Origin of the sequence: Streptomyces fulvorobeus (assembly GCF_013167895.1) — a bacterium.
Classification (GTDB): Bacteria; Actinomycetota; Actinomycetes; order Streptomycetales; family Streptomycetaceae; genus Streptomyces; species Streptomyces fulvorobeus.
The window spans coordinates 1,934,996-1,992,666 of the sequence record NZ_BLWC01000001.1 but is presented as its reverse complement, the minus strand read 5'-3'; the positions used below and the strand labels follow the sequence as shown (position 1 = coordinate 1,992,666).

The window sequence follows — 57,671 nt, the reverse complement described above, 5'->3', positions numbered from 1 at the left end:
GGGGCGCGGCGGCGCTCGCGCTCGGGGCACCGGGGCTGTGGGTCGTCGCGGGAGTGGTGGCCTGCTTCTGTGTGGCCGTGGGCTTCCTCGCCCGGGCCCGGTCGGCGACGGCCGGGACCACTCGGGGCACCGGGGCGCAGGGACGACGGCTGCGGGCCACCGGGGTCGCCGCTGTACTGCTGGCCTCGGCCGCGGGGGCCGCGGCTGCCGGGTTGCACGGTGCCCAGGTCAGGCAGGGGCCGCTCCCCGGCCTGGCGGACGCCTACAGCCAGGTCACGGTGGAGGCCACGGTCACCTCCGATCCGCGGCAGACACGGCCGGGTGTGCGGGGTGACCACAGCACGCCTGTCTCCCTGCTGCTGGACGCCCAGGTCGAGCGGCTGACCAGCACCGACGGGACGGTCACCCGACTGCGTACACCGGTACTCGTCATGGTCTCACCCGGTGAGGAGGCGGCGAGCTGGCGAGCTCTGCTGCCCTCCACCCGTCTGTACCTGAGAGGCGGACTCGCGCCTCCGCAGCACGAAGGGGGACGTATCGCCGCCGTCCTGCGCACCGACGCGGACGACCCACCCCGGATCATCGAGGGCCCCAACCTCCTCCAGCGCACGGCGGGGAGACTGCGCGCGGGGCTGCGAGAGGCGTCCGCGGGGCTGGACGCGGACGCGAGGGCGCTGCTGCCGGGGCTGGTCGTCGGCGACACCTCGCGGGTCACCCCCGAGCTGCACGACGCCTTCAAGGCCACCGACCTCACGCACCTGCTGGCTGTGTCGGGAGCCAACCTCTCGATTCTCCTCTTCCTGCTCATCGGACCACCCGGCACCGCCCTGCGGACCGAACGCCGGGGTCTGGCACCCCGTCTGGGAATCTCCCTGCGCACGACCGCACTGATCGGAGGCGGGCTGACGCTCGCCTTCATCGTGGTCTGCCGTCCCGAACCGAGTGTCCTTCGCGCGGCGGCCTGCGGACTGATCACCCTGGTCGCGATCGGGACGGGCCGCCGCCGTTCCCTGATCCCCGCTCTGGCCGCCGCCGTGCTGCTGCTGGTGCTCTACGACCCGTGGCTGGCCCGCAGCTACGGATTCCTGCTCTCCGTCCTGGCCACCGGCGCGCTCCTCACCCTCGCGCCCCGGTGGAGCGCCGCGCTGCGCAGCCGACGAGTGCCCTACCGGATCGCCGAAGTGGTCGCCGCGGCGGCAGCCGCGCAGGCGGTGTGCGCACCCGTGGTGGTCGTCCTGGCCTCACGGGTGAGTCTGGTGGCGATTCCCTGCAACCTGCTCGCGGAGTTCGCGGTGGCACCCGCGACGGTGCTCGGGTTCGCGGCGCTCGCCGTCGCCCCGGTCGCCATGCCCGTGGCCGAACTGCTGGCGGTGGTCGCGGGATGGCCGGTCGGGTCGATCGCCTCCGTCGCCCGCACCGGGGCGGGGCTGCCCGGGGCGCAGATCGACTGGCCGGGCGGGTGGCGGGGTGCGGCGCTGCTGGCCGCCCTCACGGTGCTGCTCGTGCTCCTCGCCCGCCGTCTGGCCCGGCTGCCCTGGATTTGCGCGATCGCCGCCCTGCTCCTGGTCCTCGCGGTGCTCCGGCCGGTGCCGCTCACCCGGATCATGACCGGGTGGCCGCCGCCCCACTGGGCGTTCGCGCTCTGCGATGTGGGGCAGGGGGACGCCATGGTCCTGGCGGCCGGCGACCGTACGGGCGTGGTCGTCGACACGGGCCCCGAACCCCGGCTCGTTGACCGCTGCCTGCGCGATCTCGGGGTCACCCGGGTGCCGTTGCTGCTGCTCACCCATTTTCACGCCGACCACGTCAGGGGTCTGCCCGGCGTGCTGCGCGGCCGGGCGGTGGGGGCGATCCAGACGACGAGCCTGGACGAGCCGCCGGAACAGGCGGCATTCGTACGGAGAACCGCGGCGGCGGCCCGAGTCCCCCTGGTGCGTACGGTCCCGGGGGAGCACCGCAGGATCGGCCCGCTCGACTGGCGGATCATCTGGCCGCAGGAGGACGTTCGGAGGGGCGGGCGGGGCGCCGTGCCCCGTTTCGTGACGGAGGAGCCGAACGACTCCAGCGTCACCCTCCTCGTCCGGTCGGGAGAGCTGACCTTGCTGCTCCTCGGTGATCTGGAACCACCCGCCCAGCGAGGGCTGTTGCGCAGCTATCCGGACCTGCCCCGGGTGGATGTCCTGAAAGTGGCCCACCACGGATCGGCGTACCAGGACGCGGCCTTGCTGCGGGGCGCGCGGCCGAGGTTCGCCCTCATCTCCTGCGGTACGGACAACCCGTACGGTCATCCGTCGGCGCGTACGGTCGAGGCGCTGACGCGTGGGGGCGCGCGAGTGCTGCGTACCGACACGGACGGTTCCGTCGCGGTCACGGGGGCGGGCGCGGCGCTCACAGCGGTGGGTAGTTCATGAGGGGCCCGCAGCGCATGACCGGGCGGCAGTGCGTGAGCGGGCGGTCTGTCGCCCGCGCGGGACCGAGGGCGCTGGCGCGGGAGCGCGCAGCCGGGACAGACTCTCGGCATGAATGCGGATGCCTCGCCGACGACCACCGTTCCCGCGTACGCCGACCTCTCCGCGGACGCCCGGGCCGATGCCTACCTGGAGCGCATCGGAGCCGCCCGCCCGGAGCGCGCCGACGCGGCGGCCCTGCGCGAGCTCCAGCTCCGCCATCTGACAGCGGTCCCCTTCGAGAACCTGTCGGTCCACTACGGCGAGGACATCGTCCTGGAGGAGGGCGCCCTCTTCGACAAGGTGGTGGGGGCCCGCCGCGGTGGCTTCTGTTACGAGCTGAACGGCGCCTTCGCCTTCCTGCTGCGCGCCCTCGGCTTCCGTGTCACGCTGCTCCAGGCCCGGGTCTTCGGCGACGGCGGACAGCTCGGCATCCCGTACGACCACATGGCGCTGCGCGTCGAGACCGACGACGACACAGGCCCCTGGCTGGCCGATGTGGGATTCGGGGAGCACGCGCTGTGGCCCCTCGCGCTCGATGACCGGGCCGAGCAGCAGGACCCGGGCGGTGCCTTCCGGTTCCGGGAGGCGCCGCAGGGCGATGTGGACCTGCTGCGGGGCGGCTGCCGGGAGTTCCGTCTCGACCTGCGGCCGAGGTCGCTGGCCGAGTTCCGGGTGGGCGCCTGGTATCACCGCACTTCGCCCGACTCGCACTTCCTGCGGTCCGTCGTCTGTTCCCGGGTCACGGACGACGGCCGGATCACGCTCAGCGGCCGGAAGCTGGTCAGGACGGTGGAAGGTGAGCGCCACGAGACGCCGCTGGAGACCGATGCCGAGGTGCTGGCCGCCTACCGCGACCACTTCGGGCTGCTGCTCGACCGCCTCCCCGAAGTGGCGACCCCGCGTGGGCGGACCGGCGGAGCGAATGCATGATCGTCGGCGGGTGATGGCCCTCGGGGGAGGCACGTCCTTGCGAGTACGCCATGTTCGGCCGTTGGCTGAGCGCCGAGGGCGGCAGGAGCCGTTCGGGGACTGCGCGTGGCGGGGCCTTCGCCGAGCCTTCCGCGCACCGCCGCCCCCGCCTGCCGTCCCACGCCGGGGTGCGGAGTCCGCCGGGTCGTGGACCCCGTCAGCGAACCGGTACGGCAGGCGGAATGCGGCGTCACCGACAGCCGGGTCCGCAAGGTCCTCGGCGGGACCCGGCACATCGGGCCGGACATCCGGATCGTCGTCCGTCCCCGAGGGCTGACACCCCTACGGCTGTTCCAGCCATCCGTCGAACTCGGCGGCGAAGGCGTCGAGGGCCGCGGAGTCGAGCCGTCCGGCAGGGTCCTCCACGACGACCAGCCACTGGGCGTCCTCGGCGTCGTCCTCGCCGGCCAGGGCGTCGCGTACGAGCTGGGGCTCCTCGGTGACACCGAAGCGGTCCGAGAGCTCCCCCGCCACCTCCTCCGCCGTATCGCGGTCCGCCAGTACCAGTACATGTCTCACATCGCTCACCTGGCCATTCTCGGGTACGCGCGGGGACGGGCCCGACAGCCGGCAGAACCGGCTGTCGGTGGGGCGTGGGATGCTGGATCGCGATGGCCACCAGAAGGAATTCCACCGACGACCCGCTCGCTCCCATCACCCTCGCGGTGGGCCAGGAGGACCTCCTCCTCGACCGTGCCGTGCAGCAGGTGGTGGCGGCGGCCCGCGCCTCCGACGCCGACACGGACGTGCGGGATCTCAGCTCCGACCAGTTGCAGCCCGGCACTCTCGCCGAACTGACCAGCCCTTCGCTCTTCGCCGAGCGCAAGGTGGTGATCGTGCGCAACGCACACGATCTCTCCGCCGACACGGTCAAGGACGTCAAGGCGTACGCGAACGCTCCCGCCGAGGAGATCACCTTCGTCCTTCTGCACGCGGGCGGGGCCAAGGGCAAGGGGCTGTTGGACGCGGTCCGCAAGGCGGGTGCGCGCGAGGTCGCCTGCCCCAGGACCACCAAGCCGGCCGAGCGGCTCTCCTTCGTACGGTCGGAGTTCCGCGCACTGGGGCGCTCCGCGACCCCCGAGGCGTGCCAGGCCCTGGTGGACTCCATCGGCAGCGAACTGCGGGAGCTGGCGAGCGCGGTCTCCCAGCTGGTGGCCGACGTCGAGGGCACCATCGACGAGGCGGTCGTCGGGCGCTACTACACGGGGCGCGCGGAAGCCTCGTCCTTCGCGGTCGCGGACCGTGCGGTCGAGGGCCGGGCGGCTGAGGCCCTGGAGGCCCTGCGCTGGTCGCTGTCGACCGGCGTCGCGCCCGTCCTGATCACCAGCGCCCTCGCCCAGGGGGTGCGTGCGATCGGGAAGCTCTCGTCGGCGCGGGGCGGGCGCCCCGCGGATCTGGCCCGCGAGCTGGGGATGCCGCCGTGGAAGATCGACCGGGTGCGCCAGCAGATGCGGGGCTGGACCCCGGACGGCGTATCGGACGCGCTGCGCGCGGTCGCGGCGGCGGACGCGGGGGTGAAAGGCGGCGGGGACGACCCGGAGTACGCCCTGGAGAAGGCCGTGGTCGCGGTTGCGCGGGCGGCGCGGGCAGGGCGGTAGCGCCTGGGGCCCGGGGTCGCCGCTTTCCCCTCAGGCGGCGGGCGGGCTTGAAGTGGCCGGTCTCGGGCCGGAGGTGTGACGTGCTCGGTGTGCATGCTCGGTGCGCATACCGAAAGCCCCGGTCCGCGCCCTGGGGAGGGCGGTGCCGGGGCTTTCGGTTGACGCTGTGGTGCGCCGCACCCGCGTGGCGAACGCAGGTTCGGTGTGCGGCGCGGGGTGCCGGTCAGGAGCGGGAGAGAGGGCCCGCTGAGTCCGTTCCGGCGATCACATCAGTGCTCAGCCCTGAAGGGCGGCAACCTTGAGCGCGAGCGCCGACTTCTTGTTGGCGGCAGCGTTCTTGTGGATGACGTTCTTCGAGACAGCCTTGTCCAGCTGACGCGACGCCTCACGGACGGCCACAGTGGCCTTCTCGACGTCGCCGGAAGCGGCAGCCTCACGGGCCTTGCGGATCGAGGTCTTGAGCGAGGACTTGACGGCCTTGTTGCGCAGGCGCGCCTTCTCGTTCGTCTTGTTCCGCTTGATCTGGGACTTGATGTTCGCCACGAGATAGAGCCTTTTCAGGTTCGTTGGATCTTCTATGTGCGCCACGCGCTTCTGAGGGCCACGAGGCACAGCTGCCCACGGTACCAGCCGCCGTCCTACCGGCCCAAACCGGTCCCTGCCCCGCAGCCGTGGGACGATGGAGCTTACGTATCGATCCGACCGACCCGACATCGACCCGAGACACGGCGTTCGGCGTCTCAAGAATCAGGACCCTGCGTGCCCGCGACTCCTACCCACGTGCCCGAGCCGAGCCGTACCGACCCGGCGCTGATCCGCAACTTCTGCATCATCGCTCACATCGACCACGGCAAGTCGACGCTTGCCGACCGGATGCTTCAGCTGACCGGTGTGGTCGACGTGCGGCAGATGCGTGCTCAGTACCTCGACCGGATGGACATCGAGCGCGAGCGCGGCATCACCATCAAGTCCCAGGCGGTCCGTCTGCCGTGGGCACCCACCTTGGGTGAGGACCAGGGCACCACCCACGTCCTCAACATGATCGACACGCCGGGCCACGTGGACTTCACGTACGAGGTCTCCCGTTCGCTCGCCGCCTGCGAGGGCACGGTCCTGCTGGTGGACGCGGCGCAGGGCATCGAGGCCCAGACACTCGCCAACCTCTACCTCGCGATGGAGAACGACCTCACCATCATCCCGGTGCTCAACAAGATCGACCTGCCGGCCGCGCAGCCCGAGAAGTTCTCCGAGGAGCTGGCCAACCTCATCGGCTGCCAGCCGGAGGACGTCCTCAGGGTCTCCGCCAAGACCGGGATCGGCGTGGACGCACTGCTCAACCGGGTGGTCCGGGACGTCCCGGCCCCCGTGGGCAAGGCGGACGAGGCCGCTCGCGCGATGATCTTCGACTCGGTCTACGACCCGTACCGCGGGGTCGTCACCTATGTCCGTGTCATCGACGGTCAGCTCAACAAGCGCGAGCGCATCAGGATGATGTCCACGGGCGCCACCCACGAACTGCTGGAGATCGGTGTCTCCTCGCCGGAGATGACCCCGGCCGACGGCATCGGCGTGGGCGAGGTCGGCTACATCATCACCGGTGTGAAGGACGTCCGGCAGTCCAAGGTCGGTGACACCATCACCTCCCTGCACAACGGGGCCACCGAGGCGCTGGGCGGCTACAAGGATCCGAAGCCGATGGTGTTCTCGGGTCTGTACCCGCTGGACGGCTCGGACTACCCCGACCTGCGCGAGGCCCTCGACAAGCTCCAGCTCAACGACGCCGCTTTGGTGTACGAGCCGGAGACCTCAGCGGCGCTCGGCTTCGGCTTCCGTGTCGGCTTCCTCGGACTGCTCCACCTCGACGTGGTCCGTGAGCGCCTGGAGCGCGAATTCGGTCTGGAGCTCATCGCCACCGCCCGAACGTGGTCTACCGCGTGGAGATGGAGGACGGCACCGAGCACATCGTCACCAACCCGAGCGAGTTCCCCGAGGGCAAGATCGACGCGGTGCACGAGCCCGTCGTCCGCGCCACGGTGCTCGCGCCCAGCGAGTTCATCGGCGCGATCATGGAGCTCTGCCAGCAGCGCCGCGGAACCCTGCTCGGCATGGACTACCTCTCCGAGGACCGGGTCGAGATCCGCTACACCCTGCCGCTCGCCGAGATCGTCTTCGACTTCTTCGACCAGCTGAAGTCCAAGACCCGCGGCTACGCCTCGCTCGACTACGAGCCCACGGGGGAGCAGTCCGCCCAGCTCGTCAAGGTCGACATCCTGCTGCACGGCGACAAGGTCGACGCGTTCTCCGCGGTGACGCACAAGGACAAGGCGTACGCGTACGGCGTCCGGCTCGTCGCCAAGCTGCAGAAGCTCATTCCGCGGCAGAACTTCGAGGTGCCCATCCAGGCCGCCATCGGCTCCCGGGTGATCGCCCGGGAGACCGTCCGCGCCATCCGCAAGGACGTCCTCGCCAAGTGTTACGGCGGTGACATCTCCCGTAAGCGGAAGCTGCTGGAGAAGCAGAAGGAAGGCAAGAAGCGCATGAAGATGGTCGGCAACGTGGAAGTTCCGCAGGACGCCTTCATCTCCGTGCTGTCGACGGACGAGTCCGCCGGCGAGAGCAAGGCCAAGAAGTAGCCCTCCCGTACCGAGGAGTAGCTTTCCGGGCCCCCGTGCCGCAGCACCCTGCGGCACGGGGGCCCGTTCGTTACCAAAGCGGCGGCCTGTTGCCCCTTACGCGGGGGGCGCGTGCGCTCTACCCTGATCACGGCCCGTCGGGTTACTCGCCAGTTAAACAAGCGTGACCGAGCGGGACCGCGCGGCAGGAACGCAGCAGGAAAACTCATTGAAGCAACGTGGAAGCACCGTAGAAGCACCGCAGGTACAGAGCAGGACAGAAGCAGGCATCTTAAGCAGGATCAAGTAACCGGTCGTAGCAATGCCGCAGGCCCGGAGGACGTCGTGAGCGACACAAAGACCCTGATCGATAACCGACCGCCCTCCGTGGCGAATCTCTTCGTCGACCGCGTGGCCGCCACGCCGGACGCGGAGGCGTACCGCTACCCGGTGCCCGCCGCCTCCGGCCAGGGCCCCGACGGCTGGAAGTCGCTCAGCTGGGCGCAGGCCGCCGGACGGGTGTACGCCATCTCCGCCGGGCTGATCGCGCTGGGTGTCCAGCCCGAGGAGCGGGTGGCGCTCGCCTCCTCCACCCGGGTCGAGTGGGTCCTCGCCGACCTCGGGGTCATGTGCGCGGGTGCGGCCACCACCACGATCTACCCCTCCACGAACGCCGAGGAGTCGGCCTTCATCCTGACCGACTCCGAGAGCCGCTTCCTGATCGCCGAGGACGCGGTCCAGCTGGCGAAGGCGCGGGAGCGCCGGTCGGAGCTGACGGACCTCGCCCACGTCGTGGTCATCGACCCGGCGGGCGTCGAGCCCGCCGCCGACGACCCCGAGGGCTGGGTGCTCACGCTCGCGGAGCTGGAGGCCCAGGGCGCCGCGTACCTGGAGAAGCACCCGGACGCGGTCACGGACCGGGTCTCGGCGATCACCCCCGACCAGCTGGCGACCCTGATCTACACCTCGGGCACCACCGGCCGGCCCAAGGGCGTACGGCTGCCGCACGACAACTGGTCGTACATGGCCAAGGCGACCGTCACCGCCGTGGAGCTGTCCACGGACGACGTCCAGTACCTCTGGCTGCCGCTCGCCCACGTCTTCGGCAAGGTCCTCACCTCCGGCCAGATCGAGGTCGGCCACGTCACCGCCATCGACGGCCGGGTCGACAAGATCATCGAGAACCTTCCGGTGGTCCGGCCGACGTACATGGCCGCCGTTCCCCGGATCTTCGAGAAGGTCTACAACGGGGTCGCCGCCAAGGCACGGGCCGGTGGCGGCGCCAAGTACAAGATCTTCCTGTGGGCCGCGGGGGTCGCCCGCGAGTACGCCAGGGTGTCGCAGGACAACTTCCGCCGCACCGGCAGGGCATCGGTTCCCTTCGCGCTCGGCGCCAGGCACAAGGTGGCCGACACCCTGGTCTTCGCCAAGATCCGCGAGGCGTTCGGCGGGCGGCTCCGGGCCTGTGTCTCCGGCTCCGCGGCGCTCGCCCCCGACATCGGCTTCTTCTTCGCGGGCGCCGGCATCCACATCCTGGAGGGCTACGGGCTCACCGAGACGAGCGCCGCCTCCTTCGTCAACCCGGGCGAGGCGTACCGCACCGGCACGGTGGGCAAGCCGCTCCCCGGCACCGAGGTCCGCATCGCCGACGACGGCGAGATCCTGCTTCGCGGCCCCGGTCTCATGGAGGGCTACCACCGGCTGCCCGAGAAGACCGCCGAGGTGCTGGAGTCCGACGGCTGGTTCCACACGGGTGACATCGGTGAGCTCTCGGTGGACGGCTACCTGCGGATCACCGACCGCAAGAAGGACCTGATCAAGACCTCGGGCGGCAAGTACATCGCCCCGGCGGAGGTCGAGGGCCGGTTCAAGGCCGTGTGCCCGTTCGTCTCCAACATCCTGGTGCACGGCGCGGACCGCAACTTCTGCACCGCCCTGATCGCCCTCGACGAGCCGACCCTGCTGGGCTGGGCGGCCGACAACGGCCTGGGCGGCAGGTCGTACGCGCAGGTCGTGGCGGCGCCGCAGACGGTTGAGCTCATCGACGGCTATGTGCAGCGCCTCAACGAGGGCCTCCAGCGCTGGCAGGCCATCAAGAAGTTCCGGCTGCTGCCGCGTGACCTCGACATCGAGCACGGCGAGCTGACCCCGAGCCTGAAGCTGAAGCGGCCGGTCGTCGAGCGCGAGTACAAGCAGCTCATCGAGGACATGTACGCGGGGTCCCGCGAGGCGTGACGCGCGGGCGGGATCGCGCACGGGCGGGGACGGCCTGAGCGGTACGCGTACGGGGACGGGACCGGTGGGAGTTTCACCCACCGGTCCCGTCCCCGTTTCCCTGTGCTCATCCGCTGTTCGTCCGCGCCCGCTTCCTTGCCCACTTCGGTAACTCGGTGCTTATGCGCGCGGCCGGTCTGTCACTCTGTCGTGTGTCGTCGGCCGCATCTCGTGAGACCCGGTAGGAGCCGCACCGTGGGGCCAATTCCCTTGCAGCGGGACACAGTTCACCGTCCCACCACCGCCGTCTCCGGCCGGCGGGACGATCCGCCCCCGGTGGTCCGTACGAGCCTGCCCGGAGTCGCCCTCACGCCCTCCGCGGCCCGCGGCTTCGTCCGCGCCGCCCTCGCGGAGTGGACCGGGCTCGGCGTACCCGCCGCCGCGGGGTTCAGCGACCGGCTGGCGGACGACGCGGTGACCGTGGCCAACGAGCTGGTCACCAACGCGGTCGTGCACGCGGGGACGACCGTCGAACTGCTCCTGCGCCTCGAAGAGGCGTCCGGGAGCGAGACGGCGGCCCTCGTGACGGAGGTCACCGACCACCACCCCGCGCGCGCCGTACGCGGAGAGGGCTCCGGGACCGGACAGGCGCCCGTTCCCGATCCCACGGAGTACGGCCGCGGCCTGCACCTCGTCGCCACGCTCGCCGAGTCCTGGGGCGTCACCTACCGCACCGGCCTCAAGACCGTCTGGGCCCGCCTCCGCCTCGACGGCTGGAGCGGGGCGGCCGGTCCCTCGGAGGAGGCTGTGGTCCAGCACGGGCTGCGTGCCGCCGAGATCCTGGCCCCCGCGTCCCGGCGCATCGAGCGCGACGACGCCGACTGGGACAGCAGGGCCGCGCTCTCCTTCCTCGCCGAGGCGTCCGATCTGCTGGCGGGCCAGCTCGACGAGGACCTGGTGGCCGCCATAGCGGGGCAGCTGCTCGTGCCGAGGCTCGCCGACTGGTGCGCGATCTGGCTGGAGAGCGAGGGCTCCGGGGCCGGCGCGGTCCCCCGGCTGGCCCGCGTCTGGCACAGCGACGAGAGCGACACCGAACAGCTGCGCACGGTGCTGGAGAAGGAGCCGCCCAGCCTGCCCGGCAGCACGGGCACGGGCCCCGTACCCGTGCCGTGGCCGGGGGTAGGCGCCGGCCGCCAGGACCCCTGCCCGATACCGGCCGAGCACGGGGAGGCGCCGGACGGCGGGGCGGCCCCGCTGGCCGGGGGCCGCGACGGGGCCGCGCTCGCCTACCGCGTCACCGCCGGCGGCCGCACGCTCGGCACCGTGCTCGTCGGCCGGGAGGGCGTCGCCCGGGTGCCCGACGAGGTGGCCTCGCTGATCGAGGACTTCGTACGCCGGGTCGGCCTCGCGGTCGGAGCCGCCCGCGCCTACACGCGCCAGGCCACCATCAGCCGCATCCTCCAGCGCGGACTGCTGCCCAGCAAGGTCGCCGACATCCCCGGTGTGAGCAGCGCCCTGGTGTACGAACCGGGGGACGACGGCGTCGTGGGCGGGGACTTCTACGACATCTTCGCGTGCCCCGGCGACCGCTGGTGCTTCGTCCTCGGGGACGTCCAGGGCAGCGGCCCCGAGGCCGCGGTCGTCACCGGCCTCGCCCGCCCCTGGCTGCGGCTGCTCTCCCGCGAGGGCTTCGGCGTCGGCGAGGTCCTGGACCGGCTCAACCGGCTCCTCCTCGACGACGCGATGGAAGCGGCCGAGGCCGCAGCCCTGATGGTCGCGGCGGCGGGCGGGCAGCAGATCCTCGACGGCTCGCAGTCCCGGTTCCTCTCCCTCCTGTACGGGGAGGTCGTGCCGCTCCCGGGCGGCGGGGTGCGCTGCACCGTCGCCAGCGCGGGGCATCCGCTGCCCCTGCTGCTGGGTCCGGACGGTTCCGTACGGATCGCCGCGGAGCCGCAGGTGCTCCTCGGCGTCGTGGAGGACGTCGCCTACGAGAGCCAGACCTTCGATCTGGCACCGGGTGAAAGCCTGCTCTGCGTCACGGACGGGGTGACCGAGCGGCGCTCCGGGCCCGCCATGTTCGACGACGGGGACGGCCTCGCGCGGGCCCTGGAAGGCTGCGCGGGGCTCTCCGCCGAGGGCATCGCGGACCGGATCAAGCGGGCCGTCCACGACTTCGCCGAGCGGCCGCCCGACGACGACCTCGCCCTCCTGGTGCTCCGGGCCGACTGAGACGCGGGTGTGCGGGGCGAGTCCTGCGGCGAGCGACAATGGGCGGTATGCCTTCCGTACTGCCCGATGGTGAGCCCGTGCCCGAGGACGGGGCGCTGCCCGGCCACGCCCTGGACGGCGCCGCCGACCGACCGCTCGGCTTCTACCTGCACGTCCCGTACTGCGCGACCCGCTGCGGGTACTGCGACTTCAACACCTACACCGCCACCGAGCTGCGCGGCACCGGCGGTGCGCTCGCCTCCCGGGACAACTACGCGGCCCATCTGACCGAGGAGGTCCGCCAGGCGCGCAAGGTGCTCGGCGACGACCCGCGTCCGGTCCGCACGGTCTTCGTCGGGGGCGGCACGCCCACGCTGCTGCCCGCCGCCGATCTCGTACGGATGCTGGGGACGATCCGTGACGAGTTCGGGCTCGCGGACGACGCCGAGGTGACGACGGAGGCGAATCCGGAGTCCGTCGGTCCGGCGTATCTGGAGGCGCTGCGGGAAGGCGGCTTCAACCGGGTCTCCTTCGGCATGCAGAGCGCGAAGCAGCACGTGCTCAGGATCCTCGACCGCACGCATACGCCCGGCCGGCCCGAGGCATGCGTCGCCGAGGCCCGGGAGGCGGGCTTCGACCACGTCAACCTCGACCTGATCTACGGCACGCCCGGGGAGTCGGACGACGACTGGCGGGCCACGCTGGACGCGGCGATCGGCGCCGGGCCGGACCACGTGTCGGCGTACGCGCTGATCGTCGAGGAGGGCACCCAGCTGGCCCGGCGCATCCGGCGCGGGGAGATCCCGATGACCGACGACGACGCGCACGCCGACCGCTACCTGATCGCGGACGAGGCGATGGCCGCGGCGGGGTTCTCCTGGTACGAGGTGTCGAACTGGTCCCGTACGCCGCAGGGCCGGTGCCTGCACAACGAGCTCTACTGGCGCGGGGCCGACTGGTGGGGCGCGGGGCCCGGTGCGCACAGCCATGTGGGCGGGGTGCGCTGGTGGAACGTGAAGCACCCCGGGGCGTACGCGCAGGCCCTGGCCGAAGGGCGGTCGCCCGGGGCGGGGCGCGAGGTCCTGTCGGCGGAGGACCGGCGGGTGGAGCGCATCCTGCTGGAACTGCGGCTGGTGGACGGCTGCCCGCTGTCGCTGCTGGCGCCCGCGGGGCTGGCGGCGGCGGAGCGGGCCGTGGGGGACGGGCGGCTGGAGGCGGAGGCGTTCGCCTCGGGGCGGGCGGTGCTCACCCTGCGGGGGCGGTTGCTGGCGGATGCGGTGGTCCGGGACCTGGTGGACTGAGCGCCTGCGGCGCGCTGCTCCGGGGCTCCGCCCCGGGCCCCGGTCCTCAACGCCGGCCGGGCTGAAACGCCTGCCCTCTAACGCCGGGGCGGGACACGGTGCGGAAAGTCGAGCCCGTCCGGCGATTGAGGACACCTTCGCGCCAGGCCGGGCGGTCCTACTCCGGTGCCGTGACGAAGTCGATCAGTTCTTCCACCCGGCCCAGCAGCTCCGGCTCCAGGTCCCGGTAGGAGCGCACCGTCGACAGGATGCGCTGCCAGGCCGCGCCCGTGTTCTCCGGCCAGGACAGCGCGCGGCAGACGCCCGTCTTCCAGTCCTGGCCGTGCGGGACCCTCGGCCAGGACGGGATGCCCACCGAGGACGGTTTCACCGCTTCCCAGACGTCGATGTAGGGGTGGCCCACCACCAGGACGTCGCCGTCCGAGACCTGAGCGGCGATGCGGGACTCCTTCGAGCCCGGGACCAGATGGTCGACCAGGACGCCCAGCCTCGCGTCCGGGCCGGGGGAGAAGTCGCGGACGATCGCGGGCAGGTCGTCGATGCCCTCCAGGTACTCGACCACCACGCCCTCGATCCGCAGGTCGTCGCCCCACACCCGCTCGACCAGCTCCGCGTCGTGGCGGCCCTCCACGTAGATCCGGCCCGCCCGCGCCACCCGCGCGCGTGCCCCGGGCACCGCCAGCGAACCGGACGCCGTACGGGCGGGGCGGGCGGGCGTGGCGGATGCGGGGCGGACCAGCGTGACCACCCGGCCCTCCAGCAGGAAGCCGCGCGGCTCCATCGGGAACACCCGGTGCCTGCCGAAGCGGTCCTCCAGGGTCACCGTCGGCCCCTGGGCCGTCTTCTCGCAGCGGATCACCGCCCCGCAGAAACCGGTGGTTGCGTCCTCGACGACCAGATCGGGCTCGGCGGGGACCTCGGGGACCGGTACGGACTTCTTCCACGGCGGGGTCAGGTCCGGCTGGTAGCTGCGCATCGGAGAACGATACGGCGGAGTACGGTCACGACACGCCGAAACGCGCCGCCAGCCGGTCACGCTGCGCCCGCACGAACGCGGCGTCCACGACCGCCCCGTGCCCCGGTACGTACACCGCCTCCTCACCCCCCAGCGCGAGCAGCCGGTCCAGGGCGGCCGGCCAGCGGGACGGGACGGCGTCGCTGCCCGCCTGCGGCTCCCCGGACTGCTCGACCAGGTCCCCGCAGAACACCACGGCGGGCGAGCCGGGCACCAGCACCGCCAGGTCGTGACCGCTGTGACCCGGCCCGACGTCGGCCAGGAGCACCTGGAGCCCGCCGCCCAGATCCAGGGTCCACTCCCCGCACACCTCGTGCCGCGGCGCGACCAGCACGTCCACGGCCTCCGCCGCCTCGTGCTCGGGCACCCCGTGGCGCACCGCCGAGCTGTGCAGCTCCTCCCTCCCGTTCCGGAGCAGAGCCGCCAGACCGACCGCACCGAACACCTCGGCCCCCGCGAACGCCGCGGTGCCCAGGACATGGTCGAAGTGCGGGTGGCTGAGTGCGATATGCGTCACCCTCCGGCCCAGGAGACGCTGCGTCTGGGAGCGCAGCTCCGCGCCCTCACGCAGCGAGGAACCGGTGTCGAAGAGCAGCGCACGGTCCGCTCCCGCCACCAGCGCGGCCGTCGCGTCCCATACCGGAAGCCTTCGCCGGCCCACACCGTTGCCCAACCGCTCCCAGCCGAGCCCTTCCCAAGAGACGTCCATACAACGACGCTATCGGCAACGACCAGCGCGGTCTCGCGGTGGCGCGGCCGGTCGCCCTTGCCCGGGGGCCACCGCGCCCCCGTACACTGACCGTGGGGAATGCTGGCACTCGAACCCACAGAGTGCCAGGACGGACCGGGATTCACAGCTGGAGGTGTGCGCGATGCTCAGCGAACGCAGACTCGAAGTGCTGCGCGCCATCGTCCAGGACTACGTCGGCACAGAGGAGCCGGTCGGCTCCAAGGCGCTGACCGAGCGGCACAACCTCGGGGTCTCCCCGGCCACGGTCCGCAACGACATGGCGGTGCTGGAGGACGAGGGCTTCATCGCCCAGCCCCACACCAGCGCGGGGCGTATCCCCACGGACAAGGGATACCGGCTCTTCGTCGACCGGCTCGCGGGCGTCAAGCCCCTGTCGTCGCCGGAGCGCCGGGCCATCCAGAACTTCCTCGACGGCGCGGTCGACCTCGACGACGTCGTGGGCCGCACCGTGCGGCTGCTCGCGCAGCTGACCCGGCAGGTCGCCGTGGTGCAGTACCCCTCGCTGACCCGTTCGACGGTGCGGCACGTGGAACTGCTCCTGCTGGCCCCCGCCCGGCTGATGCTGGTGCTGATCACGGATACCGGCCGGGTCGAACAGCGTATGATCGACTGCCCCGCGCCGTTCGGCGAGACATCTCTGGCGGACCTGCGGGCGCGGCTCAACAGCCGGGTCGTGGGGCGCCGTTTCGCGGATGTCCCGCAGCTGGTGCAGGACTTGCCGGAGTCGTTCGAGGGCGAGGACAGGGGCACCGTGTCCACGGTCCTCTCGATCCTCCTCGAAACTCTGGTGGAGGAGACGGAGGAGCGGCTGATGATCGGCGGCACCTCCAACCTCACCCGCTTCGGGCACGACTTCCCGGTGATGATCCGGCCGGTGCTGGAGGCACTGGAGGAGCAGGTCGTGCTGCTGAAGCTGCTCGGCGAGGCCAAGGACTCGGGCATGACCGTACGTATCGGTCACGAGAACGCCCACGAGGGCCTCAACTCCACGTCCGTGGTCGCGGTCGGCTACGGTTCGGGCGACGAGGCAGTCGCCAAACTCGGCGTGGTCGGACCGACCCGCATGGACTACCCCGGAACGATGGGAGCGGTACGCGCAGTGGCACGTTACGTCGGACAGATCCTGGCGGAGTCGTAAGTGGCCACGGACTACTACGCCGTACTCGGCGTGCGCCGCGACGCATCTCAGGACGAGATCAAGAAGGCATTCCGCAGGCTCGCCCGCGAGCTGCACCCGGATGTCAACCCGGACCCGAAGACCCAGGAGCGGTTCAAGGAGATCAACGCCGCCTACGAGGTGCTGTCGGACCCGCAGAAGAAGCAGGTCTACGACCTCGGCGGCGACCCGCTGTCCGCCTCGGGCGGCGGTGGCGCGGGCGGATTCGGACAGGGCGGCTTCGGCAACTTCTCCGACATCATGGACGCCTTCTTCGGCACGGCGTCCCAGCGCGGGCCGCGCTCGCGGACCCGGCGCGGCCAGGACGCCATGATCCGGCTGGAGATCGACCTCTCCGAGGCGGCCTTCGGCACGACCAAGGACATCCAGGTCGACACGGCGGTCGTCTGTACGACGTGCAGCGGCGAGGGCGCAGCCCCCGGCACCTCCGCGCAGACCTGTGACATGTGCCGCGGCCGTGGTGAGGTCTCGCAGGTCACCCGGTCCTTCCTCGGCCAGGTCATGACCTCGCGGCCCTGCCCGCAGTGCCAGGGCTTCGGTACGGTCGTGCCGACCCCCTGCCCCGAATGCGCCGGGGACGGCCGTATCCGCTCGCGGCGCACGCTCACGGTGAAGATCCCGGCAGGTGTCGACAACGGCACCCGCATCCAGCTCGCGGGCGAGGGCGAGGTCGGCCCCGGCGGTGGTCCGGCCGGTGACCTGTACGTCGAGATCCACGAGCTGGCGCACGCCGTGTTCCAGCGGCGCGGCGACGACCTGCACTGCACGGTCACCATCCCGATGACGGCGGCGGCCCTCGGCACCCAGGTGCCGCTGGAGACCCTGGACGGCATGGAGGAGGTCGACATCAGGCCGGGCACCCAGTCCGGTCAGTCGGTCCCGCTGCACGGCCGGGGCATCACGCACCTGCGGGGCGGCGGGCGAGGGGACCTCATCGTGCACGTCGAGGTCATGACCCCGTCGAAGCTGGACGCGGAGCAGGAGCGGGTTCTGCGCGAGCTCGCGAAGCTCCGCGGGGAGGAAAGGCCCACCGGGCAGTTCCAGCCAGGACAGCAAGGGCTGTTCTCCCGGCTCAAGGACGCGTTCAACGGTCGCTGACCGTCCGCGCCGCACCGCTTGTGGCCATACCCCGCACCGCCCGTCGGTCTCGTACCGGCGGGCGGTGCGGCGTCTGGTCCGGCCTGCGGCGGGACACCGTCCGCGCCGCTCCCTGGCTGATTCGGCGCGGTGCGGCGGACGTGGCACGATGCGGTCATGTCCTCCGCGTTGACCGATCTCTGCCGGTATCCGATCGTGCAGGCCCCCATGGCGGGCGGAGTGTCGGGCCCCGAGCTCGTCGGCGCTGTCGCCGAAGCCGGCGGACTCGGCTTCCTCGCCGCCGGGTACAAGACCGCGGACGGCATGTACAACGAGATCAAGCAGGTGCGCGGACTGACAGGCCGGCCCTTCGGCGTCAACCTCTTCATGCCGCGGACCGGCCATGCCGACCCCAGCGCCGTCGAGGTGTACCGGCACCAGCTCGCCGGTGAGGCCCTCTGGTACGGCACTGCGCTCGGCGAGGTGGACCACGGCGGGGACGACGGCTACGAGGCCAAGACCGCGATCCTCCTGGAGGACCCGGTCCCGGTCGTCTCCTTCACCTTCGGCTGCCCTTCCCGCCAGACGCTCGAAGCCTTCGCCCAGGCGGGCACGTACACCGTGGTGACGGTCACATCCGCCGAGGAGGCGCGGGCCGCGCAGCGGGCGGGCGCCGCCGCCGTCTGCGCCCAGGGGGTGGAGGCCGGCGGCCACCGGTCCACGCACCGCGACGACCCGCGGGCCGACGACACCGGCATCGGGCTGCTGTCCCTCCTCGCCCAGGTGCGTGAGAGCGTGCGACTGCCGCTCATCGCGTCGGGCGGGCTGATGCGCGGCTCCCAGATCGCCGCCGCCTTCGCGGTGGGGGCCGACGCGGCGCAGCTCGGCACCGCCTTCCTGGCCACCCCCGAGTCGGGGGCGCACCCGCTGCACAAGCAGGCACTGACCAGCCCGTTGTTCGTACGGACCGCGATGACCCGGGCGTTCTCCGGGCGCCCGGCCCGCGGTCTCGTCAACCGCTTCGTGACCGAGCACGGACCCTACGCCCCGGCCGCCTACCCCGAGGTGCACCAGCTGACGAGCCCTCTGCGCAGGGCCGCCGCGAAGGCCGGCGACGCCCAGGGCATGGCCCTGTGGGCGGGCCAGGGGCACCGGATGGCACGCGAGCTGCCCGCCGGGGAACTGATCGACCTGCTCGCCGCCGAACTGGAGGCCGCCCGCGCGGCCCTGAGTGTGAGGAGTGCCGAGTGACGGCACCGGTCTTCGTCGTCGAACAGCTGCCCGCAGGGCCCGAGTTCGTCCTGGACGGCCCCGAGGGACGGCACGCCGTCTCCGTGAAGCGGCTGCACGCGGGTGAGGACGTCGTCCTGACCGACGGGCGGGGCCGCTGGGCGCAAGGGGTCGTGCGAGCCGCCGAGGGCAAGGACCGGCTGCTGGTCACCGGCGTGGAGCCGGTGCGCGAGGAAGCGCTGCCCAGCCCCCGTATCACCGTCGTCCAGGCCCTCCCCAAGGGCGACCGCGGGGAGGTCGCCGTCGAGACCATGACGGAGACGGGCGTCGACGCGATCGTGCCGTGGCAGGCTTCGCGCTGCATCACCCAGTGGAAGGGGGAGCGCGGCCTCAAGTCGCTGGCCAAGTGGCGGGGTACGGCCCGCGAGGCGGGGAAGCAGTCCCGCCGGGTGCGCTTCCCCGAGGTGACCGAGGCGATGACGACGAAGCAGGTGGCCGTCCTGCTGGCCGCCACCGACTTCGCGGGCGTCCTGCACGAGGACCGGGCGCACGACAGCGAGCCGCTCGCCACCGCCGTACTGCCCGCCGGTGGGGAGATCGTGCTGGTCGTCGGCCCGGAGGGCGGCGTCTCCCCGGACGAACTCGCGGCCTTCGCGCAGGCCGGCGCCCGTCCGTACCGGCTCGGGCACAGCGTGCTGCGCACCTCCACGGCGGGGACGGCCGCGGCTGCCCTCCTGCTGGGGCGCACGGGCCGCTGGGGGTAGGGGGTTCAGTCGGCGGGCCGGTGGGCGGAGGACTTCGCCGGTTCCGCGGGACCGTCCCGGATACCATGCCCACGTACTGATCACCAGCGATCCGACCACCAGCGACCGAGGAGGCCGTGCCATGGCGGGAGAGCCGCAGCCCGACTGCCTGTTCTGCAAGATCGTCTCAGGAGACATCCCGGCGACCATCGTCCGCGAGAGCGCCACGACCGTCGCCTTCCGCGACATCAACCCGCAGGCGCCGACGCACGTCCTGGTCATCCCGAAGGCCCACTACCCGGACGCCGCCTCGCTCGCCGCAGCCGAGCCGGAGACCGCGGCCGACGTGCTGCGCGAGGCCGGTCTCGTCGCCGCCGACGAGAAGGTCACCGGGAGCGGCTACCGCATCGTCCTGAACACGGGGTCCGGCGCGGGACAGACCGTCTTCCACGCGCACGCCCACGTCCTCGGCGGACGCGGGCTCCAGTGGCCCCCCGGATAGCGGACGGCCCCCACTGATGTCCGTACGCGAACTGGTCGTCCTCGGCACCGCCAGCCAGGTCCCCACCCGGCACCGCAACCACAACGGCTATCTGCTGCGGTGGGACGGCGGGGGCATCCTCTTCGATCCCGGCGAGGGCACCCAGCGCCAGATGCTGCGGGCCGGCGTCGCCGCGCACGACATCGACCGGATCTGCGTCACGCACTTCCACGGGGACCACTCGCTGGGACTGGCCGGGGTGATCCAGCGCATCAACCTCGACCAGGTCCCGCACCCCGTCACCGCGCACTACCCGGCGAGCGGACAGCACTTCTTCGAGCGGCTGCGGTACGCCACCGCCTACCGCGAGACCGTACGGCTGACCGAAGCCCCCGTCGCCGCCGACGGCCCGATCGCCACCACCGACGCCTACACCCTGGACAGCCACCGGCTCTCCCACCCCGTCGACTCCTACGGCTACCGGCTGACCGAGCCGGACGGGCGGCGCATGCTTCCCGGGAAGCTCGCCGAACACGGCATCAGGGGCCCGGACGTCGGCCGCATCCAGCGCGAGGGCTCCCTCGGCGGGGTCCCGCTCGACGCCGTGTCCGAACGCCGACGTGGACAGCGGTTCGCGTTCGTCATGGACACCAGACTGTGCGACGGCGTGTACGCGCTCGCCGAGGGCTGCGACCTGCTCGTCATCGAGTCGACCTTCCTCGACGAGGACGAACGGCTCGCCACCGACCACGGCCACCTGACCGCCGGGCAGGCCGCCCGGGTGGCGGCGGAAGCGGGCGTACGGCACCTGGTGCTGACCCACTTCTCGCAGCGGTACGACGATCCCGGCCTCTTCGAGACCCAGGCCAGAGCCGCCGGTTTCACGGGCGCACTGACCGTCGCCCAGGACCTCATGCGGGTCCCCGTGCCCACCAGGCACCTCTGAAATCCCCTCAGTACCACCGTTCGTGAGCGAGACACCGTGCACATCCCCAAGGCAGAACTCCACCTCCACATCGAAGGCACCCTCGAACCCGAGCTGGCCTTCGCACTCGCCGGACGCAACGGGGTGACGCTGCCCTTCGCCGACACCGAAGAGCTGCGCACCGCCTACCTCTTCGACGACCTCCAGACCTTCCTCGACCTCTACTACGCGCTGATGGCCGTGTTGCGCACCGAGGAGGACTTCGAGGACCTCGCCAACGCCTACCTCACCCGCGCCGCGGCCCAGGGCGTCCGGCACGCGGAGATCTTCTTCGACCCGCAGGCGCACACCGCCCGGGGCATCCCGATCGGCACCGTCGTCGAAGGACTCGGCCGGGCACTGGACCGGTCCGAGGAGACCCACGGCGTCTCCACCCAGCTGATCATGTGCTTCCTGCGCGACCTGTCGGCCGAGTCGGCACTGGAGACCCTGGAGGCGGCGAAGCCGTATCTGCACCGGATCAGCGGAGTCGGCCTCGACTCCGCCGAGCTCGGCCACCCGCCGGCGAAGTTCCGCGAGGCGTACGAGGCGGCCGGCGCCCTCGGACTGCGCAAGGTCGCCCACGCGGGCGAGGAGGGCCCGCCCGCCTACATCACCGAGGCCCTCGACGTCCTCGGGGCCGAGCGCATCGATCACGGGCTGCGCTGCATGGAGGACCCGGAACTGGTGAAGAGGCTGGCAGCCGACCGCGTACCGCTCACGCTCTGCCCGCTGTCCAACGTACGGCTGCGCGCCATCGACATCCTGGAGGAGCACCCCCTGCGGGCCATGATGGACGCCGGGCTGCTCTGCACGGTGAACTCCGACGACCCGGCCTACTTCGGCGGATACGTCGGAGACACCTTCCACGCGGTCCACGAGGCGCTCGGCCTGGACCACGAGCACCTGCGCACCCTGGCCCGCAACTCCTTCGACGCGGCCTTCCTCGACCACGACGAGGAGCGCAGGGAGCGCTACCTCTCCGAGGTCGAGGCGTACGTGTTCGACTGAGCGCGCGGTCTGGGAGGTCGGTGGCAGCGGGTGTTCGCGCGGGCCAGGGCGCGTGTCCGCGGGGTGCGCTCACCGGATGCCCCTGCGGATCGGGCAGACTGGCCGGATCTCGACTGTTCCGATCTCGTACGACCGGGAGCGCGCGGTGAGCACAGGCAGCCCAGGCATCGATCCGCTCGTCGGCCTGCGGGTCCCGCAGGACCCGGCATGCGACGTCTTCCTGACCGGTACGGTCTTCCTCGACATCATCTTCACCGGCCTGGACAGCGCACCCGTGCGCGGTACGGAGTCCTGGGCGCGAGGCATGGGATCGAGCCCCGGCGGCATCGCCAACATGGCCACCGCGCTCGCCCGGCTCGGCCTGCGCACCTCGATGGCCGCGGCCTTCGGGGACGACCACTACGGGGAGTACTGCCGGGACGCGCTCGAACAGGGCGAGGGCATCGACCTGTCGATGTCGTACACCGTGCCCGGCTGGCACTCGCCCGTCACCGTCTCCATGGCGTACGAGGGCGAACGGACCATGGTCTCGCACGGCCACGAGGCCCCCGCCCCCGCGGCGGGCACCGTCCCCGGCCTGACGTTCCCGCACTGCCCGCCGCGCGCCCGCGCCGCCGTCGCCTCCCTCGTCCCGGGCCGCAGCGAACCCTGGGTGGGTACGGCGGCACGCAACGGCGCCCAGATCTTCGCGGACGTCGGCTGGGACGAGACCGGACGCTGGGACCTGGACGCCCTGCCCGGACTGGAACACTGCGCGGCCTTCCTCCCCAACGCCGAGGAGGCCATGCGCTACACCCGGACCGACTGCCCCCGCTCGGCGGCGCACGCCCTCGCCGAACGGGTGCCGCTCGCCGTGGTCACCCTCGGGGCGGAAGGCGCCTACGCGGTGGACGGGACGACCGGTGCGGGCGCTGAGGTACCCGCCATCGAGGTGGAGGCACTCGACCCGACCGGGGCGGGAGACGTCTTCGTCGCCGGATTCGTCACCGGGACCCTGGCCGGCTGGCCGCTCGCCGACCGCCTGGCGTTCGCCGGCCTGACCGCCGCGCTCTCCGTCCAGGAGTTCGGCGGCTCACTGTCCGCGCCGGGCTGGGCGGAGATCGCCGCCTGGTGGCAGCAGGTGCGCACCCACGCGGGCCAGGACCCGGCGGCCCTGGAGCGGTACGCCTTCCTGGAGGAGCTGCTGCCGGCCACGAGCCGTTCCTGGCCGCTGCGCCGTGCCGTGCCGACGATCGGGTTCCGGCAGTAGCGCGGGGGTACACGGACCTCGAAATTCCTTCTGACTTGTCAGTGGGTAGTCGTAGGCTTGGTGCTCCAGAGGTTGTCGAGCAGCGAGAACCCTGCAACGGGAGGTATGCGCAGGCCCGAGGGCCGGCCCATGACTCAGACACCCACACAGCCGCAGGCGCGTGCCCAGATCAGGATTCCCGCCGCACACCCCATGGTGATGCTCCTGGGATCGGGCGACTCGCTGCTGCGCGTGATCGAAACGGCGTTCCCGGCAGTCGACATCCATGTCCGGGGCAACCAAATCAGCGCTGTCGGGGACGCACCGGACGTCATCCTGATCCAGCGACTGTTCGACGAGATGGTGCTGGTGCTCCGCACCGGTCTGCCGATGACGGAGGACGCAGTGGAACGCTCGATCGCCATGCTCAGGGCGAGCGACAACGGCGACGGGGACGGTTCCGAGACCCCCGCCGACGTCCTCACCCAGAACATCCTTTCCAGCCGCGGTCGCACCATCCGCCCCAAGACCCTCAACCAGAAGCGGTACGTCGACGCGATCGACAAGCACACGATCGTCTTCGGCATCGGCCCCGCGGGCACCGGCAAGACCTATCTCGCCATGGCGAAGGCGGTCCAGGCGCTCCAGTCCAAGCAGGTCAGCCGGATCATCCTGACCCGGCCCGCCGTCGAGGCGGGAGAGCGGCTCGGCTTCCTGCCCGGCACGCTCTTCGACAAGATCGACCCGTACCTGCGTCCGCTCTACGACGCACTGCACGACATGCTCGACCCCGACTCGATCCCGCGCCTGATGGCGGCGGGCACGATCGAGGTGGCGCCCCTGGCGTACATGCGCGGGAGAACGCTGAACGACGCCTTCATCATTCTCGACGAGGCGCAGAACACCAGCGCCGAGCAGATGAAGATGTTCCTGACCCGGCTCGGCTTCGAATCGAAGATCGTCGTCACGGGTGACGTCACCCAGGTCGACCTCCCGAGCGGCACGAAGAGCGGTCTGCGGCAGGTCCAGGACATCCTGGAAGGCGTCCGGGACGTGCACTTCTCCCGGCTCACCTCCCAGGACGTCGTCCGGCACAAGCTGGTCGGCCGTATCGTCGACGCGTACGAGAAGTACGACAGCCAAGAACGCCCCAACGGGAAGTAGTCACAGCGCACCATGTCGATCGACGTCAACAACGAGTCCGGAACCGAGGTCGACGAGCAGGCGATCCTCGACATCGCCCGCTACGCACTGGCACGGATGCGCATCCACGCGCTCTCCGAGCTCTCGGTGATCGTCGTGGACAGCGACGCCATGGAGCAGCTCCACATGCAGTGGATGGACCTTCCCGGCCCGACGGATGTCATGTCCTTCCCGATGGACGAGCTGCGGCCGCCGGTCAAGGACGACGAGGAGCCCCCGCAGGGGCTGCTCGGTGACATCGTCCTGTGCCCCGAGGTCGCGAAGCGGCAGGGCGAGGAGGCCGAGACGGGGCACTCCATGGACGAGGAGCTCCAGCTCCTCACCGTCCACGGGGTGCTGCACCTCCTCGGCTACGACCACGAGGAGCCGGACGAGAAGGCCGAGATGTTCGGCCTCCAGGCGGCGATCGTGGACGGCTGGCGCGGTGAGCGCGGGATGGCGGGTCCGTCCCCGGCCCCCACCGTCTCGTGAGCGTGCCCCTGGTCTCCGGCGCCGTCCTGCTGGTCGTCCTCGGATGGCTCGCGGCCTGCGCCGAGGCCGGCATCGCCCGCACGTCGAGCTTCCGGGCCGCCGAGGCGGTCCGCGCCGCGCGCCGCGGCAGCGCGAAACTGGAGCAGGTCGCGGCCGACCCGACCCGCTACCTCAACGTCGCCCTGCTGGTGCGGGTGGCCTGCGAGATGTCGGCCGGCGTGCTCGTCACGTACGCCTGCCTGCGGGAGTTCCCGGAGACCTGGGAGGCGCTGGCCGTGGCGATGGGTGTCATGGTCCTCGTCTCGTACGTCGCCATCGGCGTCTCCCCGCGCACCATCGGACGCCAGCACCCGCTGAACACGGCGACGGCGGCGGCGTACGTGCTGCTGCCGCTGGCCAGGATCATGGGCCCGATCCCGCAACTGCTGATCCTGCTGGGCAACGCGCTGACGCCGGGCAAGGGGTTCCGCAAGGGACCGTTCGCCAGTGAGGCCGAACTGCGCGCGATGGTCGACCTGGCCGAGCAGGAGTCGCTGATCGAGGACGACGAGCGCCGCATGGTGCACTCGGTCTTCGAGCTCGGTGACACGCTGGTGCGCGAGGTGATGGTGCCGCGTACGGACCTGGTCTGCATAGAGCGGCACAAGACGATCCGTCAGGCGCTCACGCTCGCACTGCGCTCGGGGTTCTCGCGCATACCGGTGACCGGCGAGAACGAGGACGACGTCGTCGGCGTCGTGTACCTGAAGGACCTGGTCCGCAAGACGCACGTCAACCGCGAGTCGGAGGCCGATCCGGTCTCCACGGCGATGCGGCCCGCCGCGTTCGTGCCGGACACGAAGAACGCCGGAGACCTGCTGCGCGAGATGCAGCAGGACCGCAGCCACGTCGCGGTCGTCATCGACGAGTACGGCGGCACGGCGGGCATCGTCACCATCGAGGACATCCTGGAGGAGATCGTCGGCGAGATCACCGACGAGTACGACCGGGAGCTGCCGCCGGTCCAGGAGCTGGAGAACGGCCGCTTCCGGGTCACGGCCAGGCTCGACATCGGTGACCTCGGCGAGCTGTTCGGCCTCGACGAGTACGACGACGAGGACGTGGAGACGGTCGGCGGCCTCCTGGCCAAGGCGCTCGGCCGGGTCCCGATCGCGGGTGCCTCCTCCGTGGTGGAGCTGCCCGACGGCCGAAGCCTCCGGCTGACCGCCGAGTCCCCGGCGGGCCGCCGGAACAAGATCGTCACGGTGCTCGCGGAACCCGAGAGGGCCGAGGCCCGGTGACCCCGCAGGAGTTGAGGGCGTTCTGCCTGGGGTTCAACGCGAGCGTGGAGGAGTTCCCGTTCGGCCCTGAGGCGTCGGTCTTCAAGGTGCTCGGCAAGATGTTCGCGCTCAGTGTGCTGGACGCGCGCCCGCTGACGGTGAATCTGAAGTGCGACCCGGACGACGCGATCCGGCTCCGCGAGGAGCACGCGGCGATCGTCCCCGGATGGCACATGAACAAGCGCCACTGGAACACCGTGACGGTCCCGGACCTTCCCGACGCGAGGCTCCGCGAGCTGATCGAGGACTCCTACGACCTGGTCGTGGCGGGCCTGCCACGGGCGCAACGGCTCCGCCTGGACCGTCCCTGACCGGCCCGTCCCCTGTCATGGCCCTGGCCTATGCTCGGGCCATGACCGAGAGCACCGACCCCCAGAGCCCCGGGCCCGCCGCCGAGGACCGCAAACTCATCACGCTGGCCCGTTCCGCCCGGGCGCGCAACGGGGTGCCCGAGGGCGCCGCTGTCCGTGACGAGACAGGGCGTACGTACGTCGCGGGCACCGTCGACCTCGCCTCGCTGAAGCTCAGCGCACTGCGGACCGCGGTCGCGATGGCCGTGGCGAGCGGCGCGAACTCCCTGGAGGCCGCGGCCGTGGTCACCGAGGCCGGCACCGCCGCGGAAGCGGACCGTGCGGCGGTACGCGACCTGGGCGGCCCGGGGACCCCGGTCCTGCTGGCGGGCCCCGACGGCGCGCTGCGGCTCACCACCCCGGCGGGCTGACTCCCGTCCGCCGCCCGGCCCGCGACGGCCTTCCTCGCCGTTCCCCGCAGACCCGCGGGTGGCCGCCGAAACGGGTACGGGCCGGGTGGACACGGGCCCGCCCCTGGCTGCCGGACGTCTCCTCAGGCGTCCGCGACGAGGTCCGCGGCGGCCCGTTGTACGCCGCAGCCGTCGCGATCGGGGAGAATGGGCGCCATGAGCGCTCGTACCCCTGAGAACAACGCCCCCCACCGGGCCGGCTTCGCCTGCTTCGTCGGCCGCCCCAACGCGGGCAAGTCCACCCTCACGAACGCTCTGGTCGGTCAGAAGGTGGCGATCACCTCGAACCGCCCCCAGACCACCCGGCACACGGTGCGCGGCATCGTGCACCGCGAGGACGCGCAGCTGATCCTGGTCGACACCCCGGGCCTCCACAAGCCGCGCACGCTGCTCGGAGAGCGGCTGAACGACGTCGTGCGGACCACCTGGGCCGAGGTCGACGTCATCGGCTTCTGCCTGCCCGCCGACCAGAAGCTCGGCCCCGGCGACAAGTTCATCATCAAGGAACTCGCGGGTATCAAGAAGACGCCGAAGATCGCGATCATCACCAAGACCGACCTGGTCGCCTCCAAGACGCTCGCCGAGCAGCTGCTGGCCGTCTCGCGCCTCGGCGAGGAGCTCGGCTTCGAGTGGGCCGAGATCGTCCCGGTCTCCGCGGTCAAGGGCGACCAGGTGGAGCTGCTGGCCGACCTGATCGCCCCGCTGCTCCCGGTGAGCCCGCCGCTCTACCCGGAGGGCGACCTCACCGACGAGCCCGAGATGGTCATGGTCGCGGAACTGATCCGCGAGGCCGCGCTGGAAGGCGTACGGGACGAGCTGCCGCACTCGATCGCGGTGGTCGTCGAGGAGATGCTGCCGCGCGAGGACCGGCCCGCGGACAGGCCGCTGCTGGACATCCACGCGAACGTGTACATCGAGCGGCCCAGCCAGAAGGGCATCATCATCGGCCCGCAGGGCAAGCGGCTCAAGGAGGTCGGCACGAAGTCCCGCAAGCACATCGAGGCGCTGCTGGGTACGCCGGTCTACCTCGACCTGCACGTGAAGGTCGCCAAGGACTGGCAGCGGGACCCGAAGCAGCTGCGGAAGCTGGGCTTCTAGGCGGGTGGCCTCCCGGCGTACGCGTCTCTCACGCGCCCTCCTTGAGGACGCGTGAGATCAGCGTGCGCTGGGCCTCGGTCAGCTGGGGGTCGGCGCACCGGGCGGTGCGGTCGCCGACCGTGATCCGGTAGTGGAAGCCGTCCGGGACGCCGGGTGCGCTGGCGTCGGCGCCGGTGAGCGCGGATTCGGCCAGGGCCTCCCATTCCGCCGCGTCGGGCAGGCCGCGGGTGTCCACCTCGCGGCGCAGCGCGATGCCGGCGAATCCGCCGGTCCTGCTCACCTCGATCCGCATGGGTTCCTGCCTGGGGTCGGTGGTGCGGGTTCTCGGACGTCCTGGAACGCCGGACGGTCTCCCATGGTGCCCTCAACCGCCGGGCGGGCTCAAGAAGGCGTCCTCAGTCCACGGACGGGCTCGGGGCGGCCGGGGTGGAGGTCGTGGGGACGCCTACCTCCGACCACGCCTTGACCACCGCCTCCGCCTCGTCGCCCGCGCCGAACCGCGTCTTCGCCGCTGCCACCGTCAGCCGGGCGAACTCCGCGAACTCCGCGTCCGCCGCCAGTTCACCGCCGGTCAGCACGTCGTACCAGATGTGGCCCGCCCGCTCCCACGCGTTGCCGCCGAGAGCGGTGGCCAGCAGGTAGAACGCGCGGTTGGGGATGCCCGAGTTGAGGTGGACCCCGCCGTTGTCCTCGTCCGTCTGGATGTAGTCGTCCATCGTCGCCGGCTGCGGGTCCTTGCCCAGCACGTCGTCGTCGTACGCCGTGCCGGGAGCCTTCATCGAGCGCAGGGCGACCCCGCTCACCCGGGGCGCGAGCAGTCCCGCGCCGATCAGCCAGTCGGCCTCCCGCGCGTTCTGGCAGAGCGAGTACTGCTTCACCAGCGCGCCGAAGACGTCCGACACGGACTCGTTGAGCGCACCGGACTGGCCCTCGTAGACCAGGTTGGCCGTGTACTGCGTCAGCCCGTGCGCCAGTTCGTGGGCGATCACGTCGACGGCGAGGGTGAAGTCGAGGAAGATCTCCCCGTCCCCGTCGCCGAACACCATCTGCTCGCCGTCGAAGAAGGCGTTGTTGTACTTCTCGCCGTAGTGCACGGAGCCGGTCAGGGGCAGCCCGTTGCCGTCGATGGAACTGCGGCCGTACTCGGTGTGCAGCAGGTCGAAGGTGGCGCCCAGTCCCGCGTACGCACGGTTGACGCTCGCGTCCTGGGTGGGGTCCTCGCCCTCGCCGCGCACCTTGTGCCCCGGCAGGTCGGTGCCGTGACGGCAGTCGTACAGGGTGCGGTGCGGTGTGGTGGGGGGAGTTCCCGAGGCGGTCCGGAAGGCGGGAACGGTGGCCAGGGCGGTCAGCCGGCGGCGGGCGCGCCTGACGCCGTCCGCCTCCAGCGTCCGGCGCGCCGGACCTGACAGGAGGGGGTCGTCCGACTGCGAGAGCCTGTCGAGGATCTGGGGCGGCACGATGGTGCACAGGACGGGGCCAGGCCCGTTGCTGAGTCGAGGCTGCATGCGGAGAACAGTGGCACCGTGTGACGCTCTTGTCGCTGATTGCGACGATGATTGACGAAATGGAGTGATGAGTCACCGTTCACCCGTTACCGATGGCGTGGTCCCGCATACTGATACGACACCGGCGTCCCGGGCGCCTCTCGGGTAGTCTCGCCGCATCATGCGTTTCTGGCTGCTCCTTCTTAGCTGCCGCGGCGAGGGTCTGTAGTTGTAGGCCGACCCCCTCCCCGCGGAGTCCGGTGTTGCAGCGACACAGTCGGCCGTTCCCACGCCGGACCCCCAGGAGCCTTGAGCCATGACCGCAGCGAAGCCCGTCGAGCCCACCGTCGGCCGCCCCACCCCCGTCACCAACGCCACGCGGCTCCAGAAGCCCTCCGGGATGCCCGTCCACAAGTACGGCGGGTACGAGGCCGTGGACATCCCCGACCGCACGTGGCCCGAGCAGCGGATCACCCGGGCGCCCCGCTGGCTGTCCACCGATCTGCGGGACGGCAACCAGGCCCTGATCGACCCGATGTCCCCGGCCCGCAAGCGCGAGATGTTCGATCTGCTCGTACGCATGGGCTACAAGGAGATCGAGGTCGGTTTCCCGTCCTCCGGTGACACCGACTTCAACTTCGTGCGTTCCATCATCGAAGAGGGCGCGATCCCCGAGGACGTGACGATCTCCGTCCTGACGCAGGCCCGCGAGGACCTGATCGAGCGCACCGTGGAGTCCCTGCACGGCGCCCACCGGGCCACCGTGCACCTGTACAACGCCACGGCGCCGACGTTCCGCCGGGTGGTCTTCCGCGGTTCCAAGGCCGACATCAAGCAGATCGCCGTGGACGGCACCCGGCTGGTGATGGAGTACGCCGAGAAGATCCTCGGCCCGGAGACGGTCTTCGGCTACCAGTACAGCCCGGAGATCTTCACCGACACCGAGCTGGACTTCGCCCTGGAGGTCTGCGAGGCGGTCTGCGACGTCTGGCAGCCGGAGGCGGGCCGGGAGATCATCCTGAACCTGCCCGCGACCGTGGAGCGCTCGACGCCGTCCACGCACGCGGACCGCTTCGAGTGGATGTCACGCCACCTGACCCGGCGGGAGCACGTCTGCCTCTCGGTCCACCCGCACAACGACCGCGGTACCGCCGTCGCCGCCGCCGAACTGGCGATCATGGCGGGCGCGGACCGGATCGAGGGCTGCCTGTTCGGACAGGGTGAGCGCACCGGCAACGTCGACCTGGTCACGCTGGGCATGAACCTGTTCTCGCAGGGCGTCGACCCGGAGATCGACTTCTCGCAGATCGACGAGATCCGCCGTACGTCCGAGTACTGCAACCAGATGGAGATCCACCCCCGCCACCCGTACGCGGGCGACCTGGTCTACACCGCCTTCTCCGGCTCCCACCAGGACGCCATCAAGAAGGGCTTCGACGCCATGGAGGCCGACGCGGCCGCACGGGGCGAGGGTGTGACCGTCGACGACCTGGAATGGGCCGTGCCGTACCTGCCGATCGACCCCAAGGACGTCGGCCGCTCGTACGAGGCGGTCATCCGGGTCAACTCGCAGTCCGGCAAGGGCGGCATCGCGTACGTCCTGAAGAACGACCACAAGCTGGACCTGCCGCGCCGGATGCAGATCGAGTTCTCCCGGATCATTCAGGCCAAGACCGACGCCGAGGGCGGCGAGGTCACGCCGGCCCAGATCTGGTCCACGTTCCAGGACGAGTACCTGCCCAACCCGGAGAACGCCTGGGGGCGCGTACAGCTCCGCTCCGGGCAGAGCACGACCGACACCGACGGCCGGGACACCCTCACCGTCGAGGCGACCGTGGACGGCACGGACACCGTGCTGACGGGTACCGGCAACGGCCCGATCTCCGCCTTCTTCGAAGCGCTGCAGGCCATCGGCATCGACGCCCGTCTGCTCGACTACACCGAGCACACCATGAGCGAGGGCGCGAGCGCCCAGGCGGCCTCGTACATCGAGTGCGCGATCGACGGCAAGGTGCTCTGGGGCATCGGGATCGACGCCAACACCACCCGTGCCTCGCTCAAGGCGGTCGTCTCCGCGGTCAACCGCGCGACGCGATGACGCTCCGCCGCCGTCCGGCTCCCTTGCGGACGAACGTGCGATAAGCCGCGTTACCGTCCGGCTCCAGCACCCCGTCCGCCCGAGCAGGGTGGGCGGGGTTCGGCCATCTCCGCGGGTTGTGACATCCGGAGTGCTGACGCCGCCTCGAAGGTGTGGTTAACATCACGTCCCACGCGGCAATGTTGCCGGAGCGTTACGGAGGTGTGCGACGTGCGGTCAGCCAAAGGACAACGCGCCATAAGACTGCGCATCTACGGCATCCGCACCGTCTGGGACACCGTCGGTGACGGGGAGTTCTTCTGCCCGGGCTGCGGGGGCGACCGCAACTACCGGCGCCTCGACGGGCGCCGCCGCTTCACCGTCCTCGGGGTGCCTCTGCTGCGGCGCGGCCGCGCGGGCACCGTCGTCGAATGCGCCGTCTGCCGGGACCACTTCCCGACCGAAGTCCTCGGCCACCCCACCACCACCCGGTTCTCCGCGATGCTCAGGGACGCCGTGCACACCGTCACCCTGGGCGTCCTCGCGGCGGGCGGCACGGGCTCCCGTACGGTCCTGGAGACCGCCGTCGCCACCGTGCGCGACGCCGGGCTGCAGGACTGCACGCAGGAGCAGCTCTCCATCATCGTCGAGGTGCTCGCCGCCGACACCGGGCACGGACCCGGCTCCGACCCCGCGGCCGAGGCGTGCGGGGCGACCCTGGCCATCGAGCTGCACGAGGTGCTGAAACCGCTCGCCCCTCACCTGGCCGCCGCCGGGCGGGAGTCGGTACTGCTCCAGGGCGCCCGGATCGCCCTCGCGGACGGCCCGTACAGCCCGGCGGAGCGCGAGGTGCTGTCCACGGTGGGCAGCGCGCTGTCCCTGCGCGCCGAGGACACGGCCCGGTTGCTGGCCGCCGCAGCGCGCACGCCCTCCTAGGAGCCGCCGTACTCCCCCGGGAGTAGTCGGGCGGGCCTGACGCCTCGGGCAGTAGTCCTGAAGTCGGTCCCTCGTGTGACGAGCCGGTCCCTTCCTGCCGGGAGTCTGGGTGTGAGCCGGACACCGACCAGGAGGGGGGCCCGCGTCATGGGGGCCAGTACGGAAATGAGCGGGACGCGGATGCGGCCGGGGGTGCGGCGGGCGCTGCCGTGGCTGGTCGTCGCGTTCTGGGTGGCCCTGATCGCGGTCGCCGCGCCGTTCGCGGGCAAGCTCGGGGACGTGCAGCGTGACCGCGCCGTCGACTATCTGCCGGCCGACGCCGACTCCACGCAGGTGGCGAAGATCCAGGACACGCTGCCCGGCGGCGAGTCCACCGACCTCGTCCTCGTCTACCACCGCGACAGCGGGCTGACCCCCGCCGACCGGGCCGAGGCCGACGAGCAGACCGCTTCGATCGCCGGTGCGCACGAGCTGAGCGCCGTACCCCGGGGCGTGCCGTCCCAGGACGGCACGACGCTGATGTACGCGATCTCCTCGACCGAGCCCGGGCAGGACGAGGACGTCAGAGCGGTGTTCGTCGGTGAGATCCGCGAGACCGCGAAGGGCGGCGACGGGCTGAGGGTGGAGGTCGGCGGTCCCGGTGCGCTCAACGTCGACGCCCTGGAGGTCTACGGTTCGCTCGGCGGGCCGCTGCTCTACACGACCGTCGCCGTCGTCGCGATCCTGCTGATCCTGATCTACCGCAGCCCGTTCCTCTGGCTGGTGCCCCTCGTCGTCGCCGGAATGGCCGACTTCCTGTCGATGGCCGTGGCGTACGGACTCAACCAGGGGTTCGACATCACGATCAGCGGCCAGAGCGCCGGGGTGATGACCATCCTCGTCTTCGGCGCGGGAACCGACTACGCGCTGCTGGTCGTCGCCCGCTACCGCGAGGAACTGAGCCGCTTCACCCAGCCCTACGACGCCATGGCCGCCGCCCTGCGCGGCTGCGGGCCCGCCGTCGTCGCCTCGTCCGGGACCGTCGCCGCGGGGCTGCTGTGCCTGCTCGCCGCCAACCTCAACAGCAGCCGGGGCATGGGGCCCATCGCGGCCGTCGGCGTGCTGTGCGCCCTCTTCGCCATGATGACCCTGCTGCCCGCCGTCCTGGTGCTGCTCGGCCGCCACGTCTTCTGGCCGATCGTCCCGCGTACGGGAGCGTGCCGAAGCAGCGCCGTTCGCTGTTCGCCGCGATGGGCAGCTCCGCCGGGCGCAGGCCCGTCGCCGTGCTCCTCTCCGGCGGTGTCCTGCTGGGCGCGCTGTCCCTCGGCGCCTTCGCCCTGCCCGGTGACCTCAAGCAGCAGGACTTCTTCACCAGCACGCCGGACTCGATCAGTGCCATGGAGACGCTCGGCAGCGCCTACCCCGACAGCGGGACCCAGCCGATCACCGTCATCGCGCCCACCGGCCGGGCGGACGCGGCTCTCGCCGAGGTCCGCGGCACCGAAGGGGTCGTCTCCGTCGAACGCGGCCGCAGCGGCGGCGGCTGGACCGAGATCTCCGTCGTCCCCCAGCACCGGCCCGAGTCGGCCGGGGAGCGGGCCACCATCGAGGCCCTGCGCTCCCTGCCCGGCAGCCACGTCGGCGGACCCAGCGCCCAGCAGCTGGACCTGGAGCAGACCAACGCCCGTGACCTGAAGGTCGTCGTACCGCTCGTCGTCCTCTCCGTCCTGCTGATCCTCGTCGTCCTGCTGCGCAGCCTCCTCGCCCCGCTGATGCTCGTCGCCGCGGTCGTCGCCGTCTGGGGGCCTCCCTCGGCATCGCCGGACTCGTCTTCGAACCGGTCCTCGGATTCGAGGGCACCGATCCGGGACTGCCCCTGCTCTCCTTCGTCTTCCTGGTGGCACTCGGTGTCGACTACGGCATCTTCCTGATGCACCGCATGCGGGAGGAGGCGTTGTCCGGGGCCGAACCGACAGCGGCCGCGCTCACCGCGCTGCGGACCACGGGAGCGGTGATCGCCTCGGCCGGACTGGTGCTCGCGGCGACCTTCGGGGTGCTGATGAGCATGCCGATGGTGGCGCTGGCCGAACTCGGCTTCGTCATCGCGGTCGGTGTGCTGCTCGACACCTTCCTGGTCCGCACCTACCTGGTGACCTCGGCGAGCGTCGCCCTGGGACGCACGGTCTGGTGGCCCGGGGCGCTCAGCCACAAGCCCCCGGCCGACGGACCCGACGCGCCCCGCGAACCGGAACTCGTCGCAACCCGCTGACGGTGCCCGTACCCATGCCGGAGGATGGCAGCGTGTCCGCACCCCGAACCACGCGCCGCGGCGCGCGCCTTCTGGCCGTCGTCAACCGCGACCCCATGGACGCCCCGCACAAACAGCGCACCGACGCCCTCATCGCCGGGGGCGCCGGTGCGCTGTCCTTCGTACTCGCCCTCGTGACCGACGACGGGCGGAGCCCCGACGCGCTCGGCTGGGTCCTGCTGGCGGCCAGTGCCCTGCTGCTGGTGTGGCGGCGCACGAGCCCGGTCCTGGTGCTGTCCGCGATGGTTCCGGTCCTCATGACCTACCACCTGCTCGACAACGCCCACGGGGCGCCGATGCCGCAGACCCTCATCGCGCTCTACACGGTCGCGGTGACCGGCAGACCGCTGCGCACCATCCTGACCGGCGCGGTCGTGCTCGGCGGGATGGTGACGGTGGTCAGCACCATCGACACCCACCAGGGCCTCGAACTCCTGCGGATCTCGGGCTGGATCATCGCCGTGCTGTTCTGCGGCGTCGACGTCCGCTTCTACCGGCAGTGCGTCGCCTCGATGGCCGAGCGCGCCGAACGGGCGGAACGCACCCGCGAGGAGGAGGCCGCGCGCCGGGTGGCCGAGGAGCGGCTGCGGATCGCCCGCGATCTGCACGACCTGCTGGCCCACAGCATCACCGTGATCGGCGTGCAGACCTCGGTGGCCTCGCACATCCTGACCGTCGACCCCGACCGGCTGGACCGGGAGGCGGTCGCCAGGTCCCTCGACGACATCGCCGAGACCTGCCGCGAGGCCCGCGCCGAACTGCGTACCACCCTGCGGGTGCTGCGCGCCGGTTCCGGGGAGGGCGAGGGGCCGCTGCCCGACCTCGCCGCGCTGCCCGGTCTCGTGCGGGCGGCCGAGGCGGCCGGGGCGCGGGTGGACCTCTCGGTACGGACCCCGCCGGGCCGGCTCGCCCCGGCGACCGGCGCCGCCGCCTACCGGATCGTGCAGGAGTCCCTGACCAACGCGGTACGGCACGCGGGACCCGGCGTGCGGATCACGGTGACCGTGGGCCCGGAGTCCGGCGGCGCCGCGCTGCGGGTCAGGGTCACCGACGACGGCCTGGGCTGCCAGGAGGGCGCTGTGGGCACGGGGTTCGGCATCGTGGGGATGCGGGAGCGGGCCCGCAGCACCGGCGGCACGCTGAGCGTCGGGCCGCGCCCCGGCGGCGGCTTCGAGGTGACGGCGGTGCTGCCGCTCCCGGAGAGCGCGCCCGCCCCGGCCCGGGAGCGCCCGGCGGCGCGGGCGCGGACGCCCGCGGCGGCGCCGGCCGGCGGCGTGCCGGTCCGGCGGGCGGCGCTGTGATCCGGGTCCTGCTCGCCGACGACCAGACGCTCGTCCGGGCCGCCTTCGCGATGCTCGTCGAGTCGGACCCGGGCATGACGGTCGTCGGCCAGGCGGGCAACGGCCTGGAGGCGGTGGAGCTGGCCCGCAGCGCACGGGCCGACCTCGTCGTCATGGACATCCGGATGCCCGACCTCGACGGCATCGAGGCCACCCGCCGTATCGCCGCCGACGAGGACCTCGCCGGGGTGAAGGTGCTCGTCCTCACGACGTACGACACCGACGAACACGTCGTCGAGGCGCTGCGCGCGGGCGCTTCCGGCTTCCTGGTCAAGGACACCAGACCGGCCGAACTCCTCGCGGCCATCACCACGGTGGCCGCGGGTGAGGCCCTCCTCTCGCCCGGCCCCACGGCCCGGCTGATCGCCCGGGTGCTGAGCGCCCCCACCGCGCCCGCCCCGGGCGCCGTGGCCGGTCCGGACTGCCTCACGGACAGGGAGCGCCAGGTGCTCGGTCTCGTCGCCCGGGGCCTGAACAACACCGAGATCGCGGAAACCCTCTCCCTCAGCCCGCTCACCGCCAAGACCCACGTCAGCCGGATCATGGGCAAACTGGCCGCCCGGGACCGTGCCCAGCTGGTCATCGTGGCGTACGAGTCCGGGCTCGTCGTACCGGCCGCGGGCACCGAAAGCGTCACGGAGCGGTGACCGCGGCCGGCCGGGACCCCGGTGGGCGACAATGGACGCATGAGCTTGTTCCGGGACGACGGCGTCGTGCTGCGTACGCAGAAACTGGGCGAGGCCGACCGGATCATCACGATCCTGACCCGCGGCCACGGGCGGGTGCGTGCCGTCGCACGCGGCGTCCGGCGCACCAAGTCCAAGTTCGGGGCCAGGCTCGAACCCTTCTCCCACGTGGACGTGCAGTTCTTCGCCCGCGGCAGTGAACTGGTCGGCCGCGGCCTTCCCCTGTGCACCCAGAGCGAGACGATCGCGCCGTACGGCGGCGGCATCGTCGCCGACTACGCCCGCTACACCGCGGGCACGGCCATGCTGGAGACCGCCGAACGGTTCACCGACCACGAGGGCGAGCCCGCGGTCCAGCAGTACCTGCTGCTCGTCGGCGGCCTGCGCACCCTCTCCCGCGCCGAGCACGCGCCCAACCTCATCCTCGACGCGTTCCTGCTGCGGTCCCTCGCCGTGAACGGCTACGCACCGAGCTTCGAGGACTGCGCGAAGTGTGGGATGTCCGGTCCGAACCGGTTCTTCTCCGTCGCCGCGGGCGGCGTCATATGCGGCGACTGCCGGGTGCCCGGCAGCGTCGTACCCTCTGCTGAGGCCGTCACCCTGCTGAGCGCGCTGCTCACCGGCGACTGGGAGACGGCGGACGCGTGCGAGGCGCGTCATGTCAGGGAGGGGAGCGGACTGGTGTCCGCCTATCTGCACTGGCACCTGGAGCGGGGACTGCGCTCGCTGCGGTACGTAGAGAAGTGACACAGGGAGACGAGAGAAGCTCATGGAAGTACGCGGAATCCTCGGCGGCCGTAACCGGCGCACCTACAAGTCCCCGAGCCGCACCCCTCCGGAGCCACCCCCCGAAGCTCCCCGCGGAGCTGGTGCCCAGGCACGTCGCCGTCGTGATGGACGGCAACGGCCGCTGGGCCAAGGAGCGGGGACTCCCGCGCACCGAGGGCCACAAGGTCGGCGAGAGCGTCGTCATGGACGTCCTCAAGGGCTGCATCGAGATGGGCGTCAAGAACCTCTCGCTGTACGCCTTCTCCACGGAGAACTGGAAGCGCTCGCCGGACGAGGTGAAGTTCCTGATGAACTTCAACCGGGACGTCATCCGCCGCCGCCGCGACGAGATGGACGAGCTGGGCATCCGCATCCGCTGGGTGGGACGGATGCCGAAGCTGTGGAAGTCCGTCGTGCAGGAGCTCCAGGTCGCCCAGGAGCAGACAAAGGACAACGACAGGATGACGCTGTACTTCTGCGTCAACTACGGCGGCCGGGCCGAGATCGCCGATGCCGCGCAGCGCATCGCGCAGGACGTCGCGGCCGGGAAGCTCGACCCCGCGAAGGTCAACGAGAAGACGTTCGCGAAGTACATCTACTACCCGGACATGCCGGACGTGGACCTCTTCGTACGTCCCAGCGGTGAGCAGCGCACCTCGAACTACCTGATCTGGCAGAGCGCGTACGCGGAGATGGTGTTCCAGGACGTCCTGTGGCCCGACTTCGACCGCCGGGACCTGTGGCGTGCCTGCATGGAGTACGCCCAGCGCGACCGCCGCTTCGGCGGTGCGGTGGAGGCGGGTACCGCCGAGGGCCCGGCCGTCTGAGCCCGCCGCCGCGCTCCCGTCCGCGTACGCGCGCGGTACGGGAGCGCGGCGGGTTCCCGCACCGGGTCAGCTCTCGGCGGTGGCCGCGCACTCCACGCAGGTGCCGAAGATCTCCACGGTGTGGGCCACGTTCACGTAGCCGTGCTGGGCGGCGATCGTCTCCGCCCACTGCTCCACGGCGGGGCCCTCGACCTCGACCGCCTTGCCGCACATCCGGCAGACCAGGTGGTGGTGGTGGTCGCCCGTCGAGCACCGGCGGTAGACCGCCTCGCCCTCGGTGGTGCGCAGCACGTCGACCTCGCCCGCGTCCGCGAGGGACTGCAGGGTGCGGTAGACGGTGGTCAGCCCGACCGAGTCGCCGCGGTGCTTGAGCACGTCGTGCAGTTCCTGGGCGCTGCGGAACTCGGCGACCTCGTCGAGCGCCGCCGCCACCGCCGCCCGCTGCCGGGTCGACCGGCCGCGTACCGGCGCCGCGTTGGTGCCACTGATCGGCGCGGTCACAGCTGCCTCCTCGTGTCGCCCGTACGTGTGTCGGGCCATTGTGCCAGCCCGCCCCGGGGTCACGGTCACACCCGGACGTCGCCCGGCTCCCGGGGGCCGGGCGGTACGGCGCTGCCCGGGTCGAGGGAGCACGCCCGGTCCGCCTCGGCGGTCCGGGCCCGGCGGCGTGCCAGGGGCGCGGCGAGCGCGGTGAGCACGACGAACGCGGCGATGGCCAGGAGCACGATCGTCGCGCCGGGCGGGACGTCCCGGTAGTACGACGTCACGGTGCCGGCCAGTGTGACCGCCGTGCCGATGACCACCGACAGGACGAAGGTCACCTTGAAGGACTTGGAGATCTGCTGCGCCGCCGCCACCGGCACCACCATGAGCGCGCTGACGAGCAGCAGGCCGACGACCCGCATCGCGACCGTGACGGTGACGGCCGCCGTCACCGCGATCAGGAGGTTCAGCACGCGCACCGGGAGCCCGGTGACCCGGGCGAACTCCTCGTCCTGGCTGACCGCGAACAACTGCCGCCGCAGGCCGATCGTCACCAGCACCACGAAGGCGGCCAGTACGCAGATCGCGGTGACGTCCTCCTCGGAGACCGTGGACAGCGAGCCGAAGAGGTACGACGTGAGGTTGGCGTTGGAGCCGGTGTCGGAGATGTTGATCAGCAGGACACCGCCCGCCATACCGCCGTAGAAGAGCATGGCCAGCGCGATGTCGCCGCGGGTGTGCCCGTACCAGCGGATCAGTTCCATGGCGACCGCGCCCGCGACGGCGACGGCCGTGGCCATCCACACGGGGCTGGTGGAGAGCAGGAAGCCGAGGCCGACACCGGTCATCGCGATGTGCCCGATGCCGTCGCCCATCAGGGCCTGGCGGCGCTGCACCAGGAAGATGCCGATGGCCGGGGCGGTGATGCCGACGAGCACGGCGGCGATCAGGGCGCGCTGCATGAAGGCGGGTTCGAGGAATTCCATCGTGATCAGCTCAGCAGTCCGGTCCGTACGGGCTCGGAAGCCGCGTGGGGGTGTACGTGGTCGTGGCCGGGCAGCGCGTGCTGTCCCAGCGCCTCGGGAGGCGGGCCGTCGTGCGTCACGCAGCCGTCGCGCAGCACGATCGCACGGTCGATCAGCGGCTCCAGCGGACCGAGCTCGTGCAGGACGAGCAGGACGGACGCGCCGACGGCGACCTGCTCGCGCAGCGTGTGGGCCAGGACCTCCTGGCTGGCCAGGTCGACGCCCGCCATCGGCTCGTCCATGATCAGCAGCTCGGGTTCGGCTGCGAGCGCCCGCGCGATCAGCACCCGCTGGTGCTGACCGCCCGAGAGCGCGCTCACGGAGTCCCTGGCCCTGTCGGTCAGGCCGACGAGCTCGATGGCCCGGCTGACGGCCTCCCGGTCCGCCTTGCGGGGCAGCCTCAGCTTCGTACGGGACAGGCGCCCCGACGCGACGACCTCGCGGACCGTGGCGGGGACGCCGCCGGCCGCGGTCGTGCGCTGCGGGACGTAGCCGATGCGGGCCCACTGGCGGAAGCGGCGCAGCTCGGTGCCGAAGAGTTCGACGGTGCCCGAGGTCAGCGGGACCTGCCCGATGGCGGAGCGCACGGCCGTGGACTTGCCCGAGCCGTTGGCGCCGAGGAGGGCGACGACCTCACCGCGGTGTACGGCGAGGTCGACCCCCCGCAGCACAGGGCGCCCGCCGAGCGCGGCCGTGGCGCCGCGCAGGCGGATCACGGGGTCGGTGGTGGTGTGCTGCGGCATGAGCGCCTCCGGTGCTGCTGAGGACGGTACGGGTGTGACGTCGGTCACTTGGCTCCGAGGGCCTTCTGGAGCGCGGTGAGGTTGGACTCCATCACCTTGATGTAGTCAGCGCCCTTGGACCGCTCGGTGATTCCCTCCAGCGGGTCCAGGACATCCGTCTTCAGACCGGTGTCCTCGGCGACGGTCTTCGCGGTCCTGTCGCTGGTGAGCGTCTCGAAGAACACGGTGGTGGCCTTGTTCTCCTTCGCGACGGTGTGGATCTCCTGGAGGCGGGCCGGGCTGGGCTCGGCCTCGGGGTCGATGCCGGCGATGCCCTCCTGGACCAGGCCGTAGCGCTCGGCGAGGTATCCGAAGGCGGAGTGCGTGGTGATGAACGTCTTGGTCGCCGTGTCCTTCAGGCCCGTCTCGAAGGCCGTGTCCAGCGCGCCCAACTTGCCGACCAGGGCGTCCGTGTTCCTGGCGTAGTCCGCGGCGTGGTCCGGGTCGGCCTTCTCCAGGGACTTGCCGACACCCTTGGCGACCTCGGCGTACTTCACGGGGTCCAGCCAGATGTGGGGGTCGGTGCCGCCCTCGCCCTCGTGCGCGTGCTCGTCGCCCTCCTGCGCGGCGTGCTCCTCCTCGGCGTGCTTCTCTCCGGCGTGCTTCTCCCCGGGGTGCTCCTCCTCGGCGTGCTCCTCCTCGGGGTGCTCCTCCTCGTGGCCGACCTCGCTGCCGTGCTTCTCCAGCGTGGTGAGCGTCGCGGCGTCGACGGTGTTCTCCACCCCGGCCTGGGTGACGGCGTCGTCGACGGCGGGCTGGATGCCCTTGAGGTAGAGGATGTAGTCCGCCTCCCCGAGACCGCCGATCTGCCGGGGGTGAGCTCCAGGTCGTGCGGCTCGACGCCCGGCCGGGTGAGGCTCTCGACGGAGACGTGGTCCCCGCCTATCTCCTCGGCCAGGAACTGCATCGGGTAGAAGGAGGTGACCACGTTCAGCTTGTCGCCGTTCTCGCGGTCGGCGGCGTCGGACGAGGAGCAGGCGGAGAGGCCGGTGAGGCCGAGGACGACTGCTCCTGCGACGGCGGCGGTGGGTATCAGGCGACGTACGTTCATGACAGTCATTTTCAACAATTGTGGAAACGATTGTCAACAAGACGGATGAGACGTCCATAACACCGGGGCGCGGACGCCCGGCTCTCCCGCCGATTTGATCCAGGGGGTGCGCCCGCCGGTAATCTGAGCCATTCGCCCCCGCCGTCTCGCGATCACCACCCCCCACTGAGGCGCTCAGCGCCGCTCCTGTCCAATTTCGCCGTCGCAATGAAGAGAGCACCGTGGCCGCCGACAAGATCGACACCATCGTCAGCCTGAGCAAGCGCCGTGGCTTCGTCTACCCCTGCAGTGAGATCTACGGTGGCTCCAAGGCCGCCTGGGACTACGGGCCGCTGGGTGTCGAACTCAAGGAGAACATCAAGCGTCAGTGGTGGCGCTCCATGGTCACCGCGCGCGAGGACATCGTCGGTCTCGACTCGTCGGTGATCCTGGCCTCCGAGGTCTGGGAGGCGTCCGGTCACCTGGCGACCTTCTCGGACCCGCTGACCGAGTGCACCTCCTGCCACAAGCGCTACCGCGCGGACCACCTGGAGGAGGGCTACGAGGCCAAGCACGGCCGCCAGCCCGCCAACGGCCTCGCCGACATCAACTGCCCGAACTGCGGCAACAAGGGCCAGTTCACCGAGCCCAAGCAGTTCTCCGGCATGCTGCAGACCCACCTCGGCCCGACCCAGGACGCCGGTTCCGCCGCGTACCTGCGTCCCGAGACCGCCCAGGGCATCTTCACCAACTTCGCCCAGGTGCTCCAGACTTCGCGCAAGAAGCCGCCGTTCGGCATCGCGCAGATCGGCAAGTCCTTCCGGAACGAGATCACTCCGGGCAACTTCATCTTCCGCACCCGCGAGTTCGAGCAGATGGAGATGGAGTTCTTCGTCAAGCCGGGCGAGGACGAGGAGTGGCAGCAGTACTGGATGGACCAGCGCTGGGCCTGGTACACGGGTCTCGGCCTGCGCGAGGAGAACATGCGCTGGTTCGACCACCCCAAGGAGAAGCTGTCGCACTACTCGAAGCGCACCGCCGACATCGAGTACCGCTTCAACTTCGGCGGCAACGAGTTCTCCGAGCTCGAAGGCGTCGCCAACCGCACCGACTTCGACCTCAAGGCGCACTCCAAGGCGTCGGGCCAGGACCTGATGTACTTCGACCAGGAGGCCGGCGAGCGCTGGACTCCGTACGTCATCGAGCCGGCGGCCGGTGTCAACCGCGCGATGCTCGCCTTCATGCTCGACGCGTACATCGAGGACGAGGCCCCCAACGCCAAGGGCGTCATGGAGAAGCGCACCGTGATGCGTCTCGACCCGCGCCTGGCGCCGGTCAAGGTCGCGGTGCTGCCGCTGTCCCGCAACCCCCAGCTGTCCCCGAAGGCCAAGGGACTCGCTGCGGACCTGCGGCAGAACTGGAACATCGAGTTCGACGACGCGGGTGCCATCGGCCGCCGCTACCGCCGCCAGGACGAGATCGGCACGCCGTTCTGCGTCACCGTCGACTTCGACACCCTCGACGACGACGCGGTGACCGTGCGCGAGCGCGACACCATGAAGCAGGAGCGCGTCTCCCTGGACCAGATCCAGGCGTACCTGGGTGCCAGGCTGCTCGGCTGCTGACCTTCGTACGGCATGCCGTACAACGCGCGAAGCCCCTGGTTCCCCGTACGGGACCGGGGGCTTCGTTGCAGACTGGGCGCACCCGTCCACAGGAGGCCAGGATGCCGTCCATGACCACGAGCAAGGTCAGCAGATGGGACGGCCACGGCCGTGAGCACATCGTCCACGTCAGCAGGTCGGGGCTCCAGCGCCAGCTGAGCTGCGGGACCTGCGGCTGGCGCAGGAGCGCGCAGTTCCTTCCGTGGCTGAAGGCGCAGGAGCACCTCGCGGAGGCCCATCAGGCGACCGTGGACCCGACCGCCTGAAAAGTGGGTGCCCGGCCCGGCGGGGCCGGGGTACCGTTTCGGGCATGTCTTCGTTCTTCCAGATCTACGAGTGAGAGCGCGGCGGGACTCACGACCCGCCGCCCATCGGATCGATCGCCGATCACCTCAGACCTCATTTCTCACCACGAATGGGAGAACCCCGTGGCAAAGAGCCGTAACAACCTCCTCGGTGTGGGCGGACAGCGCAAGAAGCTGACCCGCGCCGAAAAGCAGACCGCAGGCCCCTCGCGCAACGCCGACCGCCAGAGCGCCGAGGAGCAGAAGCAGGAGCTGGTGCGCAGGATGCGTGAGCGCGCCCAGTCCTCCGCCACCTCCACGGATGACGCTCCGGCCCAGGACGCCCCGGCCGGGAACTGACGCCTTCGCCCCACCCGTACGACCGCGGGCCCGGATCACCTCGTGTGATTCCGGGCCCGCACCCGTGTGCGCGGACCTGCCTGCTGGCCCCGGCCGCCCGGGGGCACTTCAGCGGTACGCGACAATGGGGGAATGACCACGCTCGCTCCCGCGCCCCCGCTGCTCCGGATCGGCCCGCACACCGTGCGGCCGCCCGTGGTGCTCGCCCCCATGGCCGGCATCACCAACGCCCCCTTCCGCACCCTGTGCCGGGAGTTCTCCGGGGGCAAGGGGCTGTTCGTCAGCGAGATGATCACGACGCGGGCGCTGGTCGAGCGCAACGAGAAGACCATGCAGCTCATCCACTTCGACGCGAGCGAGACCCCGCGCTCCATCCAGCTGTACGGAGTGGACCCGGTCACCGTCGGCAAAGCGGTCCGCATGATCGTCGACGAGGACCTCGCCGACCACATCGACCTGAACTTCGGCTGCCCGGTCCCCAAGGTGACCCGCAAGGGCGGCGGCTCCGCGCTCCCGTACAAGCGGCCCCTGCTGCGCGCCATCCTCCGCCAGGCCGTCACCCACGCCGGTGACCTCCCGGTCACCATCAAGATGCGCAAGGGCATCGACGACGACCACATCACGTTCCTGGACGCGGGCAGGATCGCCGTCGAGGAGGGCGTGACGGCCGTCGCCCTGCACGGCAGGACCGCGGCCCAGCACTACGGCGGCACGGCCGACTGGGACGCCATCGCCCGTCTCAAGGAGCACGTCCCGGAGATCCCCGTCCTCGGTAACGGCGACATCTGGTGCGCGGACGACGCGCTGCGGATGATGCGTGAGACCGGCTGTGACGGCGTGGTGGTCGGCCGGGGCTGCCTGGGCCGCCCCTGGCTCTTCGGGGACCTCGTGAGCGCCTTCGAGGGCAGCGGGACGCGCCGGACGCCCGGCCTGCGGGAGGTCGCCGGCGTGATGGTGCGGCACGCGACGCTGCTGGGTGAGTGGATCGGCGACGAGACCCGCGGGGTGATCGACTTCCGCAAGCACGTGGCCTGGTACCTCAAGGGCTTCGCGGTGGGCTCCGAGATGCGCAGGAAGCTCGCCGTCACCTCCTCGCTGGAGGAGCTCGCCGGGCAGCTGCACGAGCTGGACCTCGACCAGCCGTGGCCGGAGGGGGCGGACGGCCCGCGCGGGCGGACCTCGGGCAACAACCGGGTGGTGCTCCCGGACGGCTGGCTGAAGGACCCCTACGACTGTGCCGGAGTGGACGCGGACGCGGAGCAGGACACGTCGGGCGGTTGAACCGCTTCTGTGAGCGGGCACCCAGTGCCCCATCCTGTGCTGCTCATCTGAGCGACGGTTTCGCGACGGCGGGGCGGACATTCGCTGCCGTCCTCACGCTCTGCTCCCTTCACCTCGCCGGTGAGTAAAGGTGTGGCGCCCATCTGGCGTCCAGATGGCGACATCTGAGCGCGATCGAGGGCGTGATTCTCACCACCTCTGAGGTGAGTGTTGCTCACATGAGCGAGAGGGTTCACGATGTATTTCTCAAATGATGGCACTGGGTGCCAGGCGCGTTTACTTTGATCGATCGACGCTTCTGTCACGCAGTGTTCGGCCCTCGACTCGTTCTGATCACGGGGCGTACATATGCGTTCAGGAGGTGAACGAACTCCTCCTGCCCCTCCTGATGCCGCATGACTTTGGATCTGCTGGCGGACGGGTGGTTGAGGCCCATGACGCGCAAGTGGACGTACCCAGACACCTTCGATCTGGGTATGTTCCTCGCCGTCAGGGCAGCCACCCGCGTCGTCGAGGAGTCGAGACCCGTGTCGGAAAACAAAGATCGCCAGAAGTTCGTCTACGACTTCACCGAGGGCAACAGGGATCTCAAAGACCTCCTGGGCGGCAAGGGTGCCAACCTCGCCGAGATGACCAATCTCGGGCTGCCCGTTCCTCCCGGCTTCACCATCACCACCGAGGCGTGCAAGGTCTACCTCGACAGCGGCGAGGCACCGACCGCGCTGCGCGAGGAGGTCAGCGCCCACCTGGACGCCCTTGAGCGGAAGATGGGCAAGAAGCTCGGGCAGGCCGACGACCCGCTGCTGGTCTCCGTCCGCTCCGGCGCCAAGTTCTCGATGCCCGGCATGATGGACACCGTCCTCAACATCGGCCTCTCCGACGAGTCCGTCATCGGTCTCGCCACCCAGGCCGGCGAGGAGCGCTTCGCGTGGGACTCCTACCGCCGCCTCATCCAGATGTTCGGCAAGACGGTCCTCGGGGTCGACGGCGAGCTGTTCGAGGAGGCCCTGGAGGCCGCCAAGCACGCCAAGAAGGTCACCGTCGACACCGACCTCGGCGCCGACGACCTGAAGAAGCTGGTCAAGCACTTCAAGAAGATCGTCAGGCAGGAGGCCGGCCGCGACTTCCCGCAGGACGCGCGGGAGCAGATGGACCTGGCCATAAACGCGGTCTTCGACTCGTGGAACACCGACCGCGCCAAGCTCTACCGCCGCCAGGAGCGCATCCCCGGCGACCTCGGCACGGCCGTCAACGTCTGCTCGATGGTCTTCGGCAACCTCGGCCCCGACTCCGGTACAGGCGTGGCCTTCACCCGTGATCCGGCCAGCGGCCACCAGGGCGTCTACGGCGACTACCTCCAGAACGCGCAGGGCGAGGACGTCGTCGCCGGCATCCGCAACACCGTGCCGCTCGCCGATCTGGAGTCGATCGACAAGAAGTCGTACGACCAGCTCATGAAGATCATGGAGACGCTGGAGACCCACTACAAGGATCTCTGCGACATCGAGTTCACCATCGAGCGCGGCCAGCTGTGGATGCTCCAGACCCGGGTCGGCAAGCGCACCGCGGGTGCCGCCTTCCGGATCGCCACCCAACTCGTCGACCAGGGCCTCATCGACGAGGCCGAGGCGCTCCAGCGCGTCAACGGGGCGCAGCTCGCGCAGCTGATGTTCCCCCGCTTCGACGAGACGGCCAGGACCGAGCTGCTGGGCCGCGGCATCGCCGCCTCCCCGGGCGCGGCGGTCGGCAAGGCCGTCTTCGACTCGTACACCGCGATCAAGTGGTCCCGCTCCGGCGAGAAGGTCATCCTCATCCGCCGCGAGACCAACCCCGACGACCTCGACGGCATGATCGCCGCCGAGGGCATCCTCACCTCGCGCGGCGGCAAGACCTCGCACGCGGCGGTCGTGGCCCGGGGCATGGGCAAGACGTGTGTCTGCGGAGCCGAGGACCTGGAGGTCGACACCAAGCTCCGCCGGATGACGGTGGGCGGCCGGGTGATCGAGGAGGGCGACACCGTCTCGGTCGACGGTTCCACCGGCAAGGTGTACCTCGGTGAGGTCCCCGTCGTCCCGTCGCCGGTCGTCGAGTACTTCGAGGGCCGGATGCACGCGGGCGCCGACGACGCCGACGAGCTCGTGGCCGCCGTGCACCGGATCATGGCGTACGCGGACCGGGTACGCAGGCTGCGCGTACGGGCCAACGCGGACAACGCCGAGGACGCCCTGCGGGCGCGCCGCTTCGGAGCGCAGGGCATCGGCCTGTGCCGCACAGAGCACATGTTCCTCGGTGAGCGCCGCGAGTTGGTCGAGAAGCTGATCCTCGCCGACACCGACGCCGAGCGTGAGACCGCGCTCGCCGAGCTGCTGCCGCTCCAGAAGGCCGACTTCATCGAGCTGTTCGAGTCGATGGACGGGCTGCCCGTCACCGTACGGCTGCTGGACCCGCCGCTGCACGAGTTCCTGCCCGACATCACGGAGCTGTCGGTAAGGGTCGCCCTCGCCGAGTCCCGCAAGGACGCCAACGAGAACGACCTGCGCCTCCTCCAGGCCGTGCACAAGCTGCACGAGCAGAATCCCATGCTGGGCCTGCGCGGGGTGCGCCTCGGGCTGGTGATCCCCGGGCTCTTCGCGATGCAGGTCCGGGCCATCGCGGAGGCGGCGGCGCAGCGCAAGAAGGCCAAGGGCGACCCGCGTCCCGAGATCATGATCCCGCTCGTGGGCACGGTCCAGGAGCTGGAGATCGTGAGGGACGAGGCGGACCTGGTCATCGCCGAGGTCGAGGCCGCCACCGGCACGGAGCTGAAGCTGACCATCGGCACGATGATCGAGCTCCCGCGGGCCGCGCTGACCGCCGGCCAGATCGCCGAGGCCGCGCAGTTCTTCTCCTTCGGGACGAACGACCTGACCCAGACCGTGTGGGGCTTCTCCCGTGACGACGTGGAGGCGTCGTTCTTCACCGCGTACCTGGAGAAGGGCATCTTCGGGGTGTCGCCGTTCGAGACGATCGACCGGGACGGTGTCGGCGCGCTCGTGCGCAGCGCCGCCGAGGCCGGCCGCGCGACCCGTCCCGACCTCAAGCTCGGGGTCTGCGGCGAGCACGGCGGCGACCCGGAGTCGGTGCACTTCTTCCACGAGGTGGGGCTGGACTACGTCTCCTGCTCGCCGTTCCGCATCCCCGTGGCCCGCCTGGAGGCGGGCCGGGCGGCGGCCGTGATGCCGTCGGACAAGGGGAGCGACAGCCGCTGACGCGGCGGTGACGGACCGGCTCCCGGGCGGCCGTCGGACCGTACGACCCTCGCCGGACCGACGGCGGCCCCGGAGCTTGTGGAAGCGGCGGCACCCTGTGCGGGGGTGCCGCCGCTTCGTGTTCCCGGTGTATTGGGGCGGACGTCACCTGGAAATGGTTGAGCGCGGTTCTATTTCGTCCGACGCGCGATTCGCCCCGCGCGCATTCCGTGCGGAGGACCGGGGTGCGGTCCATGGATCCCCACCCATGGACCGCACCCGGCTTACCCGTGCCGGGCACGGAGCCGCTACCGGAGCCGACCGCCGCCGAACGTGCAAAGCCCCCCACGGCCTTCGCCCGTTCTTTCGGCGGCTCCGGTTTCGTACCCGACGTCGTACAGCTTTTCGGGTGCGGCGGATGCAAGCGAGACGTTTCAACTGTGGCCGAAACCCCGTGGTGACGTCGTGTGACGGTATGCATACCCTTAGATCGGGGCGATTGCGGTTGCAACAGGTGGGGGATCGGTGCTGCGTATCCATGTGTCCGGAATGGACCTTTCCAAGGTGCGGATGGCCACACGGCCGGACGCATTATGGGAAACAATTCTCAGTTTCCACCGGCTGAGGGACCGGCGTGCTTCCACGGTGTTCGGTAAATGGCGAACGGAATCCCGGACCCGGTTGAATGGTGAAACACGTCTCCTGGGGGCGGTGGTTCCACCGCGCGGCTATTTCCCGGACTTTCTCACGCCTTCCGAGCAGGGCGCCGAGCCCTTCTCGCTGGACGTCGGCATGGAGGCCCTGCGCGACACCCCGGCCGGCCGGCTGCACGGCGACCTGGCCCAGCTGGGGGCCGGGCACGGGCGGCGCGGCGGCCGCACACCCGGGGCGCTGGTGGAGGCGCTCTCCGAAGGCCGCGCCGAACCGCTCGGCCGCCTCATCGCGGCCCTGCGCGGCTACCACCGCGCCGCCGTCGAGCCGTACTGGCCGCACATCCAGGCGAGCGTGGAGGCCGACCGGGCCCTACGGGGCAGGGCCCTGCTCGACGGCGGCGCCGACGAACTCCTCGCCGGTCTGCCGCCGATGATCCGCTGGCGGGCACCGGTGCTGGAGGCGGACTACCCCGTCGACCGCGAGCTGCGCCTCGACGGGCGCGGACTGCTGCTCCAGCCGTCCTTCTTCTGCCGAGGCACCCCGGTGGTCTACCGGGACCCCGGACTCATGCCGGTCCTCGTCTACCCGGTCACCCACCCGGGAGCACCCGTCTTCGCCGAACCGGGCCCCTGGCTCGGCAGGCTCCTGGGGAACACCCGCTCGTCCGTGCTCGCGGCCATCGACAACGGCTGCACGACCAGTGAGCTCGCCCGCAGGGCCGGGGTGTCCATGGCGTCGGCCAGCCAGCACGCCTGTGTCCTGCGCGAAGCGGGCCTGGTCCGCACCCTGCGCACCGGCAGCTCGGTGCTGCACACGCTCACGCCGCTGGGCGGATCGCTGCTCAGGGGCGGCGCCCCGCTCGCCCTGTCCTGAGCCCCGGGCCGGCCCCCACGCCCCGCCCGGAAGATTCTTCTCGCCGCGGGAGCGATGACTTCCGTGCGCCCGGGCCGTCTAACCATCGAAAGCACCGCACAGAAGGAGAGTGGGACGTCATGCCTCAGATGATCTTCGTGAACCTGCCGGTCAAGGACCTGGAGACGACGAAGGGCTTCTTCGCGAAGCTCGGCTTCAGCACCAACCCGCAGTTCAGTGACGAGACGACCGCCTGCCTGGTCATCAGCGACACGATCTACGCCATGCTGATCACCGAGCCGAAGTTCAAGGAGTTCACCAGGAAGGAGATCGCCGACGCCGGGAAGTCGACCGAGGTGATCCTCTGTCTGAGCGCGGAGAGCCGCGAGAAGGTCGACGAGCTCGCCGACGCCGCACTCGCCGCCGGTGGCTCGCCGGCCAACGAGCCCATGGACTACGGCACCATGTACGGCCGCTCCTTCCAGGACCCCGACCACCACATCTGGGAGGTCATGTGGATGGACCCGGCGGCGGTGGAGGGCCGGTCCTGACCCACCACGGCCGCCGGGCGGGGGAGTCAGCCGCGGAACGGCCCGGTCACCTCGTAGGTGATGCCGCCGGACGAACTCCCGCTCGTCCCGCGCTGCGAGGAGAAGTAGAGGCGCCGTCCGTCGGGGGAGAAGGCCGGGCCCGTGATCTCCGAGCCGGACTGGCCGCTGATCCGCAGGAACGGGGCGATGGTGCCGGCCGGGGTGATCAGGCAGATCTCCATGTTGCCGCCGTCCTCCGCGACGTACAGGTCGCCGGAGCCCGACCGGGTGACGTTGTCGACGCCCGTCAGCGGGGCCGTACCGCTGGTGACGAGGGAGTCGTCGTAGGCCAGGGAGAGCGAGGAGGTGTTGGCGTCGTACGCCCACACCCGGTTGTCGCCCTTCGTGGTGAACCAGCAGGTGCCCGCCGCGTAGAAGCAGCCCTCACCGCCGTTGAAGACCTTAGCGCCGGAGACCTGGTAGCGGGTCTGGGTGGGTGAGCCGTCAGGGTCGGGGACGTTGGCCCAGGTCACCGGGCCGGAGGTGGCGGTGCCCGCCACCAGCACCTGGAGGGTGCCGCTCGACAGGTTGCCCCAGGTGGTGGGCCGGAAGCGGTAGAAGCGGCCGTCCGACTCGTCCTCGGTGAGGTAGACGTAACCGTGGTCGGCGTCGGCCGCGGCCGCCTCGTGCTTGAAGCGGCCCATCGCGGGGCGCTGCACGGCCGCTTTGACACCCCACGGGTCGGTCTCGTACACGAAGCCGCGGCTGACCTCCTCGCAGGAGAGCCAGGTGTTCCACGGGGTGCTGCCCCCGGCGCAGTTGATGTTGGTGCCGGACAGGATGCGGGAGGCCGAGACGACGGTGCCCGCGGAGTTGAAGCGCAGCGCGCTGGCGCCGCCCCCGCTTGACGCGGAGACCTCGGCGTTGGAGACGTAGATCCAGCCGGTGCCGTTGGCGAAGGTGGCGCCGCCGTCCGGCGCGCTGTGCCAGGTGTACGAGGTGCCGGGGACGGTCTGCCCGGAGCGGGCGACGATCCGGCTGGTGAACCCGCTCGGCAGCAGGATGCCGTTGGCGTTGGCCGGCTGGAGTGCGCCGTACGGGCCGGGGGCCGGCTGGGCCGGGGCGGCGAAGGCGGCGCCTCGCCACAGGGTGCCGCCGAAGGCGGCTGCCGAGCTGCCGATCACCGCTGTGCGCAGGAAGGTCCGACGTTCCACGATCACTCCACAGGTGACGTGAGGGCCCGCCGTCCGGTCGGCCGGCGGGTCGCGCGTCAGGACAGTAGAGCGGCGCAGTTGCCGCAGCGGCAACGGACGGTGAACGCTCCGCGCACGCGGTCAGTCCGCCCGGACTCCGAAGACCGCCACGGAGACCTCGTCGTCGTCCAGGCAGCTCCCCGTCGCCAGGTCGAACCGCTGCTTCAGCAGGGGCGAGGCGACGAACGGCCTGCCGTCCGACGAGCCGACCAGGCCCCGCGAGAGCACGTACGCGCCGGTGAACGGATCGCGGTTGTCGATCGCGTACGTCCGCCCCGACCGGTCCACGAAGAGCGCGACCTGCCGGCCGTCCGGGAGCAGGGCCGCGACGCCGCGCCCAGGGGTCAGCAGCGAGCGGTCGCAGACCGTGAACCAGCCGTCGCCGTCGGCGAGCTGGATCACCCGGGCGCCCTCTGCGGACGGGGTCACTCGTACCGTCTGTACGGTCATCAGGATGCGGTCCCTTCAAGCGTGCGGATGGCGAGCACCGGTCCCGCGAGGATGTCCAGGTCGGGCTTGACCTGGTCCCGCTCGGGGACGAACTTCACCGAGGGGTCGGGTGCGTCGGGTGCGTTGACGAAGGTGACGAAGCGGCGCAGCCGCTCGGGGTCGTTGATGGTCTCGGACCACTCGTCGCGGTAGCCGGCGACGTGGTCGGACATCAGCCGCTCCAGCTCGGCGCAGATCCCCAGCGAGTCGTGGACCACGACGTCGCGCACGTGGTCGAGGCCGCCCTCGATCCGGTCCAGCCAGGTCGACGTGCGCTCCAGCCGTTCCGCCGTGCGGATGTAGAACATCAGGAACCGGTCGATGAGACGCACCAGTTCGGCGTCGGAGAGGTCCTGGGCCAGCAGGTCGGCGTGGCGCGGTTCGGCGCCGCCGTTGCCGCCGACGTACAGGTTCCAGCCGTTGGCGGTGGCGATGATCCCGAAGTCCTTGCCGCGCGCCTCGGCGCACTCGCGGGCGCAGCCCGACACCGCCGACTTCAGCTTGTGCGGGGAGCGCAGGCCCCGGTAGCGCAGCTCCAGGTCGATGGCCATCTTCACCGAGTCCTGCACGCCGTAGCGGCACCAGGTCTGCCCGACACAGGACTTGACCGTCCGCAGCGACTTCCCGTAGGCGTGCCCGGACTCGAAGCCCGCGTCCACGAGCCGGGTCCAGATCAGCGGCAGCTGGTCGACGCGGGCGCCGAACATGTCGATGCGCTGGCCTCCGGTGATCTTCGTGTAGAGCCCGAAGTCCCGGGCCACCTCACCGATGACGATCAGCTTCTCCGGGGTGATCTCGCCGCCCGGGATGCGCGGCACGATCGAGTACGAGCCGTTGCGCTGGAGGTTGGCCAGGAAGTGGTCGTTGGTGTCCTGGAGGGCCGCCTGCTCGCCGTCCAGCACATAGCCGCTCGCGCCGAGCGTGGGCGCCAGCGAGGCGATGATGGAGCCGACCGTCGGCTTGCAGATCTCGCAGCCGTCCCCGCCGCGCGCCGCGGGCCGGCCGTGCGAGTCCAGCAGCGCCGCGTACGAGGTGGCGCCCAGCGTCCTGACGATCTCGTACAGCTCGCTGCGGGTGTACGGGAAGCAGCCGCACAGGCCCTTGTCCGCGCTCTGCGGCAGCAGCTGGCCGATGACCTTGACGCAACTCCCGCAGCCGGTACCGGCCTTGGTGCACTTCTTCACCTCGGGCAGGGTGGTGTGCTCGCAGATCGCGCCCTTGGTCACGTTGTGGCAGGAGCAGATCACCGCGTCGTCCGGCAGCGAGGACGGGCCCAGGGTCACCGGACCGCCCGCGCCCGCGGGCAGCACCAGCTGCTCCGGCGCGACGGGCAGCACCGTGCCCGTCATCGGCCGCAGCGTGCCGTACTGGTCGGCGTCCCCGACGAGCACCCCACCCAGCAGGGTGCCGTCCTGGCCGATCACCAGCTTCTTGTAGACCCCCGAGCGGGAGTCCGAGTAGACGACGTCGAGGCAGCCTTCGGCCGCGCCGTGCGCGTCACCGAACGAGGCCACGTCCACCCCGAGCAGCTTCAGCTTGGTCGACAGGTCCGCGCCGGTGAACGAGGCCGTCTCACCCGCGATCACCCCGGCCACCGTCTGCGCCATCTCGTAACCCGGGGCCACCAGCCCGTAGACCCGGCCGTCCGACGCCAGGGCGCACTCGCCGATCGCGAACACGTCGCCGTCGGACGTACGGCACTCCTCGTCGACGATGATGCCGCCGCGCTGGCCTACCGCCAGTCCGCAGTCACGGGCCAGCTGGTCGCGGGGCCGCACGCCCGCCGAGAAGACCACGAGGTCCGTGGCGAGGGAGGAGCCGTCGGAGAGGTTCATGCCGTTCACCGCGCCCCGCTCGTCCGCGGTGACCTCCTGCGTACCGACGCCGGTGTGGACGGTGAGGCCCATGTTCTCGATGGTGCGCAGCAGCGCGGCGCCACCGCCCGCGTCGACCTGGACCGGCATCAGCCGGGGTGCGAACTCCACCACGTGCGTGTCCAGCCCGAGCCCCTTGAGCGCCCCGGCCGCCTCCAGGCCGAGCAGCCCGCCGCCGACCACCGCGCCCGTCGTCGCCGTCTTCGCGTACTCCTCGATGGCGAGCAGGTCCTCGATGGTGCGGTAGACGAAGCACCCCTCGGCGTCCTTGCCGGGGACCGGCGGTACGAACGGGTACGAGCCGGTCGCCAGGACGAGCGTGTCGTAGGTGAAGCTCAGCCCGGAACGGGAGACCACCCGGCGCGTCTCGCGGTCGACGGTCTCGGCCGGGTCGCCGAGGTGCAGCTCGATGCCGTGCCGCGCCATGAAGTCCGGCTCGACGAGGGAGAGGTCGTCCGGGGTCCTCCCGGAGAAGTACGAGGTCAGCTGGACCCGGTCGTACGCCGGGCGGGGCTCCTCGCAGAGCACCACGACCCGGGCGGTGCCCGCCGCCGCGGTCAGACCCCGGTCGGCGAGTGCCTCAAGGAACCGCTGGCCGACCATGCCGTGCCCGACGACCACGATCGTCGGTACTCCTGCGGCGGGAGCGTTCGGGGTAGTGGGCACCGGCATCTCAGAGACCTCCGTCGTTGGTGAGCAGGTGGAGCAGGGACATGTCGGCGGGCAGCGGCTCGTCGTTCTGCCAGGTGCGGGCGAGGGTCCCGACCGCGCCCAGATCGCCGAACAGCACCCCGCCGGCCAGCCGGTCGCCGCGGACGACGACCGAGCGGTACGCGCCCCTGGTGGCGTCGGCCAGCCGGATCACGTCGTCGCCCGGCAGCGGCCGGGAGTCACCGAACGCGGCCAGGTCGAGCGCCCCGGTGACCGGGGCGGCGGGGGCGGGTGCGGCGGCGAGCACCGGGGCGGGGGAGCGCAGGGTCAGCCGGGTCAGGGCCCGGGTGCCGGTGTAGCGGGCGGGCCGCTCGGCCAGTACGTCGGCGAGCACGTCCGCCTGTTCCAGCGCGGCGCCCGCCAGCCCGTAGACGGTGGAGTCGTGCTCGGCGCAGTCGCCGACCGCGTGGATGTACGGGTCGGACGTGCGCAGTTCGTCGTCCACCACGATGCCCTTGCGGACGTCGAGACCGGCGGCGAGCGCCAGCCCCGTGCGGGGGCGGACCCCGCAGGCCAGCACCGTGATCTCGGCCTCCAGCTCGTAGCCGTCGGCGAGTTCCACCGCGCGGACCGCGGAGTCGGAGCAGCGCAGTCCGCGGACGCGGCACTCGGTGTGCACCTCGACCCGAGGGCTTCGAGGTGGCGCCGCAGCAGCGCCGCGGACTCCGCGTCCAGCTGCCGCTCCATGAGGTGCTCACCCTGCTGGGCCAGCACCACCTGGGCACCGCACTCGGCGAGCGCACGGGCGGCGGACACCCCGAGGAGGCCACCGCCGATGACGACGGCGCGTGTGCCGGGGCGTACCGCCGCGCGCAGGGCCAGGCAGTCGTCGAGGGTGCGGAACGGATGCACCCCGTCGGGCAGCGTGTTCCCCAGACCGCGCAGCGGCGGCAGGACCGGGTTGGAACCGGTGGCCAGCACCAGGCGTCCGTATCGCAGCACGCTGCCGTCGTCGCAGTGCACCAGCCGGTCGGCAGGATCGATACGCACCACCCGGACCCCGCGCCGCACCTCGGCGGGCGGCAGGGCGATCACGTCCGGTGCGTACCGCCCGGCCAGCACCTCCGCCAGCAGCACCCGGTTGTACGGGGCGTGCTCCTCCTCGCCGATGACGGTGACCCCGGGGACCCGGGCGGCGAGCCGTGCGCCCGCCATCCCGGCGCCGATCACCACCACCTGCGCCGTGTTCTCCGTCTGTGTCCTCATGACAACGAGAGTGCGCTCCGGGTGTTACCCGACCGCATCCCCGCTGTTTCCCGGGAGGAACCTTGCGCTCAGCGCGGCCCCCGGGGGTGTGTGAGGGGGCCTGCGGACCCGGTCCGGGGGAGTTTAGGGTCGTGTCCATGCCCGACATCACCCTGACCACCCTCGTTCTCCTCTGCCTGGCCGCCGCGGCGGCCGGCTGGATCGACGCCGTGGTGGGAGGGGGAGGGCTGCTGCTCCTGCCCGCGCTGCTGCTGGGCCTGCCGCAGGTGCCCGCCGCTCACGTCCTCGGCACCAACAAGGCGGTCGCGATCGTCGGTACCTCGGGTGCCGCCGTCACGTATCTGCGCAGGACCCCCGTACAGGTGGGCACGGCCGTGCGGATCGGGCTCATGGCGCTGACCGGTTCCATGGCCGGAGCGTTCTTCGCCGCCGGGATCAGCAGCGAGGTCCTGCGCCCGGTGATCATGGTGGTGCTGCTCGCCGTCGCGGCCTTCGTCCTGCTGCGCCCGGCGTTCGGCACGGCGGTCGCGGGTGACGGTACGGGCCGCGAGGCCACCCGGGCCAGGACCGTGACCGCGATCGTGCTGGTCGGCGGCGGCATCGGCTTCTACGACGGGCTGTTCGGGCCGGGCACCGGCACCTTCCTGGTGCTCGCGCTGACCGCCGTGCTCCACCTCGACCTGGTGACCGCGTCCGCCAACGCCAAGATCGTCAACGTCTGCACCAACGCCGGGGCGCTGGCGATGTTCGCCTACCAGGGCACAGTGCTGTGGCAACTGGGCGCCCTGATGGCCGTGTTCAATCTGGCGGGCGCCCTGTTCGGCGCGCGGATGGCGCTCAGGAAGGGCAGCGGCTTCGTCCGCGGGGTGCTGCTGGTGGTGGTGTTCTCACTGGTCGCCAAGCTCGGCTTCGACCAGTGGACGGGGTGACCGGGGAGCTCAGCGCACCTCGGTGAGGTGGGCGTACGCCACGACGTTGCCCTGGTAGCCGGTCTTCTCCGAGAATCCGCCGCCGCAGGTGATCAGCCGCAGTGAGGCGTGCGGCGACTCCCCGTACACCCGCTGGTCGGGGAAGTCCTCGTTGTCGTACACCTCGATCGCGTCGATCGAGAAGACGGCCGTGTGCCCGTCCTTGCGGTCGATCTCGACCAGGGTGCCCCGCTTCAGCGCCCCCAGGGAGTAGAAGACGGACGGGCCCCGCGCGTTGTCGACGTGCCCGGCCACGATCGCGGTGCCCCTGGTGCCGGGCGGGGTGCCGTTCTTGAACCAGCCGGCGATGTTGCGGTTCCCGTCCGGCGGTACGTCGAGGCCGCCGTCCGCGTCCAGTCCCAGCCGCATCATCGGAGCGTCCACCTCGATGGCGGGGATGCGGATGCGGACGGGCTCCGAGGGGCGCATCGGTGCGGCGACGGGTGATCCGGGCTGGAGCTGGGGGCCGGCGGCGAAGGACTCGGCGGCGGACGGCTGGGGCGGCACCAGCAGGGTGTCGGACCCGTTCTGGATCAGCCAGAGGCCGCACAGCACGGTGCTGCCTACCAGCCAGCCCTTGGCCTTCTGTGACACGTGGTGATCCTCGCGGAGTGAGCGGGCGGGAAGGGCGGTACGGGGAGCGGCCGCCCCCGGCGGTGCCGGAGGCGGCCGCGGCGCTGTGTCAGCCGCCGTGCGTGCCGTTCGCCCGGCGG

Annotated in this window: 47 protein-coding genes and 5 pseudogenes (2 of these 52 running past the window's edge); 36 read left to right on the top strand and 16 right to left on the bottom strand. The window is 71.2% G+C overall.

What is annotated here, in order from left to right; all coding sequences use genetic code 11:
- Both Sfulv_RS09135 and Sfulv_RS09130 read left to right on the top strand, forming a co-directional pair.
- On the top strand, positions 1-2,411 hold the 3' portion of the coding sequence (locus Sfulv_RS09135; RefSeq protein ID WP_173313228.1) for a ComEC/Rec2 family competence protein. Its footprint begins 109 nt before the window's first position; only the last 2,411 of its 2,520 coding nucleotides appear in the window; its start codon lies off the left edge, out of view; its stop codon occupies positions 2,409-2,411.
- Between the two features lie 108 nt (positions 2,412-2,519).
- Positions 2,520-3,380, top strand: a complete 861-nt coding sequence (locus Sfulv_RS09130; RefSeq protein WP_173313227.1) for an arylamine N-acetyltransferase family protein — start codon at positions 2,520-2,522, stop codon at positions 3,378-3,380.
- A 321-nt stretch (positions 3,381-3,701) separates the two neighbouring features.
- Here the strand turns inward: Sfulv_RS09130 and Sfulv_RS09125 are convergent, their stop codons facing one another.
- The gene (locus tag Sfulv_RS09125; protein ID WP_173313226.1) at positions 3,702-3,947 is read right to left on the bottom strand and encodes a hypothetical protein; all 246 of its coding nucleotides are present in this window, start codon (positions 3,945-3,947) and stop codon (positions 3,702-3,704) included.
- 83 nt (positions 3,948-4,030) lie between these two features.
- Here Sfulv_RS09125 and holA point away from each other — a divergent pair, with 83 nt between their 5' ends.
- Positions 4,031-5,017, top strand: coding sequence for a DNA polymerase III subunit delta (gene holA, locus Sfulv_RS09120; RefSeq protein ID WP_173313225.1), 987 nt, complete (start codon positions 4,031-4,033; stop codon positions 5,015-5,017).
- 276 nt (positions 5,018-5,293) lie between these two features.
- On the opposite strand, the gene rpsT is transcribed toward holA, so the two are convergent.
- On the bottom strand, positions 5,294-5,560 hold the full coding sequence (rpsT, locus tag Sfulv_RS09115; protein ID WP_173313224.1) for a 30S ribosomal protein S20: 267 nt from the start codon (positions 5,558-5,560) through the stop codon (positions 5,294-5,296).
- Between the two features lie 216 nt (positions 5,561-5,776).
- On the opposite strand from rpsT, the pseudogene lepA reads away from it, so the two are divergent.
- The 4 genes and pseudogenes from lepA (at position 5,777) to hemW (ending at position 13,352) form a co-directional block, all read left to right on the top strand.
- Positions 5,777-7,650 (top strand): annotated as a pseudogene (gene lepA / locus Sfulv_RS09110) (translation elongation factor 4).
- A gap of 324 nt (positions 7,651-7,974) precedes the next feature.
- A complete protein-coding gene (locus Sfulv_RS09105; RefSeq protein WP_173313223.1) occupies positions 7,975-9,864 on the top strand; it encodes an AMP-dependent synthetase/ligase in 1,890 nt (629 codons plus the stop codon).
- A 234-nt stretch (positions 9,865-10,098) separates the two neighbouring features.
- Complete coding sequence (locus tag Sfulv_RS09100; RefSeq protein ID WP_173313222.1) at positions 10,099-12,072, top strand: ATP-binding SpoIIE family protein phosphatase; 1,974 nt, start codon at positions 10,099-10,101, stop codon at positions 12,070-12,072.
- Between the two features lie 38 nt (positions 12,073-12,110).
- Positions 12,111-13,352: a radical SAM family heme chaperone HemW gene (hemW, locus tag Sfulv_RS09095; protein ID WP_173313221.1), complete on the top strand. Its 1,242-nt coding sequence runs from the start codon at positions 12,111-12,113 to the stop codon at positions 13,350-13,352.
- A 157-nt stretch (positions 13,353-13,509) separates the two neighbouring features.
- On the opposite strand, the gene Sfulv_RS09090 is transcribed toward hemW, so the two are convergent.
- Positions 13,510-14,328 carry a DUF3097 domain-containing protein gene (locus tag Sfulv_RS09090; protein WP_173313220.1) on the bottom strand — a complete coding sequence of 273 codons (819 nt, stop codon included), beginning with the start codon at positions 14,326-14,328 and terminating at the stop codon, positions 13,510-13,512.
- A 25-nt stretch (positions 14,329-14,353) separates the two neighbouring features.
- On the bottom strand, positions 14,354-15,076 hold the full coding sequence (locus Sfulv_RS09085) for an MBL fold metallo-hydrolase (protein ID WP_173313219.1): 723 nt from the start codon (positions 15,074-15,076) through the stop codon (positions 14,354-14,356).
- Positions 15,077-15,239: 163 nt separating this feature from the next.
- Between Sfulv_RS09085 and hrcA the strand changes: the two genes are divergently transcribed.
- The 14 genes from hrcA to era all read left to right on the top strand — a co-directional run bounded on the left by hrcA (position 15,240) and on the right by era (position 27,880).
- Positions 15,240-16,256, top strand: a complete 1,017-nt coding sequence (gene hrcA, locus Sfulv_RS09080; RefSeq protein ID WP_173313218.1) for a heat-inducible transcriptional repressor HrcA — start codon at positions 15,240-15,242, stop codon at positions 16,254-16,256.
- Positions 16,257-17,393 carry a molecular chaperone DnaJ gene (gene dnaJ, locus Sfulv_RS09075; RefSeq protein WP_173313217.1) on the top strand — a complete coding sequence of 379 codons (1,137 nt, stop codon included), beginning with the start codon at positions 16,257-16,259 and terminating at the stop codon, positions 17,391-17,393.
- A 156-nt stretch (positions 17,394-17,549) separates the two neighbouring features.
- A complete protein-coding gene (locus Sfulv_RS09070) occupies positions 17,550-18,623 on the top strand; it encodes a nitronate monooxygenase (protein ID WP_173313216.1) in 1,074 nt (357 codons plus the stop codon).
- Positions 18,620-19,366 (top strand): 16S rRNA (uracil(1498)-N(3))-methyltransferase, encoded by a 747-nt coding sequence (locus Sfulv_RS09065; RefSeq protein ID WP_173313215.1) that lies wholly within the window; start codon positions 18,620-18,622, stop codon positions 19,364-19,366. The genes Sfulv_RS09070 and Sfulv_RS09065 overlap by 4 nt, the downstream gene beginning before the upstream one ends.
- 121 nt (positions 19,367-19,487) lie before the next feature.
- Positions 19,488-19,847 (top strand): histidine triad nucleotide-binding protein, encoded by a 360-nt coding sequence (locus tag Sfulv_RS09060; protein ID WP_173313214.1) that lies wholly within the window; start codon positions 19,488-19,490, stop codon positions 19,845-19,847.
- A gap of 16 nt (positions 19,848-19,863) precedes the next feature.
- A complete protein-coding gene (locus tag Sfulv_RS09055) occupies positions 19,864-20,772 on the top strand; it encodes a ribonuclease Z (RefSeq protein ID WP_173313213.1) in 909 nt (302 codons plus the stop codon).
- Positions 20,773-20,808: 36 nt separating this feature from the next.
- Positions 20,809-21,801, top strand: a complete 993-nt coding sequence (locus Sfulv_RS09050) for an adenosine deaminase (protein WP_173313212.1) — start codon at positions 20,809-20,811, stop codon at positions 21,799-21,801.
- 145 nt (positions 21,802-21,946) lie between these two features.
- The gene (locus Sfulv_RS09045) at positions 21,947-23,050 is read left to right on the top strand and encodes a carbohydrate kinase family protein (RefSeq protein ID WP_173313211.1); all 1,104 of its coding nucleotides are present in this window, start codon (positions 21,947-21,949) and stop codon (positions 23,048-23,050) included.
- A gap of 129 nt (positions 23,051-23,179) precedes the next feature.
- Positions 23,180-24,193 carry a PhoH family protein gene (locus Sfulv_RS09040; RefSeq protein WP_173313210.1) on the top strand — a complete coding sequence of 338 codons (1,014 nt, stop codon included), beginning with the start codon at positions 23,180-23,182 and terminating at the stop codon, positions 24,191-24,193.
- 12 nt (positions 24,194-24,205) lie between these two features.
- On the top strand, positions 24,206-24,703 hold the full coding sequence (gene ybeY / locus Sfulv_RS09035; RefSeq protein ID WP_173313209.1) for an rRNA maturation RNase YbeY: 498 nt from the start codon (positions 24,206-24,208) through the stop codon (positions 24,701-24,703).
- Positions 24,700-25,983 carry a hemolysin family protein gene (locus tag Sfulv_RS09030; protein WP_173313208.1) on the top strand — a complete coding sequence of 428 codons (1,284 nt, stop codon included), beginning with the start codon at positions 24,700-24,702 and terminating at the stop codon, positions 25,981-25,983. Before ybeY ends, Sfulv_RS09030 begins: the two co-directional genes overlap by 4 nt.
- A complete protein-coding gene (locus Sfulv_RS09025; protein ID WP_173313207.1) occupies positions 25,980-26,333 on the top strand; it encodes an MmcQ/YjbR family DNA-binding protein in 354 nt (117 codons plus the stop codon). Before Sfulv_RS09030 ends, Sfulv_RS09025 begins: the two co-directional genes overlap by 4 nt.
- Before the next feature lie 41 nt (positions 26,334-26,374).
- A complete protein-coding gene (locus Sfulv_RS09020; protein WP_173313206.1) occupies positions 26,375-26,743 on the top strand; it encodes a cytidine deaminase-like protein in 369 nt (122 codons plus the stop codon).
- Positions 26,744-26,929: 186 nt separating this feature from the next.
- Positions 26,930-27,880 (top strand): GTPase Era, encoded by a 951-nt coding sequence (era, locus tag Sfulv_RS09015; protein WP_371874651.1) that lies wholly within the window; start codon positions 26,930-26,932, stop codon positions 27,878-27,880.
- A 28-nt stretch (positions 27,881-27,908) separates the two neighbouring features.
- On the opposite strand, the gene Sfulv_RS09010 is transcribed toward era, so the two are convergent.
- Both Sfulv_RS09010 and Sfulv_RS09005 read right to left on the bottom strand, forming a co-directional pair.
- Positions 27,909-28,172, bottom strand: a complete 264-nt coding sequence (locus tag Sfulv_RS09010) for a protealysin inhibitor emfourin (protein WP_173313204.1) — start codon at positions 28,170-28,172, stop codon at positions 27,909-27,911.
- A gap of 103 nt (positions 28,173-28,275) precedes the next feature.
- Positions 28,276-29,385: a M4 family metallopeptidase gene (locus Sfulv_RS09005; RefSeq protein WP_173313203.1), complete on the bottom strand. Its 1,110-nt coding sequence runs from the start codon at positions 29,383-29,385 to the stop codon at positions 28,276-28,278.
- Between the two features lie 295 nt (positions 29,386-29,680).
- Here Sfulv_RS09005 and leuA point away from each other — a divergent pair, with 295 nt between their 5' ends.
- The 7 genes and pseudogenes from leuA to Sfulv_RS08970 all read left to right on the top strand — a co-directional run bounded on the left by leuA (position 29,681) and on the right by Sfulv_RS08970 (position 38,285).
- The gene (gene leuA / locus Sfulv_RS09000; RefSeq protein ID WP_173313202.1) at positions 29,681-31,462 is read left to right on the top strand and encodes a 2-isopropylmalate synthase; all 1,782 of its coding nucleotides are present in this window, start codon (positions 29,681-29,683) and stop codon (positions 31,460-31,462) included.
- A 210-nt stretch (positions 31,463-31,672) separates the two neighbouring features.
- A complete protein-coding gene (locus Sfulv_RS08995; protein ID WP_173313201.1) occupies positions 31,673-32,377 on the top strand; it encodes a tellurite resistance TerB family protein in 705 nt (234 codons plus the stop codon).
- A gap of 180 nt (positions 32,378-32,557) precedes the next feature.
- Positions 32,558-34,625 (top strand): annotated as a pseudogene (locus Sfulv_RS08990) (MMPL family transporter).
- Positions 34,626-34,639: 14 nt separating this feature from the next.
- Positions 34,640-35,965 (top strand): sensor histidine kinase, encoded by a 1,326-nt coding sequence (locus tag Sfulv_RS08985; RefSeq protein WP_371874650.1) that lies wholly within the window; start codon positions 34,640-34,642, stop codon positions 35,963-35,965.
- Positions 35,962-36,651, top strand: a complete 690-nt coding sequence (locus Sfulv_RS08980) for a response regulator (protein WP_173313200.1) — start codon at positions 35,962-35,964, stop codon at positions 36,649-36,651. Before Sfulv_RS08985 ends, Sfulv_RS08980 begins: the two co-directional genes overlap by 4 nt.
- A gap of 39 nt (positions 36,652-36,690) precedes the next feature.
- Positions 36,691-37,437, top strand: a complete 747-nt coding sequence (recO, locus tag Sfulv_RS08975) for a DNA repair protein RecO (RefSeq protein ID WP_173313199.1) — start codon at positions 36,691-36,693, stop codon at positions 37,435-37,437.
- Between the two features lie 22 nt (positions 37,438-37,459).
- Positions 37,460-38,285: pseudogene (locus Sfulv_RS08970) on the top strand (isoprenyl transferase).
- 66 nt (positions 38,286-38,351) lie between these two features.
- Here Sfulv_RS08970 and Sfulv_RS08965 read toward each other — a convergent pair.
- From Sfulv_RS08965 to Sfulv_RS08950, 4 genes and pseudogenes are all read right to left on the bottom strand, one after another.
- The gene (locus Sfulv_RS08965) at positions 38,352-38,786 is read right to left on the bottom strand and encodes a Fur family transcriptional regulator (RefSeq protein WP_256668846.1); all 435 of its coding nucleotides are present in this window, start codon (positions 38,784-38,786) and stop codon (positions 38,352-38,354) included.
- A 65-nt stretch (positions 38,787-38,851) separates the two neighbouring features.
- On the bottom strand, positions 38,852-39,754 hold the full coding sequence (locus tag Sfulv_RS08960) for a metal ABC transporter permease (protein ID WP_173313198.1): 903 nt from the start codon (positions 39,752-39,754) through the stop codon (positions 38,852-38,854).
- A 5-nt stretch (positions 39,755-39,759) separates the two neighbouring features.
- On the bottom strand, positions 39,760-40,536 hold the full coding sequence (locus Sfulv_RS08955; protein ID WP_173313197.1) for a metal ABC transporter ATP-binding protein: 777 nt from the start codon (positions 40,534-40,536) through the stop codon (positions 39,760-39,762).
- A gap of 44 nt (positions 40,537-40,580) precedes the next feature.
- Positions 40,581-41,626: pseudogene (locus tag Sfulv_RS08950) on the bottom strand (metal ABC transporter substrate-binding protein).
- Between the two features lie 221 nt (positions 41,627-41,847).
- On the opposite strand from Sfulv_RS08950, the gene Sfulv_RS08945 reads away from it, so the two are divergent.
- From Sfulv_RS08945 to Sfulv_RS08915, 7 genes are all read left to right on the top strand, one after another.
- Entirely contained in the window at positions 41,848-43,230 is a 1,383-nt protein-coding gene (locus Sfulv_RS08945; protein ID WP_173313196.1) for a glycine--tRNA ligase, read from the top strand.
- A 101-nt stretch (positions 43,231-43,331) separates the two neighbouring features.
- The gene (locus Sfulv_RS08940) at positions 43,332-43,535 is read left to right on the top strand and encodes a hypothetical protein (RefSeq protein ID WP_173313195.1); all 204 of its coding nucleotides are present in this window, start codon (positions 43,332-43,334) and stop codon (positions 43,533-43,535) included.
- A 162-nt stretch (positions 43,536-43,697) separates the two neighbouring features.
- A complete protein-coding gene (locus Sfulv_RS08935; protein ID WP_173313194.1) occupies positions 43,698-43,913 on the top strand; it encodes a DUF6243 family protein in 216 nt (71 codons plus the stop codon).
- A gap of 132 nt (positions 43,914-44,045) precedes the next feature.
- On the top strand, positions 44,046-45,194 hold the full coding sequence (gene dusB, locus Sfulv_RS08930; protein WP_173313193.1) for a tRNA dihydrouridine synthase DusB: 1,149 nt from the start codon (positions 44,046-44,048) through the stop codon (positions 45,192-45,194).
- A gap of 527 nt (positions 45,195-45,721) precedes the next feature.
- Positions 45,722-48,442 (top strand): pyruvate, phosphate dikinase, encoded by a 2,721-nt coding sequence (ppdK, locus tag Sfulv_RS08925; RefSeq protein WP_173317704.1) that lies wholly within the window; start codon positions 45,722-45,724, stop codon positions 48,440-48,442.
- Positions 48,443-48,946: 504 nt separating this feature from the next.
- Entirely contained in the window at positions 48,947-49,948 is a 1,002-nt protein-coding gene (locus Sfulv_RS08920; RefSeq protein ID WP_173313192.1) for an ArsR/SmtB family transcription factor, read from the top strand.
- Between the two features lie 119 nt (positions 49,949-50,067).
- Positions 50,068-50,478, top strand: a complete 411-nt coding sequence (locus Sfulv_RS08915) for a VOC family protein (RefSeq protein ID WP_173313191.1) — start codon at positions 50,068-50,070, stop codon at positions 50,476-50,478.
- 26 nt (positions 50,479-50,504) lie between these two features.
- On the opposite strand, the gene Sfulv_RS08910 is transcribed toward Sfulv_RS08915, so the two are convergent.
- The 4 genes and pseudogenes from Sfulv_RS08910 to Sfulv_RS08895 form a co-directional block, all read right to left on the bottom strand.
- On the bottom strand, positions 50,505-51,671 hold the full coding sequence (locus Sfulv_RS08910) for an alkaline phosphatase PhoX (protein ID WP_173313190.1): 1,167 nt from the start codon (positions 51,669-51,671) through the stop codon (positions 50,505-50,507).
- 120 nt (positions 51,672-51,791) lie between these two features.
- Positions 51,792-52,160: a nitrite reductase small subunit NirD gene (nirD, locus tag Sfulv_RS08905; RefSeq protein ID WP_173313189.1), complete on the bottom strand. Its 369-nt coding sequence runs from the start codon at positions 52,158-52,160 to the stop codon at positions 51,792-51,794.
- Positions 52,160-54,745, bottom strand: coding sequence for a nitrite reductase large subunit NirB (nirB, locus tag Sfulv_RS08900; protein ID WP_173313188.1), 2,586 nt, complete (start codon positions 54,743-54,745; stop codon positions 52,160-52,162). Before nirB ends, nirD begins: the two co-directional genes overlap by 1 nt.
- Before the next feature lies 1 nt (position 54,746).
- Positions 54,747-55,990, bottom strand: a pseudogene (locus Sfulv_RS08895) (NAD(P)/FAD-dependent oxidoreductase).
- Positions 55,991-56,127: 137 nt separating this feature from the next.
- On the opposite strand from Sfulv_RS08895, the gene Sfulv_RS08890 reads away from it, so the two are divergent.
- Positions 56,128-56,919: a TSUP family transporter gene (locus Sfulv_RS08890; RefSeq protein ID WP_173313187.1), complete on the top strand. Its 792-nt coding sequence runs from the start codon at positions 56,128-56,130 to the stop codon at positions 56,917-56,919.
- 9 nt (positions 56,920-56,928) lie between these two features.
- On the opposite strand, the gene Sfulv_RS08885 is transcribed toward Sfulv_RS08890, so the two are convergent.
- Positions 56,929-57,552 (bottom strand): class F sortase, encoded by a 624-nt coding sequence (locus Sfulv_RS08885; RefSeq protein WP_173313186.1) that lies wholly within the window; start codon positions 57,550-57,552, stop codon positions 56,929-56,931.
- A gap of 88 nt (positions 57,553-57,640) precedes the next feature.
- Positions 57,641-57,671 carry the 3' end of a GVDTG sorting domain-containing protein gene (locus tag Sfulv_RS08880; RefSeq protein WP_173313185.1) on the bottom strand. The gene runs 545 nt beyond the window's last position, so 31 of the gene's 576 nt are visible here — the last part of the coding sequence; the start codon falls outside the window, past its right edge — the gene reads right to left on this strand; the stop codon is at positions 57,641-57,643.

Coding starts and splice junctions, on each gene's coding strand:
- Sfulv_RS09005 (WP_173313203.1), bottom strand. CDS start 29,385: ATGCAGCCTCGACTCAGCAACGGGCCTGGCCCCGTCCTGTGCACCATC.
- Sfulv_RS08890 (WP_173313187.1), top strand. CDS start 56,128: ATGCCCGACATCACCCTGACCACCCTCGTTCTCCTCTGCCTGGCCGCC.
- Sfulv_RS09085 (WP_173313219.1), bottom strand. CDS start 15,076: ATGGACGTCTCTTGGGAAGGGCTCGGCTGGGAGCGGTTGGGCAACGGT.
- Sfulv_RS08960 (WP_173313198.1), bottom strand. CDS start 39,754: ATGGAATTCCTCGAACCCGCCTTCATGCAGCGCGCCCTGATCGCCGCC.
- Sfulv_RS09060 (WP_173313214.1), top strand. CDS start 19,488: ATGGCGGGAGAGCCGCAGCCCGACTGCCTGTTCTGCAAGATCGTCTCA.
- Sfulv_RS09010 (WP_173313204.1), bottom strand. CDS start 28,172: ATGCGGATCGAGGTGAGCAGGACCGGCGGATTCGCCGGCATCGCGCTG.
- Sfulv_RS09040 (WP_173313210.1), top strand. CDS start 23,180: ATGACTCAGACACCCACACAGCCGCAGGCGCGTGCCCAGATCAGGATT.
- Sfulv_RS08915 (WP_173313191.1), top strand. CDS start 50,068: ATGCCTCAGATGATCTTCGTGAACCTGCCGGTCAAGGACCTGGAGACG.
- recO (WP_173313199.1), top strand. CDS start 36,691: ATGAGCTTGTTCCGGGACGACGGCGTCGTGCTGCGTACGCAGAAACTG.
- leuA (WP_173313202.1), top strand. CDS start 29,681: ATGACCGCAGCGAAGCCCGTCGAGCCCACCGTCGGCCGCCCCACCCCC.
- Sfulv_RS08985 (WP_371874650.1), top strand. CDS start 34,640: ATGCCGGAGGATGGCAGCGTGTCCGCACCCCGAACCACGCGCCGCGGC.
- nirB (WP_173313188.1), bottom strand. CDS start 54,745: ATGCCGGTGCCCACTACCCCGAACGCTCCCGCCGCAGGAGTACCGACG.
- era (WP_371874651.1), top strand. CDS start 26,930: ATGGGCGCCATGAGCGCTCGTACCCCTGAGAACAACGCCCCCCACCGG.
- Sfulv_RS09055 (WP_173313213.1), top strand. CDS start 19,864: ATGTCCGTACGCGAACTGGTCGTCCTCGGCACCGCCAGCCAGGTCCCC.
- Sfulv_RS09070 (WP_173313216.1), top strand. CDS start 17,550: ATGTCCTCCGCGTTGACCGATCTCTGCCGGTATCCGATCGTGCAGGCC.
- Sfulv_RS09020 (WP_173313206.1), top strand. CDS start 26,375: ATGACCGAGAGCACCGACCCCCAGAGCCCCGGGCCCGCCGCCGAGGAC.
- dusB (WP_173313193.1), top strand. CDS start 44,046: ATGACCACGCTCGCTCCCGCGCCCCCGCTGCTCCGGATCGGCCCGCAC.
- nirD (WP_173313189.1), bottom strand. CDS start 52,160: ATGACCGTACAGACGGTACGAGTGACCCCGTCCGCAGAGGGCGCCCGG.
- holA (WP_173313225.1), top strand. CDS start 4,031: ATGGCCACCAGAAGGAATTCCACCGACGACCCGCTCGCTCCCATCACC.
- Sfulv_RS08940 (WP_173313195.1), top strand. CDS start 43,332: ATGCCGTCCATGACCACGAGCAAGGTCAGCAGATGGGACGGCCACGGC.
- Sfulv_RS09090 (WP_173313220.1), bottom strand. CDS start 14,328: ATGCGCAGCTACCAGCCGGACCTGACCCCGCCGTGGAAGAAGTCCGTA.
- Sfulv_RS09130 (WP_173313227.1), top strand. CDS start 2,520: ATGAATGCGGATGCCTCGCCGACGACCACCGTTCCCGCGTACGCCGAC.
- hemW (WP_173313221.1), top strand. CDS start 12,111: ATGGGCGGTATGCCTTCCGTACTGCCCGATGGTGAGCCCGTGCCCGAG.
- ybeY (WP_173313209.1), top strand. CDS start 24,206: ATGTCGATCGACGTCAACAACGAGTCCGGAACCGAGGTCGACGAGCAG.
- hrcA (WP_173313218.1), top strand. CDS start 15,240: ATGCTCAGCGAACGCAGACTCGAAGTGCTGCGCGCCATCGTCCAGGAC.
- Sfulv_RS08955 (WP_173313197.1), bottom strand. CDS start 40,536: ATGCCGCAGCACACCACCACCGACCCCGTGATCCGCCTGCGCGGCGCC.